Below are 55495 nucleotides of genomic sequence, written 5' to 3' on the forward strand. Positions count from 1 at the left end.
CTGGTCGTGAGTGGTAATCAGGGTTCTAACCCGAATTACCACTCACGACCGGGCCGCGGCAGGCCGCTCAGCCATCGTGGTGGTGGCTGCCGCCCGGGTGGACGTGGAACTTCGCCACCTCCGGCGGGTGCACCACGAAGGGCCGCATCATGCCCTCGTCCTCGTGGTCGAGGATGTGGCAGTGGTACATGAACTCGCCGGTGCCGCCACCGAACTGCCCGGCGACGCTCACCCACTGGCCGGGGTTCACGATGATCGTGTCCTTCCAGCCCTCCTCGTACTTCTCCAGCGGGACGTCGGTGAAGCCGTCGATCGGCTGGGTCGTCCGCTCGGTGGCCTGGTCGAACGTCGTGGTGAATGCTCTCCGGAACAGGGCCTGGAACTCCGTCAGGTGGATGTGGATCGGGTGCGCGGGGCCGCCGTTGGCCACGTGCACGATGTTCCACACCGCCCACCGGTCGTGGTCGATGAAGATCCCGGTGGTGTCGTCGAAGACCCGTCCGATCATCCGGAACGTCTTCAGGCCGCCGTTGGGGTCCTGGAGCTGGATGATCCCCTGTCCGCCCGGATCCGCCTCGACCTGCTCGAGGTCCCACAGCTCCGGGTGGCCCTCGGCGTTGAGCAGGAGCGCGACCCAGACGTGGTCGTGGTCCTCCGGGAGCGTCGTGCCGTGCACCAGCCGCGTGTAGGACGCCGAGATCTTCTCCGGCAGCGTGAACGGGTCGTGCTTCGCCCGGCTGTCGACCCGGAACTCCATCAGGTCCGGCTCCACCCCGCCCAGCCGCGGGTCGGCGTTGCGCAGCTTGAGCTTCTGTCCCGGGAAGCGGCTGAAGTCGATCAGGACGTCGAAGCGTTCGGCCGGGGCGACGGTCAGCCCGGCTGACGGCAGCTCCGCCGGCGCGGGCAGCAGGCCGCCGTCGGTGCCGATCAAGCGGACGGCTTCGTTGTGCGGGACGTTGTTCTCGTCGACCAGGTTCAGCGTGTAGAACCGCGAGTTGGCCGCGTTGAGCAGCCGGAAGCGGTACCACCGCGCGTCGACGTCCACGTGCGGCCAGATCACGCCGTTGACCAGGTTGAACGGTCCGGTGAACGGGAGCAGCGTGCCGTTCGGCAGTGCGGGGACCTTGAACAGCAGCTGCCCGGTGAGCGCGTGGGTCACCGGGTCGGTGTCGAGGTTCCGGTCGGTGATGATCAGCGGGACCTCGTGGTCGCCGTGCGGCAGGCCGAGTGCGTCTTCCTCCTCGTCACGGATCAGGTACATCCCGGCGAGGCCCGTGTGGACGTTGAAGCGCGTGATCGCCATGGCGTGGTCGTGGTACCACAGCGGCATCGCCTGCTGCCGGTTCTGGTACTCGGCCAGCTGGGACGTCCCCTTGAGGCCCGCGTTGTGCGCCCAGCCGTCGTTGCCGGCGTTGGTCCGCGAGCCGTGGAGGTGGACGACCGTCCAGGACGGCAGGTCGGCGACGCCCTCGATGATCGAGTAGCCCTTCTGGTCCAGTTCGCGGCCGGGGCGGCTCGCCGGCGCGGTGGCGAGCGGCCCCTGAACGGCGGCCAACGGGAACTCGCCGTCGATTTCGTTCGACCACGAAATCCGCAGTTGCTTGCCGCTGCGCACTTCGATCGTCGGACCCGGGAAATGCCCTCCGTACGTCCACAGCGTACTTTCGGGCAATTCCGAGTGCAGCCGCTGCCGCTTCACGATCATCGGAATCGTGATCATGTCCTGGCTCCACCACGAATGCGGCCGGAGCACCGGTGGAATGGGCAGCGGGTCGAGGAACTTGGTGAGTCCCCAGTTCGGTGCGGTGATCGGCCCGGTCGTCGCCGGGCGCTCGATGATTTCCGTCATGATTCTCCCCCTTCGGTGCGGGGGCAGGAAGAATTGCGCGGCGGCGCGCACGCCGTCGACGTAGAAAAGTATTCCCCCGAACCCCCTCGGTGACCGGACGCGCGACTCCCCTCGCGGTACCGGCAATTTCAATGGTAGCCCTTTTCGGCGTGCACCGCAGGTGTCTCGCGCGCGTGATAGGTTTCGCCCATGAGCGAACGCCGGTGGACGTACCTCTCCGACATGGACGGCGTCCTGGTGAAGGAGGAGCACCTCGTCCCGGGGGCCGACGAGTTCCTCGCCGAGCTGAAGGCGAACGGCATCGACTTCCTGGTGCTGACGAACAACTCGATCTACACCCCGCGCGACCTGCGGGCCCGGCTGGAGCGCACCGGGCTCGACATCCCCGAGGAGTCGATCTGGACCTCGGCGCTGGCGACCGCGAAGTTCCTCTCGTCGCAGCGGCCGAACGGCTCGGCGTACGTCATCGGCGAAGCGGGCCTCACGACGGCGCTGCACGAGGTCGGTTACGTGCTGACCGAGCGCGACCCCGACTACGTCGTGCTGGGCGAGACCCGCACGTACAGCTTCAGCGCGATCACCCGCGCGATCCGGCTGATCGAGGGCGGCGCGAAGTTCATCGCGACGAACCCCGACGCGACCGGCCCCAGCCTGGAGGGCTCGATGCCGGCCACCGGGTCCGTCGCGGCGCTGATCGAGAAGGCCACCGGGCGGTCGCCCTACTACGTCGGCAAGCCGAACCCGCTGATGATGCGCTCGGCGCTGCGCCGGCTCGGCGCGCACTCGGAGTCGACGCTGATGATCGGCGACCGGATGGACACCGACGTCCACTCGGGGATCGAGGCCGGGCTGCAGACCATCCTGGTGCTCACCGGCATCTCCACCCGGGAGTCGGCTGATCGCTATCCGTACCGGCCCACCCTGGTGATCGACTCGATCGCCGACCTGGTGGGGCGGACCCAGGACCCGTTCGGCGAAGGCTGACCGTGGGCCGGGCGGGAGCAGGGCTTATCGTCACCGGATGAGCAAGTCGACGTACGTGGTCGGCGACGTCCACGGACACCGTGACGAACTCGCCGACGCGCTGAGATCCGAAGGCCTCGTCGACGAGGCGGACAACTGGTCCGGCGGCGAGGACGAGTTGTGGTTCCTCGGCGACTTCGTGGACCGGGGCCCGGACGGCGTCGGGGCGATCGACCTGGTCATACGGCTCGAAGAGCAGGCGGCCGAGGCCGGCGGCCAGGTGCAGACGCTGCTGGGCAACCACGAGATCCTGGCACTGGGGATGTACCACTTCGGCGATGAGCCGGTGCCGTCCGACTTCGGCCCTCGCAGCTTCGCCCGCAGCTGGGAGATCAACGGCGGCCTGCTGTCGGACCAGGACCGGCTGACCCCGGAGCACATCGAATGGCTGGCCGCGCGTCCGCTGGCCGCGGTCGCCGCCGACCACCTGCTGCTGCACTCGGACACGCTGGAGTACCTCGACTGGGGCTCGTCGATCGAGGAGATCAACGAGGCCGCGGCCGAGATCCTGACCGGCTCGGACATCGAGGCGTGGTGGGACGTCTGGCGCCGCATGACGACGCGGTACGCCTTCCGCGGCCCGGACGGCGAGGAAAACGCGCAGAAGCTGATGGATGTCCTCGGCGGGTCGCGGATCGTCCACGGGCACAGCGTCATCGCGGACCAGCTGGGGATCCACCCGACGCAGATCGAGGGCCCGTTCCTGTACGCGGGCGGCAAGGCGCTGGGGGTCGACGGCGGCCTGTTCGTCGGCGGGCCGTGCCTGGTCGTCGAGCTGCCGTACGAACCGGAGTCCTAGGCGATTTCGACGATCTCCTTGCCGAGCGGCACCAGCGACACCGGGATCATCTTGAAGTTCGCGATGCCGAGCGGGATGCCGACGATCGTGAGGCACAGCGCGATGCCGGTGACGACGTGCCCGAGCGCCAGCCACCACCCGGCGAAGACGACCCAGACGACGTTGCCGAGGCACGACGCGACACCCGCGTCCCGCCGGTCGACGACCGTGCGCCCGAAGGGCCAGAACGCGTAGCGCGCGATCCGGAACGACGCCAGCCCGAAGGGGATGGTGACGATCAGGACGCAGCAGATGACGCCGGCGACCAGGTAGCCCACGGCCATCCAGAAGCCGCACAGGACGAGCCAGATGATGTTCAGCAGGGTGCGCATCAGACGTGCAGCTCCCCGCTCAGGACGGTGACGGCCTGGCCGGCGATGTGCACCCGATCGCCGTCCTGGCGGGTCCGGACGACCCCGCCGCGCTTCGAGGCCTGTTCCCCGGTCAGTTCTTTGGTGCCGAGGCGTTCGGACCAGTAGGGCGACAGGATGCAGTGCGCCGAGCCGGTGACGGGATCTTCGTCGATGCCGACGCCGGGGGCGAAGAAGCGGCTGACGTAGTCGTCGTCCTTCGCGGTGACCAGCAGCCGTCCGGTCCAGGTGTTCCCGAGCTTCGCGAGATCGGGTTCGAGGGTGCGCACGGCCTCGGCGTCGGGCAGGACGGCGAAGAGGTTCTCGACGCCGCGCCCGGTGTACTCGATCTCGACACCGGGGAGGATTTCGGACAGGTCGTCGTCGGTGGGCCGAGGCGGGTCGGAGGGGAAGTCGAGCTCGATCCAGCCGTCCGCGGCCTTGGCGCGCAGTTCGCCGCTTTGGGTGGTGTAGGTCTGTTCGCCACCGAGGACGTGGGTGACGGCGAGGGTGGCGTGCCCGCAGAGCGCGACCTCGACGGAGGGGGTGAACCACCTGAGCGACTTGGGGCCGCTGCCCGTCGTCACGACGAAGGCGGTCTCGGCGTGCTTCATCTCGCTGGCGACGGCCTGCATCCAGCCGGCCTCGGCGGGTTCGTCGAGCAGGACGACCCCGGCAGAGTTCCCGGCGAAGGCACGATCGGTGAAGGCGTCGACGATGAAGAAGCGCATGACCCCAATGTAGCCGCGGCTTCCGCTGTCGATCTTGGTACGGCGGAGATTCCAGGGATGTCCCCTAGGACGTCTCCCCGATGGTCGGCCGCACGATCTTCTCGCCGTCCGGACCGCGTTCCGGCTTGAGGTCGAAGACATCTTCGTCGACGGCGTACTTGTTCTTGTGCTCTTTGTCGTCGTCCTTCTTCTTGCCGGCCCCGCCCCCACCGGCGGCGCCCGCACCACCGGCCTTGCCCTTGGCGGCCGCGGCCGCGGTGGCCCCACGTTCGAGCCGCTCGCCCGGTTTGCCCGTCCCGGAGCCTTTGCCTTCACCGGGCACCTCTTTGGGCACGCTGCCGGCGCTCCCGGACACCCGCGCCCCGGCGAACCCGCTCCCGGCCCGCCCGATCCCGGACTTCGAGCGGGTGATGTCCCCGCTGCCGGCGCCGCCGCCTGTCGTGGTCCCGGGCATGGCGAGCCCATCGGGCGTCAGGCGCCCGAAACCACCGGCGGCGGGTGCGGTGCGGAAGTTGGTGTTGCCGCTGAAGGTGCCGGTACCAGTGGAGGTCCCGGGCGGAACGTAGTTCGGCGGCGCGGTGCCGGGTGGCGTGGCTCCCGGAGGGGTGGTGCCGCCGGGGAGGTAGCTGCCGGTGGTGCCCGGGCCGCCGGGTCCGCCGGGTCCGCCTGGTCCGGTGCCGCCGATGGTGGGGGTGCCGGTGAAGCTGGTGCTGCTGGTGCCGTGGAACCCGGAGGCGGAGGTGGAGTCGCCCTGCCCGAGCTGGGGTGGCGGGGTGTAAGTGGGCTGGGTGCTGGCCGTCTCGTGGTAGGTGGAGTCGAGGTTCTGGAGGACCTGCACGGCTTGCTGATGGGCGGCATCGGCCTGCTGTTGCTTGGCGGCGACGTCGTTCATGGTCTGCGTCGCACCGAGCAGATCACCCGACTGGTACTGCTTGGTGGCTTTGTTCATCTCGGTTTGCTGGTTGAACCCGGTGGGTTCAGGCATGTTCTTCTGCGCATAGTCAGCGGCGGCGGCCTGCTGCGAGTAGCGGTTGGAGCTGAGCTGAGCGGCGTTCGCGGTGTCACCTGTGTAGGTGGCGGTGCTCTGGAAGAAGCTGTGTGCCTGGGCGGCACCCGCGCCTTGCCATTCGATTTCGCTCGAGTTGACGGCGTCGTTCGCCGCGTTGGAGACGTCGGCCAGCCAGTTCCCGAGTTTGTTGGCGACCCGGCCGCGGTCGTCGAGGTCCTGAGGGCGCATGTTGTCGTGCACCATGCCGTAAAGGTCTTCGTGCGTACTGGAGGCATAGTTCTGCCCCGGCGCGGGCGCGTCACCGCGGGTGGCCTGGTTGTGCAGCAGGGATTTGCCCTGCTCGACGGAGTACTGCGCGGCCTGGTTCTGCGTCTGCGGGGTGACTCCATCGCGGGCGTCGCCTCGGTCCTCAGCGCCGAAGCGGTGCACGTTCTGCTGCAGCTTCTGCTGCGTCTGCGCGTAGAAGTCGCCCTCGTACTGGCGATGCTCGGCGTGTTCGTGCGCCATGGTCACTCGCTCCCGCGAAGCTTGGCGAAGGTCTGGCTGTGTGCATCTTCGGTTTCGCGGTAGTTCTTGCGGGCGATCTCGAGCGCTTCACGGACCTGGATGAACCCTTGTTTCAGCAACTCGAGGTTCGGGATCAGCGACTGGTCGCCGTCGGCAGCAACTTTCGCGTTGAAGTCGGCTATGTCCTTCGCGTAGCTACTCGAACCCATGCCGGGGGCTCGGGCGAGGAGCTTCACGTCGTGGAAGATTTCGTCGAATTCGTGGATGAACCGGTCGCACACCTTGGTGTACGCATCGAATCCTGCCTGGTTGATCCCGAATCCGCCGTTCTCGGCGAGTGACTTGAACTGCTGGGCGCCGGCGTTGAGCCGCTTGGCACCCTCCTCGTCGACCGGGACGTCCAGCAAGCCTGACAGGAAGTGGCTGCCGGCGTCACCCGCTGCAGGTGGCTCGCCGCCGAAGTGTGCACCCGTCGTCATCGTCCACCCCTCTCGACACCGTGCGTACCCGGCCCAACTGTAGTAGTGACTATCCGCCGTGTCAGCAGGTCCGTGAGGTCGGCAACCCGTTGAGGGACGGTCTCAGCCGTTCGCGGGAAGAAGGCGTTCGACCTTGGACGAGACGTCGTTGGCCACCCCGCATGCCTCCGCGGTGCCTGCTGTCTGAAGGGTGACCAGGACCGTGGCCCGCGACTTCGGCTTCGCCTCCATGGAAACGTCACAGGAGCCCGTGCCCCCGAGTGCGTCGCGCTCCTGTACGGCAGGTCGCCCGTTGACGTCTCCGGTCACGGCCTTGCCCGGGGCGGTGGTGATCTCGTTGATCGTCTGTCCAGGCTGGAGGGCGAGACCGATTACGCCGTAGTCGGTTTTCTTGGTGTCACAGTTGTGGGCTGCGTCCGCGTCGCTCCGCTTCGCGGCCGGGTAGCCCTGACCCGCCAGCACCTGGTCGAGCAGCTTGCACGGATCCATTCCGGCGAACGGGTTGTCGCTCGAACCACCGGTCGCGGTGGTCGAAGTAGGGCTGGAACTGGGCGTGCCCGCAGCTTGAGGAGTGCCCCCCACCTTGCTGTCGCAGGCGCTCAGTACGAGCGCCAGCGTGGCCAAGGCGAGGACGGTGGCGCGAAGGCGAACTGCTCGGGTCACGACCTGAACACTACGGGTAGGCCGCGCGCGGGCGCGAGGATGCAGGTCACCGGTGGGTCGTCTCCGCGATGCGCTCGTGCAGCCACCCTCTCAGGTGACCACCGTCCGAGGGGACGAACGTCAACCGCGACTCGCCGCCGGACAGCGGCTCCGTGAACGTCAAATAGCGTCCCCCGTCGGTGTCCACGAACGTCACCGTGCCCACCGGGCGAAGGTTGCCCTGCCCGATGCGCGTCGACAGCTCGAACGTGCCGTGCCGGTGCGGGGTCCACTGGGCGTACTCCTGCAAGGCTTCGATGTCCGGCTTCCGGCTCGGGCCCTGCGTCAAGGTCAGCGCGGCCACCGGCAGCGGTGCGTAGAGGGGGAGGATGCCGATCAGGGAATCGACCAGGTGGTCGGGGCGGATCCGGACGAAGCTGATCGCATCCGGCACCAGCTCCGAGTAGACCCCAAGGCCGTGGCCGATCGTCGCTCGGTAGAACACCTGACGGCCGTCCGCCACCTCCGCGGCCCGGACGATGATCAGCACCTCCGGCTGCGTCCACGCCCGGAGGGTCTGCTCCACCTCGATGTCCAGCTTCTCCGGCCCCGCCAGCCCTCGCGCGCGCAGCGACTCCCAGGCTGCCGCCATGATGCGGTCGTGCTCTTCCAGCGTGTGGCCGGGGCTGGGGATCTCGAACGGGTGCCAGTGTGCCGGGAGGGCGGTGCGGCGAATCGCGGCGGCGACCTCCGTCAAGCCCAGCGAGAATTCCTCCGGCACGTCTCCGAGCGTAGCGGAACCGGCACCCCGCGCCTCCGGCCGTCGAGGACGTCGAGCGGCCGGCCGAAAGGCGGCTCGAAACGGCTCCGCGCGGTCGCCACGAGCGGGTTCGCTTCCTAGACTCGGGAGGCCCGACGAAGCTGTCCGAGGAGTCACCATGCCTGACGCGCCTGCCCTGCCGAGTTACGCCTCAGGAATCTCGGACGTCCCGCTGCTCGGGGACACCATCGGGGACAACTTCGATCGGACGGTGGCCGCGTTCGGGGAGCGGGACGCCCTCGTGGACCGGACCGCCGGGCGGCGGTGGACCTACCGCGAGCTGGCCGCCGAAGTGAACGCCCTGGCGCTCGGGCTGGTGGCGCGGGGCATCGGCAAGGGCGACCGGGTGGGGATCTGGTCGCCGAACCGGGCGGAGTGGACGTTCCTGCAGTACGCCACGGCGAAGATCGGCGCCATCCTGGTCAACATCAACCCCGCCTACCGGGCGCACGAACTGGAGTACGTGCTCAACCAGGCCGGGATCCGGCTGCTGGTCGCGTCGGACGCGTTCAAGACCTCCGACTACCCCGCGATGGCCGAAGAGGTGCGCGGCAAGTGCGCGCGGCTGGAGCACGTGGTGATCCTGGGCGGCGACGGCTGGCAGGCGCTGCTGGACGCCGGACGCGGTGGTGATCCGGCACTCCTGGCGCACCTGCAGGCCGGGCTGTCGGCCGACGACCCGATCAACATCCAGTACACCTCGGGCACCACGGGCTTCCCCAAGGGCGCCACCCTCAGCCACCACAACATCCTCAACAACGGCTACTTCGTCGGCGAACTCTGCAACTACACCGAAACCGACAAAGTCTGCATCCCCGTGCCCTTCTACCACTGCTTCGGCATGGTGATGGGCAACCTGGCGTGCACGAGCCACGGCGCCTGCATGGTGATCCCGGCGCCGGCGTTCGATCCGAAAGCCACCCTGGAAGCCGTGGCCGCCGAGCAGTGCACCTCGCTGTACGGCGTTCCGACGATGTTCATCGCCGAACTCAACCACCCGGACTTCGGGAGCTTCGACCTGTCGTCGCTGCGCACCGGCATCATGGCGGGCTCGCCGTGCCCGGTCGAGGTGATGAAGCAGGTCATCGACCGGATGGGCATGAGCGAGGTGTCGATCTGCTACGGCATGACCGAGACGTCGCCGGTGTCGACGCAGACCCGGTCCGACGACTCGATCGAGCGCCGCGTGTCGACGGTCGGGCGGGTCGGGCCGCACCTCGAGGTCAAGGTCGTCGACCCCGAAACCGGCCTCACGGTCCCGCGCGGCGAGCCGGGCGAGCTGTGCACGCGCGGGTACTCGGTGATGCTCGGGTACTGGGAACAGCCCGACAAGACGGCCGAGGCGATCGACGCGGCCCGCTGGATGCACACCGGCGACCTGGCGGTCATGGACGGCGACGGGTACGTCAACATCACCGGCCGCATCAAGGACATGGTCATCCGCGGCGGCGAAAACCTGTACCCGCGCGAGATCGAGGAGTTCCTCTACACCCACCCCGACATCCTCGACGCGCAGGTCATCGGCGTCCCGGACGAGAAGTACGGCGAAGAGCTGATGGCCTGGGTCCGGCTGCGCGAGGGCGCGGAACCGCTGACGGCGCAGATGGTGCGCGAGTTCTGCTCCGGAAAGCTGGCGCACTACAAGATCCCGCGGTACGTCCACGTCGTCGACGAGTTCCCGATGACGGTGACCGGCAAGGTCCGGAAGGTCGAGATGCGCGAGAAGTCGATCAGCCTGCTGGGCCTGGAGCAGGCCGCCGCCACGAAGCACGCCTAAACCACCCGGGACGTTCGGACGTTGCCCCTTCGCGATCCGCGAAGGGAGGCCACTGATGATCATCCTCGGCTGGGAGTGGTGAGCGGCTGAACGCCCGTGGGAGGCCCCTTCGTGAAGGTGCCTCCCACGCGGCTCAGGACACCGCCGCGGCGGCCTCCGCGATCGCTTTCGCGTCCTCCTCGCCGAACGTCTCCTCGAGCTGCTCCGGCGAGTAGTCGACGTCGATCTGCTCCGGCGGCATCCCGCGCGCCGACTCGATCGCGCCCAGGCGGCGCTGGGCGCGGTCTGCCGCGTACTGGATGATCTCCTGCGGGTCGTTGTCGAACGGCAGTTCCTCGAACTGGTCCTGCACCCACTGGATCATGTTGAGCGCGTGCGGCAGCAGCTCGCCCATCCGCTGCTGCACCGCGTCCCACAGCGAATCGTCCGCGGCGACGTGCCGGCGGCACGTGAACGTGCCCCAGGCCATGTGGCGGCGCTCGTCGTCGCCGATGCGGCGGATCAGCTCCTGCATGCCCGGCAGGATGTCGTGCTGGGTGCAGATCAGCTGCCACGAGTAGTAGCCGGTGAGCGCGAGGCTGCCCTCGATGACGTGGTTGTACGTGACGCTCGCGCGGATCTGGTTGAGCGGGCTGGGATCGTCCTCCAGTGCCCGCAGCGACTGTGGCAGTTCCTCGTAGAACAGCTTGCGGTAGTGCGGGTTTTCGGCGACGAACGGGTGGAGGTCCTGCGTCAGCCCGACCGAGTCCATCCAGCGCCGGAACACTTCCGTGTGCTTGGCTTCCTCGAAGCAGAACTGCGTCAGGTACATCTCGTCGCCGAACCGGCCGGTCGCCGACATCGCCCGCATGAACGGCTGGATGTCCTCGGTGACGGCCTCTTCGCCGGCGATGAACTGCGCGACGAGGTACGTCGTCGAGCGCTGCTGCTCCGGGTCGAGCGTGTCCCAGCCTTCGCGTTCACGGCTGAAGTCGATGTCGGCCGGGTTCCAGAACTTCTTGTTGCCCTTGACGAACAGCCGCAACGGGAACGAGTCCCAGTTCAGGCCGCCCTTGCGCAGCGAGGAGAAACCGGTGCGCAGTTCGGGGAGCGGGTCGGTCATCGTTTCACTCCGATAGACGATTCAGTGGACGAATTGGCGGATGGCGGGTGCCAGCACTGCGGTGACGGAATCGGCCGCTTCGGCCGCCGAATGCGTGGAAAGCACCAGGTGCGACAGGGAAAGGCGCACGACGGTCTCCGCGAGCAGGGCCGCGGCTTCGGCGGACAGCCCGGGTTCGAACTCCCGGTACTGCTCGGCGGCGAGGCCCGCGGCCGCGCTCAGGATCGGCTCGCCCCTGGTCGTGAGCAGCGGCAGCAGATCTTCGCCGGCTTCGGTGCCGAGCGCCGCCGCGACCAGGCGGTTCTCCCGCGCGTGCTCGATCGTGTAGACGACGGCGTGGTGGATGCCCGCCAGCAGCCCGTCCGCCGTTTCGAACCGCTGCCGGATCCCGTCGAGGAACTCCGACGCGGTGCGCAGCGCCACCGCCTGGGTCAGCGCCGCCTTGTTCCCGAACTCGTTGTAGACCGTCTGCCTGCTCACGCCGGCCTTCGCGGCGACGTCGGCCATCCGCAGGCCCGCGTGACCCCGGTCGGGCAGCAGGTCGGCGGCGGCGTCGAGCAGCGCTTCGCGCAGAGAAGCCTTCGTCCGCTCGGTGAAGCTGGTCACACTTTCACCTTGACACAGATCCCTCTGCTGTCAAGGTGCTGTACACGATCAGCAGGCACGTAAATTTGTCGGTGGCGGCGGTTACGGTGGTCGGCGTGGGCATCACTGTGGGCTTCGACCTCGACATGACACTGATCGACGCGCGGCCGGGCATGGCCGCGGCGATGAACGCGCTCGGCGTCGAATCCGGTTTGCCGCTGGACGGCGCCGCGTTCGCGGCCAACCTCGGGCCGCCGCTCGACGACATCCTGCGCGGCTTCGAAGCGCCCGAGGAACGCATCCCCGGGCTCGTCGACCGGTTCCGCGCGATGTACCCCGAGGTGGTCGTGCCGAGTGCGGTCGCGCTGCCGGGCGCGGTCGAGTCCCTTCGCGCGGTGCGGGCCGCCGGCGGGCGCACGCTGGTCGTCACGGGGAAGTACGGGCCCAACGCCCAGCTGCACGTGGACGCGCTCGGGCTCGACGTCGACGAAGTCATCGGCGAGCTGTGGTCGACGCAGAAAGCCGAAGCGCTGCTGGCGCACGATGCCCGCGTGTATGTCGGAGATCACGCCGGTGACATCCGGGGTGCGCTCGCCGCCGGGGCGATCCCGGTCGGCGTCACCACCGGGCCGTGCGACCGCACGCTCCTGCTGAGCGAAGGGGCGGAGGTGGTGTTCGAATCGCTGACCGAGTTCCCGGACTGGTTCGAGAAGACGTTCGCAGCCGTCGCCTAGTTCTTGGCGCGCGCTTCCAGGACCAGGGCGATCAAGCCCAGCAGCAGCCCCAGTGGCGTGATGACACCGGCGGCGAGGGACAACCAGACCGGCAGGTTCTCCAGACCGGCGGCGAACATGATGAACACCGCCAGCACGGCGAGCATGCCGAGGCCGAACAACCCGATGCCGACGCGCATCAGGAACGGTTTGCCGGGGGTAGCCACCGCGGCCTCCTTCGACGTGGTCTTCATGACGCAGAGGGTATCCGCCGGTATCGACTTCTCCCCAGGGCGTGTGGCGAGATACCCTTTCAGGAGCGCGCCCTGGGTACGCCCCGGGCGCGTTCGTCGTGAGCGGACAGCAGAAGGACTGGTGAGGGAAGTGCCGACCGGCAAGGTCAAGTGGTACGACGCGGAGAAGGGGTTCGGGTTCGTCACGCAGGACGGTGGCGCCGACGTCTACATTCGCAAGGCCGCGCTGCCGCAGGGCGTCGAGGGGCTCAAGGCCGGGCAACGGCTCGAGTTCGGCGTCGCCGACGGTCGCCGCGGGCCCCAGGCGCTCTCCGTCCGGTTGCTCGACCCGCCGCCGTCCGTCGTCGAGGCGCGTCGCCGCCCGGCCGAGGAGCTGCACGGCCTGATCGAGGACATGATCAAGCTGCTCGAGCTGAAGGTGCAGCCGGACCTGCGGCGCAACCGCTACCCGGATCGCAAGAACACCAAGCAGATCGGCGAGATCATGCGCGCCGTCGCCCGGGACCTCGATCCCTAAGCCTCCAGCCGGAGACCCCACACGTCGCTGGGCAGCAGGCCCGACTCGCCGGTGCTCGAGTTGAGCACGGCGGTGTACTTCTGCACGTCGACCGCCGAGATGCGGTCGGCGGGCGTCGGTGGGGTCACGGTGTAGGCGTAGCGGTCCAGCGACGTGAACGGGATCGGGTCGCTCTGCTTGTACTCGCCCCGCGGGGTGACGTACTCGTAGACGATCTGCCACGGCGCGTCCGCGACCTCGCCGGGTACCGAGATCTGCACCGGCTTGCCCGGGCGGACCTTCAGCGTCTGGGTGTCGCCCTTGGCGCTGCACGGCTGCGCGAGCTGCCGGGAGTAGTCACACGACAGCACCGGCGCGGTGTTGATCGTGTGGCCGTCGGCGTAGAAGGTGACCTCGGCCGGGCCGGGCGCCGAGCAGCCGGCCACCGCGAATCCACCGGCCGCAAGCAGGGCCACCACCCGGGAACGTCGCATGCGCGGGAGCCTACCGGCGGGCCCTCGGGTCGCCGGGCAGGCCCTGGGCCGGGAAGCTGCCGGTCGGCTCGGGGCGCAGCGGCCGGTCGCCGCCGAGGCCCGGCACCAGCGAACCGCCGCGGCGCACCAGGTACGTCTGCGTGAGGCCGACCGCCAGCACGACCGTGATCACCAGGAAGCCGATCCAGTACGTCGGCGGTAGCAGCAGGCCGACCGCCCCGCCGAAGCACCACGCCAGCTGCAGCACGGTTTCGGAACGGCCGAACGCCGACGCGCGCGACTCCTCGGGCAGGTCCTCCTGGATCACGGCGTCGAGGCTGATCTTCGCCAGCGCGCTGGCGGTGGCACCGACCAATCCGACGATCGCGGCCGTGGCGAGGCCGGGCAGCAGCGTCGCGACCAGCGCGGCCAGCACGGAGCCCGCCACGCACCAGACGATCACCTGGTCCGGGCTGCCGAAGTGCAGGCGCGAGCCCAGCGCGTTGCCGAGGAACCCGCCGGCGCCCGCCGCGGCGCCGATCACGCCGAGCAGCAGCAGCTGCGTGAACGGCGTCTGCCCGCTGCCCTCGGTCTGCGCCTTGACCGCGAACGCGGCGAACATCATGAGGAAGCCGGTCAGCACGCGCACCGAGCCGTTGCCCCACAACGCGACGACGATGTGGCGCCCCATCGGCTGACGGCGTTTCTTCTCCGTCGGGTGAGCCCAAAGGGAGGTCGGCACCTCGCCCTCGGTCGCCTCCACCCAGGCCGGGATCCGCATCGACTGCACCGCCGCGGCGACGCAGATCAGAGCCGTGAACCACAGCGCGCCCGCCGATCCGGAGATGGCGTTGATCCCGCTGGCCAGCGCACCGAACACGCCCGCGGCGACCAGGCCGAACGTGGTCAGCCGGGCGTTCGTCTTGGAGAGCGTGATCTCCGACGGCAGCACCCGCGGGGTGACCGCGGCCTTGAGCACGGTGAACGACTTCGACAGCACCATCATCCCGAGCGCGGCCGGGTAGAGCAGCCAGTCGTCGAAGTGCAGCGCCATCACGACGGCCATCAGCCCCTGGCCGATCGACGACGCGCACATCGCCAGCCGCCTGCCCCGCTGCACCTTGTCGAGCGCCGGGCCGATCACCGGCGCGACCAGCGCGAACGGCGCGATCGTGATGAGCAGGTAGAGCGCCACCTTGCCCTTGCTCTCGCCGCTGGTCGCGGCGAAGAAGAGGGTGTTGGCCAGCGCGATCGCCATCGCCGCGTCGCTCGCGTAGTTCAGCATCACGGCGTAGGTCAGCGAGGTGAGACCGGACTTTTCGGCGCCATCGGCCTTCGTGGCGCGCTGGAAGGCGCCGACGGCCTGGCCGGTCAGCTGACGGCTGCGCATCGCCGCGACCCGCGTGACGGTGATCTTCTTCGGCAGCTTCGGCGTGCTGCCCGGAGTCGGTGGCTGCTGGGGTTCCGGCTCGGGCGGCCGCGGCTCGCCCGCGTAACCGCCGGTGTCGTAGTGCTCGTACTCTCCGCTGCCGGGATGACGTTCGCCCTGGTAGAAGCCGCTGGGTGGCTCCCGGCGGACCGGTTCCGTGCGGTTCGGGTCATACGGCCGGGCCCCGCGCGGGGGCGGCGTCCGGTGGCCCGTCGGCGCGGCGGCGGTGGGGGCCTCGTTCGCGTTCGGCACCCACGGCCCGGCGTCGGGACGGCCAGCGCGTGGCGGCGGGGCGGGACGTTCGACGCGGGTGGGCGGCGGCGGGCTCTGGTGGGCGACGCGGGTGGGCGGTGGCGGGCTTCCGTGGGCGGCGCGCGGCGCGGCCGCGTCCCGCCAGTCCCTGGCCTGCGCGGCGCCCGGCTCCGGCGTCCAGCGCCGTTTGGACTTCCGGCCGTGCGGCTGACCCGGCTGGGTGCCGTCCGAGCCGGAGCGAGAGCCGAAGAGTGCCACGTGTCAATCCTGCCTTACCGGGGGCCGGTTCCGCCTGCTCATCCGTGCTTTCACGCCGGTGCCGGGACGAACCTCACCCGGAACGTGACCGGCCACTGCTTCCCGGCGAGGAGGAAATCGCCGGTTCCTGGGACGGCGGCGATACCGTTGAGCACGTCTTCGGCGCTCGTAGCGTTCACTTTCGCGCGCAGCTGACCTGCATCGATGGTTCCGGTCACGCGGCCGGTGGCGGCCTCGATCCGCAGGACGGTGTCGGTGTGCCAAACGTTTGCGTACACGTCGCCGCCGACGCACTCGAGCTCGTTGAGCTGATCGCGGCCCACGTCGACGCCCCCGGTGACGGCGAAGGTCTTCGGATCCCGGAAGGTGAGCCGCGCGGAGCCGTTGCTCATCACCAGCCGGCCGTCGTCCTGGTGGCACAGGCCCCAGCCTTCACCCTGGAACGGCACGCGCCGCAGCTCGGCGAGGGTGGCGGCGTCGCGTTCGATGGCGAACCCGTCCTGCCAGGTGAGCTGCCACAGCGTCGGCCCGAGGACGGTGACACCCTCGCCGAACAGCGGCGACGGCAGCGCGATCGTGGTGCGGGGGCCGCCGCCCGGCGGGCCGGCGGTGAGCGTCGACCGCCCGGCGAGTCCGGTGCTCTCGTACAGCGTGTCACCGGAGAACTCGAGGCCTTCGGTGAACGCCGCGGGATCGTGCGGCAGGGTCGAGAGCACCTGGACGGTGAGCCGTTCCGGGCCGGGTTCCTGCTCGGGAGCACCCGCGCAGCCGCCGAGGGAGGCGGCCAGCAGCAGGGCGGTGACGATCGGGGTGCGCACGTTGAACAGCCTGGCACGGGCGCCGCGGATGCGTGCGGCACAATTGGCCGCATGACTCTGCTGCTGACCCTGGACGACGGTTCCGTGCAGCGCAAACTCGCCGATGCGGTGGAGTTCGCGCGAGCTGCGGTGCTGGAGGACGAACCCGAGGAGCAGCTCGGCGCGCACGTGGGGGTCACCCGCGAAGACGCGGTCACGGCGAGTCACCTGTTCGAGGCCCAGGTACCGGGTTACGGCGGTTGGCGCTGGTCGGTGACGGTGGCGCTGGCGGGCGACGACGAGCCGGTGACGGTCAGTGAGGTCGTGTTGGTGCCGGGTCCCGCGGCCCTGGTCGCGCCGGCCTGGGTGCCGTGGGAGCGCCGCGTCCGGGCGGGCGACCTCGGAGTGGGCGACATCTTCCCGACGGACGAGAACGACCCGCGCCTGGCGCCGGCGTACCTCCAGTCGGACGACCCGGCGGTGGAGGAGGTCGCCCGCGAGGCCGGCTTGGGCCGGGTGCACGTGCTGTCCCGCATCGGCCGCGCCGAGGCGGCGGAGCGCTGGCACGGAGGCGAGTTCGGCCCCCGCTCGGACATGGCCCGCAGCGCCCCTGACGTGTGCGGGACGTGCGGGTTCTTCGTGCCGCTGGCGGGTTCGCTGCGCGGAGTGTTCGGAGTGTGCGGCAACGACATCGCCCCGGCGGACGGCCACGTGGTGGCGGTGGAGTACGGCTGCGGCGCGCACTCGGAGGTCGAGGTCGAGGTGACGTCCTCGGTCCCGGTGGCCGAGCTGGTGTACGACGACTCGCTCCTGGACTATTCACCGGAGCTGGACGTCGTGGAGACCGCGGCGGCCGAGTCCGAGACGGGCATCGCGGAGTCCGACGTGGCGCCGGCGGAAGTTGAGCCGGAGGTTGCGGCGGAACCGGAGTCGGTGGCGCTGGAGTCGGTGGAGGTCGAATCCGTGCAGGGCGAGTCAGCGCAGGCCGGGGCTGTGGCGGCCGATTCTCCGCAGGCTGAGTTTGTGCCGGGCGAGCAGGCTGGAGCGGTTGCTGCGCCGGTGGTTTCGGAGGCCGAGTCGGCTGAAACGGTCACCGAACCGGTGGTGGAGGTGGCCGAGGCCACTGAGCCGGGCGAAGTGGCGGCTTCGGTGGTGACCGAGCCGGGTGAAGCGGCGGAGGCTGCCGAACCGGACGCTCCGGCAGGCGCCGAGGAGGTTGCCGAGGTTTCGGCGGCGGCCGAGCCGGCTGTGTCGGAGGTGCCGGAACCCGCGGAAGCGGAGCCGACGCAGGCCGAGGTGACCGACGCGACCGAACTGCCGACACCCCCGGAGCCGAGCGAACCCGAGATGGCCGAAATTCCGGCGGCTGCGGAGTCGGACGCGGCGGAGGTGGACCCGCTTCCGGCGGAGGCGGCCGAGTCGCCGGTAGCCGAGGTGCTCGACTCTGCCGAGGCCGAGCGTGCCGAGCCGCAGGCGGCCGAGGTGTCCGGGTCCGCGGAAGCCGAGCGCGCTCCGGCCGCCGAGGTGGCAGAGCCCGCCGAGGCCGAGCAGCCGCAAGCGGCCGAGGTGCCCGAGGCTGCCCTCACCGGGGATGTGGTGACCGCCGCCGAGTCCGCTGAAACCCAGGAGGCCGGCCACACCGACGTGCCCGATGGTGACTCGGCTCCTCAAGCCGACGAAGCGCAGGCTCAGGTCGACAACGCTCCCGAACGGTGACCGGCGCCACTCCTGAGCCCGGGGATCCCTTCGGGACCGCGCGGCTCCGGGAAGCGACCCTGCGCGCCTGGCAGGACTCGCCCACCCGGCTCATCGAGGACACCAACGTCGAACGTGATCTGCGCGTTGGGGCCTATCGGGATCGGCTCTTCGTCGAGCTTGCGCAGAATGCCGCCGATGCCGCCATGGCCGGGGGGAAGCCCGGGCGGGTGCGGGTGTCCCTTGTGGACTCCGAACTCAGGTTCGCCAACACCGGCGCGCCGCTCGACGCGCGGGGGGTTGCCTCGCTCGCCTCGCTGCGGGCTTCCGGCAAGACCGGGGGAACCGTCGGGCGCTTCGGTGTCGGGTTCGCCGCCGTGCGGACCGTCTCCGATGAACCCCGCGTCGTCTCCAGTACCGGTGGGGTGGCCTTCTCCGTCGAGCGCACCAGGCAAGCCGCTGGGGTCGACGGGGACGTGCCCGTCCTGCGGCTCCCGTGGCCCGTTCCCGCCGACGTGCCGCCCGGCTTCGACACCGAAGTCCGGCTGCCGCTGCGGGACGAAGTCGACGGGCGCGTCCTTCTCGGCGAACTCGCCCGGGACGTCGCCGATCTGCTCCTCGCGCTGCCCTGGCTGGCCGAAGTGGACGTCGACGGTCGCGTTTGGACTCGGGAAGCCGACGGGGACGTCGTCGAGATCCGGGGTCCGGAAAAGAGTACGCGCTGGCTGACTCACCGCGGCGACGTCGTGTGGGCGGTTCCGGTCGGCGCCGAGGGGGCGCCTCGGCCGCTCGAAGAAGACGTTCTGCACGCCCCGACCCCGACCGATGACGGGTTGTCGTTGCCTGCCCGGCTGCTGGCGTCGGTGCCGGTCGAACCCTCGCGCCGTCGTGCGTTGCCGGGGCCTGAGCTGGCGAAAGTGCTTGAGCTGGCCGCGAAGGAGTACGTTGGGCTGGTTCGGCTGCTGCCGCCCGAACACCGGTTCGCGCTCGTGCCGACGCCGGGATTCCCCAAGTCTACTGTGGACGCCAAGCTCCGCGACGAAGTGCTCGGCGCTCTCAGTGCGGAACCGTGGCTGTCCACTCAGGACGGTGTCGACGTCTCCGGTCGCCAGGCCCGGGTGCTGGACGTCGACGTGCCCGGTCTGCCTGCGCTGCTCGCCGACCTCGTGCCCGGCCTGCTCGGGGGCGGTGCGCCCGCGCAAGCGCTGAAAGCTGTTGCGGTGCAGGTGATCGGCATCGAAGAGGTGCTGGAAACGCTCACCGGCGTCACCCGCGATCCGAGCTGGTGGCGAGACGTCTACGTGGCCCTGGCCATCGCCGTCGAGTCGCACGCGCTCGCCGCGGAACGGCTGGACGGTCTGCCGGTTCCCCTGTCGGACGGCCGGACGCTGCCGGGGGCCCGTGGCTGCCTGCTGGTGGAGGGCTCGGCCGAACTGCTCGACCTTCTGTCCGATGTGGACATTCCGGGGCTGCGGCTGGTGCACCCCGGCGCGTCGCACCCGCTGCTGGAACGATTGGGCGCCAAGCACGCCGACGCCCGCGAGCTGCTCAACGCCGACCAGCTGCGTGACGCCGTCGAACGCAGTGCCGAAGACGTCCGGTCCGGTTTGGACGGAACGACCCTCGCCGGCGCGGTCCTGCGGCTGATCGCCGACTGCGGGGACGACGCGCCGAGCTGGGTGGGTGCGCTCGCCCTGCCCGGCACCGGCACCTGGCGCCGCGCCGACGAACTCGTCCTTCCGGTGTCGCCGCTGCTGGACATCTTCGACGAAGAGGTCTTCGAGGAAGACGGCGCGCTGGACGTCCTCGACGAGGACTTCGCCGAAGACTGGCCGGTCGGCACGCTCATGGCCGCCGGGGTGCTCGACTCCTTCACGCTGGTCGTCGACGACGAGCCGCACGAGCCCGACCACGACCTGCCCGACGAGGAAACCTGGTGGGACTCGCTGCCGGAGCCGCCGTCGACGCTCGTCGCGATCCGGGACCTCGACCTCGTCGCCGACGACGCCTGGCCCGCCGCCCTGCGCCTGCTCGCCGCGCGACCCGAGACGTGGCACGCCCTGCGCACGCCCCGGGGACACGCCGCCTGGTGGATCGCGCAGTACGCCGTGCTCGGCGAGGCCGCGCCGAACGAGTGGCGCCTGCCGGAGGCCGATCTCGCCGGGCTCTACGACGAGGTCCCCGACCTCGGACTGAGCCTGCCGATCCTCAAGGCCGCCGGGGTGCGCGCCGACCTCGGCTTGTCCACTGTGGATGAGGCCGCTGACCTTCTCGGCCGGCTCGCCGACGAGGAACGCGCTGTCTCACCCGGGCTGACCACGCGCGCCTACGACGCCGTGGCCGAGTCCGGACTGGAGCCGCGGCCGCCGCGGGCCGTCCGGGCCGCCGACGGGTCCGTTGTGGACGACGCGCTGGTCCTGGACGTGCCGTGGGTCGCCGGGGCGCTCGAGCCCGACCGGTACGTGGTCGCCCCCGAAGAGCCCGAGCGGCTCGCGGACCTGCTCGACCTGCCGCTCGCGAGCGGCGCGCCCGCCGAGGTGACCAGCGAAGGCGAGTACGCCCCCTGGGGCGAGCTCCCCGCGCTGAAGCTCGTCGCGGACCAGCTCGGCATCCGGTTGCCGGACGGCGGTGTCCTGGTGCACGACCCGCTGACCGTGCGCATCGAGGGCGCCGAGCACGACGTCCCGTGGTGGTCCGATGACCGGCTGCACGCGGCCGACACGTCGGAAGGCCTGGCCCGCGCGTTCGCCTGGGCGGCGGGGCGCTGGCCCGACCGGCACCTGATCACCGCGCTGCTGGACGACCCCTCGCCGCGGACGCTGCTCGCGTAAGGCCGTAACCGGCAAGCGGCCAGGCCGTCAGCCTCAGAGCCGCTGGGCCGACTTCGACCCGCGCCGGGCGGCGGCGCGCTGCCAGCCGATGATCGCCAGGCCGACGAAACCGAGCGCGAAACCGGCCATCGCCGTCTGCACCCACAGCCCCGAAGTCGTGAAGAAGAGCACCACCAGCGCGACAGTCCAGATCGAGGTGCCTACGATCACCACCGGCGTCAGGTCGGTCAGCTTCTTGGGCAGTTCCGGCGTGTGCCGCAACGAGCCCGTAACCTCCGGTGGCTTGATCGGGTCACTCACGGGGTGAAGGGTACTCCGCAGCAGCGAGAGAATGGGCAGGCGAATGGCGGAGCAGGAGACGACCCGTACCGGGACGTCCACACTGGACCGGTTCTTCAAGATCACCGAGCGCGGTTCGACCGTGCCGCGCGAGCTGCGCGGCGGTCTGGTCACCTTCGTCACGATGGCCTACATCGTGGTGCTGAACCCGCTGATCATCGGCAGCTTCTCGGCCGACGACGCCGGTGCGCACAAGGACCTCCTCGGCGGCATCCTCCCGGTGCCGCAGGTCGCCGCGGTGACCGCGCTCGTCGCCGGGGTGATGACCATCCTGATGGGCCTGGTCGCGAACTACCCGTTCGCCATCGCGACCGGCCTCGGGATCAACAGCCTGGTCGCGGTCACCATCGCCCCGCAGATGACCTGGCCCGAGGCGATGGGCCTGGTGGTCATCGAGGGCGTGATCATCGTGCTGCTCGTGCTCACCGGGTTCCGCACCGCGGTGTTCCGGGCCGTGCCGGCCGCGCTGAAGTCCGCGATCGCCGTCGGCATCGGCGTCTTCATCTGCCTGATCGGCCTGGTCGACGCCGGGTTCGTGCGCCGGCTGCCGGACGCCGCGCACACCACCGTGCCGGTGGGCTTGGGCATCAACGGCTCGATCGCCTCGTGGCCGACCGCGGTGTTCGTCGTCGGCCTGCTCGTCACCGGCATCCTGGTCGTCCGGAAGGTCAAGGGCGCGATCCTGATCGGCGTTCTCGCGTCGACCGTGCTGGCCATCGTCGTCGAGGCGATCGTCAAGGCCGGGCCGTCGCAGGGCACCAACCCGAAGGGCTGGAACCTCGGTTACCCGGCGCTGCCGGACCAGGTGCTCGGCCTGCCGAACCTCTCGCTCGTCGGCGACGTCTCCTTCGGCGCCTGGACGCGGCTGCCGATCATCACCGTCTGCCTGCTGGTGTTCACCCTGGTGCTGGCCGACTTCTTCGACGCCATGGGCACCATGACCGGCCTCGCGAAGGAGGCCGAGCTGCTGCCCGCGGACGGTCAGCTGCCCAACGTCGGCAAGGCCCTGTTCGTCGAGGGCCTCGCGGGCGCGGCCGGCGGGTTCGGTTCGGCCAGCTCGAACACGGTGTTCGTCGAGTCGGCGGCGGGCATCGCCGAGGGGGCGCGGACCGGCCTGGCCAACGTCGTCACCGGCGTGCTGTTCATCGCCGCGATGTTCCTGACCCCGCTCTACCAGGTGGTGCCGGTCGAGGCGGCCGCGCCGGCCCTGGTCGTGGTGGGCGCGATGCTGATGGCGCAGGTGCGCGACATCGACTTCACCGACTACTCGATCGCGCTGCCGGCGTTCCTGACCATCGTCGTCATGCCGTTCACGTACTCGATCGCGAACGGCATCGGCGCCGGCTTCGTCAGCTACGTCGTGATCCGCGCGGCCACCGGCAAGGCCCGCCAGGTGCACCCGCTCATGTGGGTGATCGCACTGGCCTTCGTGGCGTACTTCGCCGTCGGGCCGCTGCAGGCGGCGTTCCGGTGATCAGCCCGCGCCGGTGACCTTCAGGGCGTCGTCGAGAACCTTGACGTGATCGGTGAATGCGGGAACCGGGGCGTCGTAGCGGATGGTGATCAGAACCTCCCCGACGCCGAGGCCGATTTCGCGGACCTGCCTGGTGACGCCGCCCTGGCCCTGGTACCGGTACTCCCACTTGGCGGCGTCGTAGTCGGCGACGGGCGGGTGGTTGGTCATCGCGCTCAGCTGGTAGCCGGGGAGGCGGACCGATTTCTCGAGGGCCGCGAGGCCGCTGAGGGGATCTTCCTGCCGCAGCGGCGCGCGATCGGTCTCCAGCACCAGGTCGCCCTGGTGATAGGTGGCGTGGTCCTTGTCGTGCTCGACGGCCCAGCCCGTGGGGACCGGGATCTCGACATCGAACCCGCCGGTTTCGCTGCCGGGCTCGGCCGGGAAGTCGTAGATCTCCTTGGTCTCCTGGTACGGCAGCGTGGTGGCCGTCGGCGTGGCTGTCGACGGCGGTGGTGCGGCCGCCGGGGCGGCATCGGTGCCGCCCAGGAACTGCGCCGCCACGATGGCGAGGATCGCCGCGCCGACCACGGCCGAGCCCACCAGCTTCTTGTTCATCCGACCCCCAGGTTCTGTCCTGGAGGGAGGACGCGCGGGCCTGTTCCAGGTTGCGGATTGACGGAGATCACCCGTGCGGCGAAGTTTCGTAAGGTATGCTAACTATATGTCCGGCGACACGCACGAACGCTCCTTGGCGAGCCGTCTGCGTCTCGCGGTGGTCCGGCTCAACCGCCGGCTCCGGGCACAGCGCGTCGGGGACGACCTCACGCTTACGCAGGTCGCCGCGCTGTCCACGCTGCACAAGTGCGGTGCGCTGACCCCCGGTCAGCTCGCCGCGAAGGAAGGCGTCCAGCCACCTTCGATGACGAGGGTGATCGCCGCGCTCGAGGAACTGGGGTTCGTCGACCGGCGCCCGCACCCGACCGATGGCAGGCAAGCCATCGTCGAGTTGTCCGAGAGCGGGCTCGCTTACGTTCGCAAGGCGATCTCCGTCCGGGAGGCGTGGCTGGACCGGCAATTGGCGGAACTCGGCGACGAAGAGCGTGAAGTGCTCTCCAAAGCCGCCGAAATCATCGACAGGATGGCGGGGAACTAACCACGGTGACGGCCACGGGTAGCGAAACCAAGCGTTCGATCGAGATCACTGCTACCCGGGACGCGGCCCCACCGCCGTCCGCTTCGCCACCGTCCCCGGCCAAGCGCGGCAGCATGTTCGCGTCCCTGCGGGTCCGCAACTACCGGCTGTTCTTCACCGGCCAGGTCATCTCGAACATCGGCACCTGGATGCAGCGCATCGCCCAGGACTGGCTGGTGTTCACCCTCAGTGGCAACAACCCGATCGCCCTCGGCATCGCGGTGGCGCTGCAGTTCACGCCGACGCTGTTCCTCTCGCTGTGGGCCGGCGTCCTCGCCGACCGCGTCGACAAGCGGCGGCTGCTCACCTGGATCCAGGTCGCGGCGTGTTCGCAGGCGGTCATCCTCGGTGTGCTCGACCTGAGCGGGATCGCCGCGCTGTGGCACGTCTACGTCCTGTGCTTCACGCTCGGCATGACGGCGGCGCTGGAAGTGCCGACGCGGCAGTCGTTCGTGGCCGAGATGGTGGGGCGCGACCAGGTCACCAACGCCGTCGCGCTGAACTCCTCGATCTTCAACATGGCGCGGATCGTCGGGCCGGCGATCGCCGGGTTCGCCATCACCTGGATCGGCACCGGCTGGCTGTTCATCGCGAACGCGCTCAGCACGGTCGCGGTGATCATCGGGCTGGTCCTGATGAACCCGGACAAGCTGTTCCGCGTCGCGGCCGTGCCGCGTGAGAAGGGACAGTTGGCCGAGGGCCTGCGGTACGTCCGCCGCCGGTCGGACCTGATGACCGTGATGGTGCTGGTGCTGTTCGTCAGCACGTTCGGCATCACGTACTTCAGCTCGCTCCCGATCGTCGCGGCCAACGTCTTCCACACCGCGGCCGACGGCTACGGCCTGCTGTCGACGCTGGTCGCGGTCGGCACCTTCACCGGCGCGGTGATGTCCGCACGCCGCGGCACGAAGGGCAGGCCACGGGTCCGGCTGATGCTGGTGTCGGCGTTCTTCCTCGGCGTGTTCGAGCTGGTCACGGCGTTCATGCCGACTTACCTGACGTTCGGCCTCGGCCTGATCCCGCTCGGTTTCGCCACGATGACGTTCCTCAACACGGCGAACGCGCTGGTGCAGACGTCGGTCAGCCCCGAGATGCGCGGCCGCGTGATGGGGCTGTACGTGCTGGTGCTGATCGGCGGCAACCCGATCGGTGGCCCGATGGTGGGGTGGATGGCCGACGCGTTCGGGGGGCGGTCTCCGTTCTACATCGGCGGTGCGGTGTCGGCCTTGGCCGCGGTCGTGTGCGCGGTCGTCCTGGTCCGGCGCGGTGGGGTGCGCTGGCCGGTGCAGCGCGGGCTCGGTCTTCGGGTGCTCCGGCGGGCGAAGGACTGACTTCGGGTATCGGTTCGTGTTCACCGCGTGACCGTATCGACGAGCACCGACAAAAACCGGCGGTCCGCGGCCTCGGTGTCACCCTGAAGGGTGATCCGCGCGGGACCTCTTGCCTCGGAAGATGAGGTTAGGCTAACCTCATACATGTCCGCTTCGTGGTGGGAGCGGCAGTCAGTTCGGGAACGGACGGAGCCCCGGCCCTGGGAACCCCAGGCCGGGGCTCCGTTCATTTCACGGCACGCGCACCGCAGTGTCGGACCGGTCCGACACGACGGTCAAGGGACTCTCACCCGGCGGTACCGGCAGCCGCGTCAACGTCATCCCGAAGTACACGCGGTACGCCGCCCGGATCGCGTCCGGGGTGGCCAGCCGCACCTCGTGGCGGACGCCGTCGACCGTCTCGATCAGCCTGTCGCCGGCCAGGGTCACCCGGCCCTGGGACGTCGGCCGGGAGCACGTCAGTGACTGGGTGAAGTGCGACTCCGGCGACGTCGTCTGCCACCAGGCCATCGGGACGAAGTCGGCCAGCGGCCGCGGACGGCGCTCCAGGCGGTACTGCGGCTTGCCGTCCGTCAGCACGTCCAGATCGCCGTGCGGCGCGTCCAGGACGAGGAATTCGCCGTCCGGCCCGGGCTGGGCGTCCACTCCGGACAGTCGCACCGGGTGCCGGGCGAACCGGCCGAAGCCGACGTCCACCAGCCACGGCTCGCCGAGGTCGACGACGATCGCCGCGTGGTCGAGGGGAGGTCCGAGCGTCCCGTCGGGGCGGAAGACCTGCGCGCCGTGCAGTGCGGCGCGGTAGCCGAGCTCCCGCAGCAGGGCGGCGAACAGGCCGTTCAGCTCGTAGCAGAACCCGCCTCGCCGGCGGCGCACGATCTTGCCGAAGAGCGCGTCCTCGGCCAGCTCGACCGGCTCGCCGAGGTGGCTGCTCAGGTTCTCGAAGGGCACCGCGGCCAGGTGGTGTTCCTGCAGGTGGCGCAGCGTCGCGAGGTCGGGTGTCGCCGGCCGTGCGACGCCGAGGCGGTCCAGATACGCGTCGACGTCCATGGCGTCCACTCAAACACCTCGACCGCGCTCGAGGTCAAGGGAGTTTTCACCCGGCGACGAAAAACGGGGCCCTCCCGGAAGGAGGACCCCGTTGCCGCGGAAGCTCAGCCGAGCAGCAGGCCGTTGCCGCCGGCGACGGCGTTGTCGAACCGCTTGCTGATCTCGGCCCAGTTGAAGATGTTCCACAGGGCCTCGACGTACTTGGGCTTCACGTTCTTGTAGTCCAGGTAGAACGCGTGCTCCCAGACGTCGACCAGCAGGATCGGCACGGTCGGCAGGATCAGGTTGTTGTGGTGGTCGCGCAGCTGCTGGGTGATCAGCGTCTTGCCGATCGGGTCCCAGGAGAGCGCGCCCCAGCCGTTGCCCTGGATCGTGGTCGAGACGGCGGTGAACTGCGCCTTGAACTTGTCGAAGGAGCCGAACGCCTCGTCGATCGCCGCGGCCAGCTCGCCGGTCGGCTTGTCGCCACCCTCCGGCGAGAGGATCTTCCACCACACGACGTGGTTGGCGTGGCCGGCCAGGTTGAAGGCCAGCGTCGTCTCCAGACCGACGATGCCGCCGAAGTCACCGGCGTCGCGGGCTTCCGCGATCTTGTCGAGCGTGTCGTTCGCGCCCTTGACGTAGGTCGCGTGGTGCTTGCTGTGGTGCAGCTCGTTGATCTCGCCGGAGATGTGCGGCGCCAAGGCGCTGTAGTCGTAGTCGAGATCGGGGAGCTCGTAGCGGGCCATTGGCCCTCCTTCTGTCTTCGACACAAGTTTCCGGTACCGAACCTAGTAGCACACCGCCCTTCCCGGCGAGCGGGGGCGGGTGGCCGTCCCACCTGCTGGAGGGTCCGGGTGGCCGGGCCCCCGGCTCGGGGCGGAGCCCCGGTTGCTGCCGTGGGACGGCGGCTCGTGAATGGCGTACCCCGGAGGCGCACCACTCGAAACCGAGTCTGTTCCCTGCACCTGACTGGAGGTCAACGAGCTGTGAGATGGGTCATTCAAGCGCGGAACTCGTCGAGGCGCTGGGCCAGTTCGTCGAAGACGGCGACGTTGCATTCGAACGCCACCAGCGTCTCGTCGATCACGCGGGCGCGCTCGGCGTCGTCCCAGGGGGCGTTGTCCAGTTTTGCCCGGTACACATCCCGGAAGCGCGGCGCGCTGCCGATCCCGTCGAAGTGGTAGAAGAGCGAGCCCGCCTCGGCGACGTCGTAGTTCTTCTCGAGCACCCGCCGGATGATCTGACCGCCGGCGATGTCGCCGAGGTAGCGCGTGTAGTGGTGGGCGACGTACCCGCCGGCCCACGAGGACGCTTCGCGCACGCGCGCCACGTAGGCCTCCGTGGTCGCGAGCGGCGAGATCGCCGAGCGCCAGTCCGGGCCGGCGAGGTGGGCGAGGTCGCGCTCGAGCAGCGGCAGCCGCCGCAGCTCGTCGAAGACGAATTCGCCGCCGACCGGGTGGCCGGCCATCGCGTCGCTCGACGCCTCGATCGCGCCGTAGATGAAGTAGTACTGGATCGCGAGCTGGGTGTAGCCCTCGCGCGTCAGCTCCCCGCCGAGCAGGGCGCGCATGTACGCCGAGTAGTTCGCCCGGTCGTGGACTTCGAGGGTCGACGCGCGCAAGGTCGCCGAAAACGGGCGGGCGTCCGTGGTCACCGACATGGGCAGGCCTCCCGGCGATCGATCTGACACGCTGTCAGAAAGATCGTAGGGCATGAGCGCGAGTCAGTCACCCTGAACGGCGGCACCGACCGCGCGCAGCACGAACCGCACCGCCGCCTCGACGACGTCTTCGAGCTGGTCGGCCGGCCCGTCGACCAGCGTCCGGTTGCCCAGGGCCGCGGTGATCATCGGGATCAGGACGTCCGGATCTTCGGCGGGCCAGCGCCCCAGGTCGACGCCGCCGGCGAGGATCGCGCGCAGCCGGTCGGTGATCGGGTCGGCGTGCGCGCTGATCCGCCGGTACGCCGAGGGCGCCAGCGCCGACGCGAGTGCCGTGCCCGGTGGCAGGTGGTATTCCGCCAGCACGCGCAGCTGCAGCCGGACGAAGGTGGCCAGCTGGTCGACCGGATCGGCCCGGGCTTCGACGGCGTCGGTCAGCCGCGTGACGTACCGGGTAGCTTCGTCTTCGACGAAGGCGACGAGCAGGCTTTCCTTGTCGGGGAAGTGGTTGTAGAGCGCGGTCCGGCCCACTCCGGCCGCCGACGCGACCCCGGCGAGCGTGATCGCGTCGAAGCCGCGCTCGTAGAGCTGCGCGCGCAGGACTTCGAACACCCGTGTCCGCACCTCACGCCGGTGGGCTTCCAGCGACTCACCGAGAATCTTCGGCATCCACCCAGGCTAGCGGGAGGCGCCACTTTCACGTGAAAGTGCCGCTTTGCGGCGCAAAGCGTAGCTTTCACGTGAAAGTGCCGCTTTGGTCAGTCGGCGAGTGGCCACGTGTGCACCGGTTCACCCGACTCGGACAGTTCCAGGTAGCGCCCCAGCATCAGGCTGAGCGCCGCCTCGCGGTCCAGCCCGCGCTCCTGGGCCCGCACGACGTAGTCCCGCTGCCAGGTCGCCCCGGTCCGCCGCGCGAGGCACCGGCGTTCGACGATCCCGAGGTACCGCTCGCGGGCTTCGTCGGAGACGTCGGAGCGGCGCAGTCCCTCGTGCGCCAGTGGCAGAAGCACGCGCAGCGCCAGCTCGTCCGGCGGGATCCAGCCGATGCCCGGCCAGTACAGCTGCCCGTCGAAGCCCCGGCGCGCGCCGGCGTAAAGGTTTTCCTCGGCCGCCTGGAACGACATCTGGCTCCACACCGGGCGCTCCGCCTCGGCCAGCGCGCGCTGGGCGCCGTAGAAGAAGGCCGCGTTCGCCACCGTGTCGACCACCGTCGGCCCGGCGGGCAGCACCCGGTTTTCGATGCGCAGGTGCGGCAGTCCGTCGACGACGTCGTACACCGGGCGGTTCCAGCGCCAGATGGTGCCGTTGTGCATGCGCAGCTCGGTGAGCTTCGGTGCCTGGCCCGCGTCGAGTGCCTCGATCGGGTCCTCGGTGTCGGTTTCCGGGAGCAGGCCGGGGAAATAGCGGACGTTCTCCTCGAACAGGTCGAAGATCGACGTGATCCAGCGCTCGCCGAACCACACCCGCGGCCGCACACCCTGGTTCTTCAGCTCTTCCGGCCGGGTGTCCGTCGCCTGCAGGAACAGCGGGATCCGCGTCTCGTGCCACAGCGCCTTGCCGAGCAGGAACGGCGAATTCGCCGCGAGCGCGCACTGCAACCCGGCCAGGCACTGCGCCGCGTTCCAGTGCGCGGCGAACTCCTCGGGCGCGACCTGCAGGTGCAGCTGCACGCTGGTGCACGCGGCCTCCGGCAGGATCGACTCCGCGTAGCTGCGCAGGCGTTCGGGCTGCTGGCCCGGCAGCGGCGCGCCCTCCATGGCGAGCACCGTGCGTTCGCCGCGCGCGGCGAAGATCTGGTCGTTCAGGGTCGCGTAGCGGGCCTTGTTGGTGAGCCACTTCTGGTCGAAGTGCTCGTGCTTCAACGTCGGCAGGATGCCGATCATGGCCAGCGACGACCCGGTGTCACGAGCCTTCGCCGCGGCGGTGTCGAGGTACGCCCGGAGGTCGTCTTCGAGCTGGAGGGCGGAATCGCCCGCCAGCGGCCGCGGCGGGACGTTCAGCTCGATGTTGTGCTGACCCAGTTCGGTGGTGAACGACGGGTCGTCCAGCGCCTCCAGCACTGCGGTGTTCGTCATCGACGGGCGCAGCTCGCGGTCGACGAGGTTCAGCTCGACTTCGAGGCCGATGTTCTTGCGGGGGAACGAAAAGCTGCCATCGGTGAGCATGCGGGCCAGCGTGTCGAGGCAACGCTGCACCTTGCGGCGGTACCGTCCTCGGTCCAGCGTGTTGAACGGCTGAGCCTCGAGGTCCATCCCCATGACCATCCCTGCTTCGTGTCGGCGTGGACTAGGACGTGTTCAGGCCCCGGCGGACAACCGTTACACAGACGATGCAGCCGGGCTAGCGGCCAAACTGGTGCTCTCCGTCACGGGTAGTTAACCGAAAGCAGAATGGCCCCGTTCGCACTACCCGGTGCCGGACGTTCGGACCAGTGAAGGGCCGGGCAAGCGGGTGACACACTGGGCGGATGGGCGTGATCCACATCGACGACTCCGGTGACCCCAGGGTGGACGATTTCCGCCACCTGTCCACTGCGGACCGACGTCCCGACCGGCCGGGTGGCCGGGGACTCGTCATCGCCGAAGGCACCGTCGTGGTGTCCCGGCTGCTGGCGTCCCGCTATCCGGTCCGGGCGCTGCTGGGCGTCGAACGGCGGTTCGCGGAGCTGGCGGACGACCTGGCCGGCCTCGACGTGCCCCAGTACGTCGCCTCCGCGGAAACGATGGCCGAGGTGGTCGGGTTCCACCTCAACCGCGGGATCCTCGCCGTCGCCGGACGGCCCGCGCCGCTGACGGTCGCCGAAGTCGTCGACGGCGCCGGCTCGATCGCGGTGCTGGAAGGCGTGGGGGACCACGAAAACCTCGGTGCGCTCTTCCGCAACGCGGCCGCGCTCGGCGTCGGCGGCGTGCTGCTCGGCCCCGGCTGTTCCGACCCGCTGTACCGGCGCAGCGTGCGCGTGTCGATGGGTCACGTCCTGCGCGTGCCGTTCGGGCACCTGACGGACTGGCCGGGTGGGCTCGACGACCTGCGGGCGCGCGGCTTCGCGATCGCGGCGTTCACCCCGCGGCCGGGTTCGGTCCCGCTGCCCGAACTGCGGGAGCACGCGCCCGCGCGGGTGGCGTTGCTCTTCGGCGCCGAAGGTCCCGGGCTGACCGAAACGGCACTCGCGGCGGCTGATCACACCGTCCGGATACCCATGCCGGCCGGAGTCGACTCACTCAACATCGCGACGGCCGCCGCTGTTGCCTTCTACGAACTGGCCCGGGGCCGCTAAGGTTTTGGTCTCCGAAGCGGGAAGGGACACCATGGAGCTGCGGATCCGCGGCGAGCGCGCCGTGCTGGCCGGCCCCGGCGGGGAGCACGCGCGCGAGGTGGACCCGCACAAGCTCGCGATCGGCGCCGACCTGGCGCAGGCCCTGCACGAATGGGCGCGGGTGGCCTCCGCCGTCACCGCCGATTCCGGCGCGGAGGCGGGCGCGGTGGTCTCGCAGCGTGGCCGCCAGCTGGCCGGCAGGCTCGCTTCGGTGATGGGCACGACCGTGCGTTTCGTGGATCCGGTGACCGGGACCGACACGGTCGTCGAGCCGCCTCCGCAGGCCACCGCACCGGGCCACCGGTTCGTCCGCTCGGTGCTCGGGCCCCCCGGCCCGCCTGGTGAGCCGACTCCGTGGCTGACCGGGCTGACCGTGTCGGCGTTCATCGCGGCCGTGGTCGTCGTCGCCATGCTGGCGCTGGCCACGACGCTGGCTCGCGAGACGAGCGGCTGGCTGACGCTGGGAGCCTCGGTCATCGTGACGGCGGGGATCACGCCGTCGCTGTGGCTGATCCGCAACACCCCGATCCTGCGCTGGATCGCGTACGGCGCGGGAGGCGGCGTCGTGATCGCGTGGATCGGTGTGCTGGTGATCGCCTTCTAGCGGAATCGGGCGTAGGTGACGAGGGTGCCCGGTGCCCTGGTCGAGGTCCGGCTGCGGAAGACGTGGCCGTGGAACCCGGCGATCTGCCTCGTAGCCTGAGGGGATGCGGCAGCTGGACGCGTTGCGGAAGTTGTGCCTGGCCCTGCCCGAAGTGACCGAACGGCTCAGCCACGGGTCGCCGGCCTGGTTCGTGCGCGGCAAGAAGACCTTCGTCATGTTCGCCGACGACCACCACGGCGACGGCAGGCTCGCGTTCTGGTGCCCGGCGCCACCCGGGGCGCAGGAGGACCTGGTGCGCACCGAGCCGGAACGGTTCTTCCGGCCGGCGTACGTCGGGCACCGCGGGTGGCTCGGGGTCCGGCTGGACGTCGACGTCGAGTGGGCGGAGGTCGACCGGATCGTGCGCGAGGCCTACCGGCTGGTCGCGCCGAAGTCGCTCGCCGCGCTGGTGGACTAGCCGCGCTGGGAACGGACCCCGAGCAGCACGTCCTCCCAGGACGGCACGATCGGGTGGTTCTTCTTGACCTTCGGCCGCGGCTCGGGCACCGCGGTGTCCTCGTCCGGGTCCGCCGGGACGCGGGGGATCTCGCGGGTGTCGTCGTCCGGGTCCGGCTCGGCCGACGGCAGCTCGGCGCGCTCCGGCGCCACCGAATCCAGCGTGGGCTGGAACTCCGTTTCGCGGGCCGGCTCGAGGGCGCGGACCGTGCGCGGCGCGCGGTAGGCGCTGGGGTCCAGCAGGACCTCGGCGTTCTCGTCCAGCGCCGTGACCGTGCCGCCGTGCGCCCCCGGCGAAAACGCCCAGTGCGCGCGGTTGTCCGACCGCCCGGCCTTCCACCGGAGCACGACGACCCAGCGGCCGTCCTCGCCCTTCCAGGAGTCCCAGGTGGCCCGGGAGTAGTCGTGACCGCGCACGCCGAAGCCGTGCGCGACGACCTCGCCGAGCGTCTGCACGTCGGGGCCGTCCTCGCGGACCGGGTGGGCGCTCTGCGCCAGCTCGGCGGTCCGGGACCGCTCGAGCAGCACGGGATAGGCGTAACGCTCGACGCGCTGGGCCGCGACGCCGGCGCTCGCGGCGACCTGCTCGACGGACTCGCCGGCGCGGATGCGCTGCTGGATCTCGCGTGGCCGCATCTGGCTCTCCAACTCGATTTCGATCTGGCCGAGGCGGGTGATGTCACCCCGCGCCGCCGCGCGCAGTCGCTCATCAGCCGGGAGCAGGAAACGAGTACGGCTCGCCGGGTCTTCGAGCACGATGGACTTGCCGTCCTCGTGCAGTCCGACCACTCGCAGCGCCCGCATTGTTCTCGCCTCCCCGATCTTCTTCACCGTTGTGGGTGCCCACGTTAGAACGGCGCGTCGGCTTGACGTGCGAGGCGCGCCGAGTCCGTCCCGAACTGCCCACTGTTCACTTTGGTCCCTCGCATCCTCGCTCACCCAGGTCAGCGGCAAAGGGGTGACACGCAGAACACGCAAAGTCACGATCGAGTGGATCAAGACGGCGGCAGCCGGACGGTCACGGTGAGGCCGCCGCGCCGGCCGGGCTGAGCCTCCGCGCCGCCGCCGTGGGCCTGTGCCACCGAGCGGACGATCGACAGCCCGAGCCCGGCGTTGCGCGTGTCGCCCGTCCGCTCCGCCCCGCCGACGCGGCGGAACGGCTCGAACAGCGTCGGCACCGCTTCGGGCGGGACCACCGGTCCCGAGTTGCGGACCTCCAGCGCCGGGTCGCCCCGGACCTCGACGTACACCCAGCCACCCCGGGCGTTGTACGTGATCGCGTTGACCACCAGGTTCGTCACCAGGCGCTCCAGCAGCACCGGGTCGCCGGCCACCGTCCGCGGCCGCAACCGGGTCTCGACCGTCACTCCGGCCTCGGCCGCCGAAGCCGCCGTGGCCCGGATGACCGACGCCGCCACCGCGTCCAGCCGGACGGGCGCCCGCGCGTGCAGGCCGCGGTCACTGCGGGCCAGGATCAGCAGGCCCTCGATCATCCGTTCGCTGCGTTCGTTGGTGTGCAGCAGGTGCGTGCCGAGTTTCGCGAGCTCCGGCGAGACCTCCGGATCGGCCATCGCGACCTCGATCAGCGTCCGCTGCACCGCCAGCGGCGTCCGCAGCTCGTGGGACGCGTTCGCGACGAACCGCTTCTGGCTGTCGAACGACTCCGCCAGCCGGTCGAGCATGCCGTCGAAGGTGTCCGCCAGCTCCTTCAGCTCGTCGGGCGGCCCTTCGAGGTTGATCCGCCGGTCGAGCTTGCCCGCCTCCAGCCGCCGGGCGGCCGAGGTGATGTCGTGCAGAGGCCGCAGTGCCCGGCCCGCCATCAGCCAGCCGAACAGCACGGCCAGCGCCGCCGTCGCGATCAGCGCGATGGCCGAACCGATGACCAGGGTGGACAGCGTCGAGGAGCGGTACTCGCCCAGCGACCCGCTGACCAGCTGCACCGCCGGAGCGGGCGAAAAGGTGTCCAGCTTCTGCGCGATCCCGTACGCCGCGTCACCGGCGAGCGTCGCCGAGGCGAACCGGAGCGGGTCCGGCAGCGTGCTCTGCACCAGCAGGTAGTTGATGACGACGAGGACCAGCCCGGCGAGCAGGAAGAGCCCGCCGTACCAGGCGGTGAGCTTCGTCCGGACGGAAAGGCCGTTCACGGCGTGCCGAGCCGGTAGCCGGCGCCGGGCACCGTCTCGATCACCGGCGGGTCGCCCAGCTTGCGCCGCAACGTCATCACCGCGACGCGCACCGCGTTGGTGAACGGGTCCGCGTGCTCGTCCCACGCCTTGTCGAGCAGGTCCTCGGCGCTCACCACCGTGCCCTCGGCCCGCATCAGCACCTCGAGCACGGCGAACTCCTTCGGCGAGAGCAGCAGGAACCGGCCGTCGCGGGCGGCCTGGTGACGCGGCAGGTCGAGCACGACGCCGTCGCGCTCCAGCACCGGTGGCAGCGCGGGCCGCGCGCGCCGGGACAGCGCCTGGACCCGGGCGACCAGCTCGGCGAACGCGAACGGCTTCGTCAGGTAGTCGTCGGCGCCGAGGCCCAGCCCGGCCACCCGGTCGGTGACGTCGGCGGCCGCGGTCAGCATCAGCACCCGCGCCTCCCCGCCCGCACGGACCACGGCCGCGCAGACGTCGTCGCCGTGCACCTTCGGCAGGTCGCGGTCGAGGACCACGACGTCGTAGCCGTGCACGCCCACCCGCTCCAGCGCCTGTTCGCCGTCGTAGCAGACGTCGACGGCCATCGAGAAGCGCCGCAGCCCCTCCGCGACCGAGTCGGCCAGCAACCGCTCGTCCTCCACCACCAGCACCCGCACCCGCCCAGTCTGCGCAGGGAGGCCATAAGGACCGCATAAGCGACGTCGCTTAGCGCGCCCGAATCCCCCGGTCCGTAGACCTGGCACCCATCCGGACGAAAGGAATCGAGCCATGCGGACACGGATCGCCGTCGCGGCGCTGGGGACAGCCCTGCTGCTGGGCGGCTGCGGCGCGAAGGCCGACGACGGGTCGAAGGTCGCCTCGATCTCGACGCCGCCGAAGACGGGCGGCCCCACGGCGGCCGACAACAGCGGCAAGAGCGACGAGGACAAGATGCGGGACTTCGCCAAGTGCATGCGCGAGCACGGCGTCGACATGCCCGACCCGAAGCCGGCCGGTGACGGCAAAGGCATGTCGGTCGCCATCCAGGGCGACGGTTCCGACAAGGGGAAGGTCGACACCGCTTCGGAGGCGTGCAAGCACCTGATGCCCAACGGCGGCGAAATGAAGCCGATGAGCGCCGAGGAACTGGACAAGGTGCGCAAGGAAGCCAAGTGCATGCGGGACCACGGGATCGACATGCCGGACCCCGACCCCAGCGGCAAGGGCGGGATGCGGATCGGCGGCGGCGGCGACCCGAAGAAGTTCGAAGCCACCGCGAAGGCATGCGGGCTCGGCTTGGCCACGCACTCCGAGGCGGGCAAGTGAACGACGTGACCCAACTCCGCAAGCCCCGTCGCCGCGGCCGCACCCGCTGGCTGGTCGCCGCCGCGGTGCTCGTGGTGGTGCTGGGCACCGGCTCCGTCGTGATCCTGACGCGGGTGTCGAGCGCGACGCCCGTCAAGGAGGCCGCGCCGCCCGCGGTCGAAACGGCGGAAGTGGCCAAGACCGACCTGAGCGAAGAAGAAGAGGCCGACGGCACCCTCGGCTACGGCGACGAGTCGGTCGTCCAGGGCCGCAAGCCCGGCACGATCACGTCGCTGCCCGACGCCGGCGCCACCCTGACCCGCTGCAAGCCGGTGTACGAGGTGGACGCGAAACCGGTGCCGCTGTTCTACGGCACCCTCCCGTTCTACCGCGACCTCGCCACGGGCGCGGACGACGGCGCCGACGTCAAGCAGCTGGAAGAAAACCTCAAGGCGTGCGGCTTCGGTGGTTTCGGCACGCCGGACAAGAAGTTCACGGCGGCGACGGCGGCCGCGCTGAAGAAGTGGCAGAAGTCCCTGGGGCTCGAGCAGACCGGGGCGTTCGGCCAGGGCGACGTCGTGCTGGCCGCGGGCGAGCTGCGGGTGTCGGCGCTGTCGGCCAGGCCCGGCTCGCCGTCACAGGGCGAGGTGCTCAAGACGACCGGCACGGTCCGTTCGGTGCAGGTGAAGCTCGACGCGGCCAAGCAGGGCCTGGCCACGCAGGGCGCGAAGGCGTCCGTGACGATCAACGGGAAGTCGGCGCAGGGCACGATCACCGACGTCGGGCGGTCCGCGGTCGAGGGCAAGGACGCCGCGGGCCAGCCCGACGGCAAGCCCAAGATCACCGTGCTCGTCCGGCTCGACGACCCCGGTGCGGCCGGGCCGCTCGACTCGGCTCCGGCGACCGTCCGGTTCACCAAGGACGTCCACCGGGGCGTGCTCGCGGTCCCGGTCGGCGCGCTGCTCGCGCTCGCCGAAGGCGGGTATGCGGTCGAGGTCGACGAAAACGGCCGGCGACGGCTCATCGCTGTTCAAACCGGACTGTTCAGTGGCGGGAAGGTCGAGGTCTCCGGCACCGGACTGGCCGCGGGCATGCGGGTGGTGACGACGTCGTGACGCCCGTGCTGCGCGTGCACGAGGCCACGCGCTCCTACCCCGGCGGGGTCGCCGCGCTCGACGGTGTCTCGCTCTCGCTCGAAGACGGCGAAATGGTGGCGATCGTCGGGCCGTCCGGGTCCGGTAAGTCGACCCTGCTGCACCTGATGGGCACGCTCGACCGGCCCTCGTCGGGCCGGGTGGAGCTGCGCGGCCACGACGTCGCCGCGCTGCCCGACCGCAAGGTCTCGGCGCTGCGCTCGCGCTGGATCGGGTTCGTATTCCAGCAGTTCTTCCTCGACGAAGGGATGAGTGCGGTGGACAACGTGTGCACCGGCCTGCTCTACGCCGGGGTGCCACGGCGACGGCGGCGCGGGCGGGCGCTGGCCGCGCTCGACCGCGTCGGGCTGGGGCACCGGGCGTGGCACCGGCCCGGCGAGCTGTCCGGCGGCGAACGCCAGCGCGTCGCGATCGCCAGGGCGGTCGTCAACGACCCGGCGATCCTGCTGGCCGACGAGCCGACCGGGAACCTCGACACCGGCACCGGCGCGTCCGTGCTCTCGCTGCTCGGCGAGCTGTCCACCGGCGGCACCACGATCGTGGTGATCACCCACGACCGGGAGATCGCCGCGGGCATGCCCCGCCGGATCGAGCTGCTCGACGGGCGCCTGCGGCTGGACACCGGTCTGGTGGGTGCACGGTGACGGCGCCGGTGCAGGTCGCGCTGCCGGAACCGGCCCGGCTCGGGCCGCCGGACGTCGTCGCGCTCGGCGCCCACGGCATGCGCACGCGGCCGGTGCGCGCGGTGCTTTCCGCGCTGGGCATCGCGATCGGCGTCGCCGCGATGGTGGCCGTGCTGGCGATCCCGGCGTCCGGCGCGCAGGCCCTGCACGACCGGCTGGCCGCGCTGGGCACCAACCTGCTCACCGCCGGGCCGGGCCAGACGCTGTTCGGCGACAACGCGACGCTGCCGGACGACGCGGTCGCGATGGCGCGGCGGATCGGGCCGGTGCGGGCGGCCGCCGGCACCGGGGCGACGTCGGCGAGTGTCCGCCGCAGCGACAAGATCGCGGCGGACGACACGTCCGGGCTCGCCGTGTTCGCGGCGCGGCCGGATCTGCTCGGCGTGCTGGGCGGCAAGGTGCGGGTGGGTGCCTTCCTCGCCGCGGGCAACCAGGACTACCCGGTGACGGTGCTCGGTTCGGCGGCCGCGGCCCGGCTCGGCATCGACCACGTCGACCCGGCCCGCCCGCCGCAGGTGCTGATCGGCACGCAGTGGTTCACCGTGGTGGGCATTCTCGCGCCGATGCCGCTGGCCCCGGAGATCGAGCGCTCGGCGCTGGTCGGCTGGGACGTCGCGAAGCGGCTGCTCGGGTTCGACGGCCATCCGTCCACTGTGTACGTCCGCGCCGATGAGTCCGGAGTGGACGGTGTGCGGTCGGTGCTGGCCGCGACGCTGAGCCCGCAGGCGCCGAACGAGGTCCAGGTGCGCCGCCCGTCGGACGCCCTCGCGGCGCAGAAGCTCACGGACACCACCTACAGCGCGCTGTTCCTGGGCCTCGGCGGTGTCGCCCTGCTCGTCGGTGGCGTCGGGGTGGCGAACACGATGGTGATCTCGGTGCTGGAAAGACGGCGCGAGATCGGCCTGCGCCGCGCGCTCGGGGCGACGAAACGGCAGATCCGCGGGCAGTTCCTGGCCGAGTCGGTGCTGTTGTCCGGGCTCGGTGGCCTGGCGGGGGTGCTGGCCGGGGTGCTGGTGACGGCGGGGTACGCGCTGAGCCAGGGGTGGCCCGCGGTGTTGCCGTCGGCGGCGCTGGCGGGCGGAGTGGGCGTCGCGGCGCTCGTCGGGGCGGTCGCCGGGGCCTACCCGGCGGTGCGGGCGGCCCGGCTGGCGCCCACGCGGGCGCTGGCCTGAGGAAGTTCAGGGCGTGGGGGCCTGAACTCGACTCGTGCTGCACCTCCCGGCGGCCGGTTCGCGCCTGAGGTCCACGGGATGCCGGGTGAGGGGTGAGCCCTCACCCGGCACTCAGCACGTTGGAAGATCTCTCACTCGATCGATGGGGTGTTGGATGGGCGGGAGGGGAGCCGATCGAAGGGCGGGGTGCAGTGCTGCGAGTCGAGGCGAACCGGCGCGATTTCCTGCGGTGGCTGACGACGGCGGGAGCGGGCCTCGCCGCCGCCGGGCTCGCGCCCGCGGTCTTCGCGCAGGAGGCGGCGGCCGCCGGCACCGACGTGGTGGTGGTGACCGGGGCGACCGTCGTCGACGGCACCGACGGCCCCGCCCGGCCGGACTTCGCCGTCGTGCTGGTCGGGGACCGGATCGCCTGGGTCGGCCCGGCCGCCGAGGTCCCGCGCTGCGGCAGTGCCCGGGTCGTCGACGGCCGCGGCCGCTACCTCGTGCCCGGCCTCTGGGACATGCACACCCACGGCATCGATCTGGAACAGGTGTGGCCGCCGCTGTTCCTCGCCAACGGCGTCACCGGCATCCGCGAGATGCAGGGGTACGACGAGAACCGCGTCACCCGCGACAAGATCGCCCGCGGCGAGCTGCTGGGCCCGCGGGTCGTGCTGGCCAGCTCCATCCTCGACGGCCCGGTGACCCTGCTCGGCCCGCCGGTCACCCAGGTCGCGAACGCCGAGGAGGCGCGGGCCGCGGTCCGGACCGCCGTCGCCCAGCGCTCGGACTTCGTCAAGGTGTACTTCTACCTGCCGAAGGACGCCTTCGCCGCGATCGCGGACGAGTGCCGGCGCCACGGCCTGCCGTTCGCCGGGCACTGGCCCTACCGGCTGCGCCTGCTCGAGGCCGCCCGGGCGGGGCAGCGCAGCTTCGAGCACCTCTTCGGGCTGCCGATCGCGACGTCGAGCCGCCGGGACGAGTTCCTCGCCCGCCTCGACGCGACGCCGTTCGACCCGAAGGCGCCGCGCGACTTCTTCAACCTGGCCCGCGAACTCGACCGGCAGGCCGCGCAGGCCTACGACCCGGCCGCGGCGGCCCACCACTTCTCGGGACTCAAGGCCTACGGCAGCCGGCTCAGCCCGACCTTCACGGTCAACCGCGTCATGTCCCGGCCCGCCGGTACCTACGCCCACGACCCCCGGCTCAAGTACGTCCCGCCGGAGATCCGCGACGCCTGGGCCGACCGGCTGCCGCTGTTCACCCCGGTCACCGCCGAGCAGGTCGCCCGGCAGGAGGCCTACTTCGAGGCGCAGCTGCGGCTCGTCGGGGAGGCGCACCGCGCCGGCGTCGGGATCCTCGGCGGGACCGACTGCGAGAACCCCTACGTGTTCCCGGGGTTCAGCCTGCACGACGAGCTCGACTTCCTGGTCGAGGCCGGGCTCGGCCCGCGGCGGGCGCTGCAGGCGGTGACCCGCGACGCGGCGGTGTTCCTCGGCCGGGCGGACACCGCCGGCACGATCGCCCCCGGCAAGGTCGCCGACCTGGTGCTGCTCGACGCCGACCCGCTCGCCGACATCCGCGCGGTCCGGCGGATCGACACCGTCGTCACCGCGGGCCGCGTCCTCGACCGGGCCACGCTCGACCGCATGCTGGCCGACGCCGAAGCCGCGGTGAACCGGCCGGCCGCGGCGGCGAACGCCAGGTCAGTGCGGTTGCCGGTGCACGGCTGCTGCTGAGGGCCCGGTAATCTCGGCCGGTCGAAGACCTGGTTCGAGGGGGACGTGTGGCGCCGGTGTCGCAATGGTCAGCGCGAAGACTGGTGTGGTCGCTCGCGGTGCTCGAGGTCGCCGCCGTCGTGCTGGTGCTGGTGCTCAAGCGGTTCGACGGCCTCGACCTCGAGGTCTACCTCGGCGGCGCGAAGGCGCTGGCCGAGCAGGGCTCGCCGTACGACGCCTGGGTGCCGACCACGCACCGGATCCTGCTGCCGTTCACCTACACGCCGTTCGCCGCCGCGGTGTTCCTGCCCGGCACCGTGCTGCCGTTCGCGGTGACGATGAAGCTGCTCAGCATCGCGTCGATCGTCGCCACCGGCGTCGTCGCCTACCTGTACGTGGCCACCCTCAACGGCTCGCTCACCGACGCTTCGAAGGTCCGGGGCCGGGCGGTGGCCGCGCTGGTCGCCATCGGCGCGCAGCTCGCGGGGGCGCTGCTCGAACCGGTGCGTTCGACGCTGGGCTTCGGCCAGATCAACGCCCTGCTCATGGTGCTGGTGGTGCTCGACGTCCTGCTGCCCGGCGAGCGGAAGCGGACGAAGGGCCTGCTGATCGGCGTGGCCGCGGCGATCAAGCTGACCCCGGCCGTCTTCGTCGTGTACTTCCTGTTCCGCCGCGACTTCAAGTCGGCCGCGCGGGTGGTGGCCGGGTTCGTCGCGGCGGGGGCGCTGTTGTGGCTGATCCGGCCGTCGGCGTCCTTCACGTACTGGACGAAGCTCGTCTTCGACGCGGGCCGCATCGGCGGCGTCGACTACGTCGGCAACCAGTCGCTGCACGGCCTGACCGTGCGCGCCGGCCTGCCGGAGTCCGGGTGGGTGCTGGCCGCGGCGGCCGTGATGGCCGTGGTCGCGGTGATCATCGTGCGGGCCGCCGAGCCGGTGCTCGCGCTCACCGCGTGCGCGCTCGGCGGGCTGCTGGTTTCGCCGATCTCGTGGACCCACCACTGGACGTGGTGCGTGCCGATCCTCGTCCTCGCCGGGTGGTACGCGTGGCGCTTCGACCGGGCGGTGCGCTGGGTGGCGGCCGCGGTCGTCATCGCGGGGCCGGCGTTGTTCATCGCCGGCCCGATGTGGTTCGCCCCGCGCCCGGCGCCGTCCGTGGGCTGGTGGCTGGCCACGGAGTCCTACGAGCTGTTCGGCCTCGCACTGCTGGCCCTCGCCGCGTTCGGCGCCCGCCGCCTGGGCACGAAGAAGGGGACCCCCACCGCCGGAGCGGCGGAGGTCCCCGTCCAGGAGTCTCAGGTCAGCTGAGCCGCTCGACCACGTACTCGATGCTCTGCGTGAGCTTCGTGATGTCGTCCGGGTCGATCGCCGGGAACAGGCCGACGCGCAGCTGGTTGCGGCCCAGCTTGCGGTACGGCTCGGTGTCGACGATCCCGTTGGCGCGCAGCACCTTCGCGACCGCGGCGGCGTCGACGTCGTCGCTGAAGTCCACCGTGCCGACGACCTGCGAGCGCAGGTCCGGGTCCTTCACGAACGGCGTCGTGTAGCTGGTCTTCTCGGCCCACTCGTACAGCCGCGACGAGGAGTCCTTGGTGCGCGAGGTCGTCCAGGCGAGGCCGCCCTGGCCGTTCATCCACTCGATCTGCTCGGCGAGCAGGAACAACGTGGCCACGGCGGGGGTGTTGTACGTCTGGTCCTTGCGGGAGTTGTCCAGCGCGGTGGTCAGCGACAGGAACTCCGGGATCCAGCGGTCGCCGCCGCCGATTTCGCCGATCCGCTCGACCGCGGCGGGCGAGGCCAGCGCGATCCACAGGCCGCCGTCCGCGGCGAACGACTTCTGCGGCGCGAAGTAGTAGACGTCGAAGTCCTCGGCCTTGACCGGGAGGCCGCCGGCGCCGGAGGTGGCGTCGATCGCGACCAGCGCGCCGTCGCTGCCCTCGGGGCGGCGGACCGGCACGGCGACCCCGGTGGACGTCTCGTTGTGCGCCCAGCCGACCAGGTCGGCGCCCGCTTCGTAGGCGATGTCCGGCGCGCTGCCCGGCTCGGCCTTGACGACGATCGGGTCGGCCAGGAACGGCGCGCCCTTGGTCACGGTGGCGAACTTCGAGGAGAACTCGCCGTAGGTGAAGTGCTGCGCGCGCTCGCGGACCAGGCCGAAGGCGGCCGCGTCCCAGAACGCCGTGGTGCCGCCGTTGCCGAGGATCACCTCGTAGCCCTCGGGCAGGGAGAACAGCTCGGACAGGCCCGCACGGACGCGTCCGACGAGGGACTTGACCGGCTTCTGCCGGTGCGACGTGCCGAGGTAGGTGGAGCCGGACTCCGCCAGCGCACTCAGCTGCTCGGCGCGGACCTTCGACGGGCCGCAGCCGAAGCGGCCGTCGGCCGGCTTGAGGTCGGCGGGGATGGTCAACTCAGCGTCGGTCATGTGGCCAGTCTCTCAGGTCGGGACGCGGCTGGTGAAGGTGGTGCGGGGCTACTCAGCATGTGGAATGGCCGCCGCGGAAACTCGCTGTCCCGCGCGTCGCGTCGCCAGTAGTTTCTCTCGCGGTGAGGGGAGAACCGATGGCGGACGAGCCGTGGCGGCCGCGGTGGTGGCTGTTCTGGAACCTGGGCGGGATCGTCGTCGTGCACCTGGTGGCGAACGGCGGCTGGACCACGACGACGACCGTCATGGCGCCGGTCGCGTTGGCGGTCACCCTCGTTCTCGTGTTCGTCCGGCGGCTGCCGTCGTGGCTGACCGGTGCCGGGCCGGCCCGGCACCCCTTCCTCCGGGTGGCCGGTGTCGCCGGCCTGGTCCTGGCCGACGCGCTCGTCGTCGTGGCGCTGGTGCTGCACCCGCCGCACGGCGCCGACGTCGTCAACGCCGGCGTGCTCGCAGCGCTCTTCCTCGGCATGACGGTGTACGGCCTGTCCCGCCTGCTGCCGAAGCGGCTGGTGACGCGGCGCGCGGCCCTGCGGCGACGGCTGGCCGTCGCGACCGTGGCCGTGTGGCTGGTGGCGATCGTGGCCGTCGCCGGCGAGGTCGCGGCCATCGTCGCCGGTGGTTGGGCGCCCTGGCTCCTGCCGGTGCCCGCGCTGGTGGCCGTGGTGGCGCTCGCCTTGTGGCGTTCGGACCTCGCCATCCCGGCCCGGTGCCTGGCGAGCGACACCTGGACGCCGGTCGCGGCGGCCGCGCTCGACGTGCGCACGGGCGAACCGGTCGACGGCTGGGTGGTGCTGGCCGACGACTGGCGGACCCGGTTCCACCTGGCCACGGTGCCGGCCGACATCGCCGCCGAACTGGCAGACCGGCGCCGCCTCTGGCTGGCGGGCTGGCCGTCGGACTACCTGGTGGCCGGCCTTCCGGACGGTGAAACCTACGCTGTCGGGCTCATCGGATGGCACCGCCGTGGGGGTAAAAACACGGTTCCCACCCCACCTGGGCACCGGTAGCTTTCCCGTCATGACGACTGCGCAGCTGAGCTACCCGGTGCCGCCCGAGGTGCTGTGGAACGCGCTCCCCGCCGGAGTCGCGGCAGCCGGCGGCTCGACTCCGTTCTACGACCCGCAGCGGGGGACGGTGTTCTTCAAGACCGGGACGACCTTCTTGAGCTGGGGCCAGATCATCACCGTGACGGTCTCGCACGCGCCGGGCGGTTCGGCCCTCACGGTGCAGACGGCTTTGAAGTTCGGCTTGTTCGACTGGGGCGAAGGCAAGCGCCTCGCCCGGCAGTTCGCCGACGCCGTCGCGCACGCGGCCGGCACCGCCGCACTGACCTGAGGGCCCCGCTCACCACCTCTGGGGGTGTGAGCGGGGCTCTGCGGATCAACGCCAGTTCTCGACGCCGCCCGGCACCGGCGCGGCCGGGTCGTACGGCGTGCGGGTGAAGATGAACGTCGCCAGGTCGAGGTGGGTGGCGACACCTTCGGTGTTCCGCCGCACTTCGAGTGTCTCGCCGGCGTAGTAGCCGTCGAGGCCGACGTAGGTGTCCTTGCCGGTCTCGCGGAAGCGCGAGCCGCGGCCGGCGCCCTCGACCGGCGCGAGCACCAGCAGCCCGTCGCCCTGGAGGCGCAGGTGGTACGGGGTCGGGCCCCAGTGCCAGAGCCCGGTCAGCGCCAGCAGCGCGGGGTCGGCGGGCGACGGCAGCCACTCGGCGGGCAGCCGCGGCTCCAGCTCGTCGGTCATGGTGATGAGGTCGAGGCAGAGTTGGGTGATGCCGACGCCGGACGTCGAGTTGGCGAGCACGAGCGCGCCGGTCCCGGCGGCCGGGTCGATCAGCGTCACGGCCAGGAACCCCGGCATCGAGCCGGTGTGCCCGGCGAACCGGCGGCCCTGGTAGCGCACGAGCATCAGGCCGAGCCCGAACCCGGTCGTCCAGACGTCGGTGTCGTCGACGGTGACCATCGTCCGCATTTCGGCGACCGTTTCCGGGGCGAGCACGTCGCCGGTTTCGCCGCCGAGGAACGCCGTCCAGCGGCCGAGGTCCTGCGCCGTCGACCACAGCTGCCCGGCGGGGGCCATCGCACCGGCGTCCGGGCTCGGTTCCGGCAGCAGGACGTCGGCGAACGGGTGGACGGCGAAGCCCTCGGCGTGCGCGCCGACCGGGTGCGGCGTGGTCCGGGTCATCCCGAGCGGGCCGAGGATCTCCTCGTCCAGCACGGAAAGCCAGCCCTTGCCGCGGTGGCGCGCGACCAGTTCGCCGAGGACGCCGTAGCCGACGTTCGAGTAGTGGAACCGGGCGCCCGGGCGGTGCTTGATCGCCCCCTCGGCGAGGCTGCCCACCAGCGCGTCCCAGTCGGCACCGGGGGTGCGCTCCCACCACAGGCCGGGCGATTCGGACGTCAGGCCGGAGGTGTGGGACAGCAGCTGGGCGACGGTGGCGGCGCCGAACGGCGTGCCGGGGACGTGCTTTTCGAGCGGATCGTTGAGGTCGAGGAGGCCTTCGTCGCGCAGTCGCAGGACGGCGGTGGCGACGAGGGTCTTGGTGATCGAGCCCAGCCGGTACTGGGTGTCGGTACCGGGTGTCTCGCCGCCGACGCGTCCCCGCCCGCCGGACCAGACGATCACCCCGTCCCGCACGACGGCGGCGACCAGCGACGGAGCCCGGCAGACGGCCTGCTCGTGGGCGATCCGGCGGAGCAGGGCGTGTTCGGTCGAGGAGAGCATGGGGGCATTCTGCCGCGCGGCGGCGGCCGGGGCCGGTCCGGGCGACGACTGGTCAGGTGAGGAGGTTGCGGGCCATGGCCGTGGTGACCGCGGCCGTGCGGTCCGAGACGCTGAGCTTGCCGAACACCCGGATCAGGTGGGTCTTCACCGTGGCCTCGCTGATGTGCAGGGCGCGGCCGATGTCGGCGTTGGTGCCACCCTTCGCGACCAGCCGGAGCACCTCGACCTCGCGGGCGGACAGCGGCTGCGGTTCCGGGTTTCGGACGCGGTTGACCAGCTTGCCCGCCACCGAGGGCGCCAGCACCGTCTCCCCGCGCGCCGCCGCGCGGATCGCGTTCGCCAGCTCGGCGCGGGAGGCGTCCTTCAGCAGGTAGCCCGACGCGCCGGCTTCCACCGCGCGCAGGATGTCGGCGTCCGTTTCGAACGTCGTGAGCACGACGATCCGCCGCGCGGGTTGCTCACGCAGGATCCGCTTGGTCGCGCCGACGCCGTCGAGGCCGGGCATCCGCAGGTCCATCAGGACGACGTCGGGCCGGGCGACCCGGTCGAGCGCGACGGCTTCGTCGCCGGAGCCCGCTTCGCCGACGACCGTGAGGTCCGGCTCCGCTTCGAGCATGCCGCGGAGGCCTTCGCGGACGACGGGGTGGTCGTCGACGAGCATGACGCGGATCAAGCCGGCACCTCCAGGGTGAGTTCGGTGCCGCTCGGGCCGCTCCGGACGCTCAGTGTGCCACCGACCTGCTCGGCGCGGGACCGCATCCCGCGCAGCCCGAAACCCGGCGCGTGGTCCGGGTCGAAGCCGGCGCCGTCGTCCCGGACCGACAGCCGGACGAAACCGTCCACTGCGGACAGACATACCGACACCGCCGACGCGCCCGCGTGCCGCCGCACGTTGTTCAGGGCTTCCTGCGCTCCCCGCAGCAGGACGACTTCGCCCGCCATGCCGATCACCGGGAGCGCACTGTCCACTTCGTACCGGACCGGGACGCCCGTCTCGTCGGCCAGCCGGTCGGCCTGCCGCCGGACGGCGTCGACCAGCGAGCCGGTCGTGAGGTCCGCCGGAGCCAGTGCGGCGACCATCGCGCGTGCCTCCGCGAGGTTGTCCCGCGCGGTGCGGGCGGCCAGTTCCGCGTGCCGCCGCGCCGCCGCCGGGTCGGTGTCCAATTCGGACTCGATGGCCTGTGCGAGCGTGACGATGCTGGTGAAGCCCTGTGCGAGGGTGTCGTGGATCTCCCGCGAGAGCCGTTCGCGCTCGGCCGCGGTCCCCGCCTCCCGCGAGAGCCGGGCGACTTCCGCCTGGCTCTCCTCGAGCCGGGCGATCAGGCCCGCCCGGCCCCGGCTCTCCTCGATGACGTGCAGGATGAACTTCCCGGAGAGGATGCCGAAGACGACGAGGATCGCGGTCATCGGCAGCAGGATGTGCAGCGTCGGCCCGCGCAGCCCGCTGGTGGCGATCGACGACACGGGGCTGAGCAGGATCGCCGCCGTGGTGAGCACCGCGGCCGGGCGGAACTCGAGCGTCGAGAACAGCAGCGGGCACACCATGAACAGGATGAAGCTGGTCGTGGTGTTGGCGAACATCGCGACGGCGACCAGTGCCAGGACGATCAGGGCCAAGGCCCACCGCTGGCGCAGGTGGCCGTCGTCGCGCACCACGCGGCGGCCCCACAGCAGGTAGGTCAGCGCGAGCGCGGTGAGCGCCCCGACCGCGACCGCGGTGCGCGCCGGATCGGCTCCGTCCAGCAGCACCAGCACGGTCGTGGCCAGGTACGCCACCGCGAAGAGGATCTCCCAGAGCCAGTTGAACCGGTCCCAGGCGTCCTTCACTTCCCGTCGGTCCACCGGAAGGTCAGCCGCGCCAGCACCGCTCCGGCCACGCACCAGATCCCCAGCACCAGCGCCACCCGCGGCAGTTCCCATGTCCCGGCCATCTCCATCCTCACGGCGCCCTCCGGCAGGAACACCGACCGGAATCCCTGGCAGATCCACTTCAGCGGGAAGAACGACGCGATGTCCACCATAACTTTCGGCAGGTGCGTGATCGGCGAGACGAACACGCCGGAGATGAACTGCAGCACCAGGTACAGCATCTGCACGATGGCGACCGCGCCGTTGGTGGACTTCGCGAGCGAGCTGACCGCGATCCCGAGCAGGGTGCACGACACGATGCCGAGCGCGAACACCCACAGCAGCGTCAGCCACTTCGCCGGGTCGGACGGCAGTTCCAGCCCGAACAACAGCACGGCGACCCCGGCCATCAGCACGGTCTGGGCCAGGCTCGACACCGCGACCAGCACCATCTTGCCGATGAAGTACGACGCGGGCGGCATCGGCGTGCCTCGTAGGCGCTTGAGGGCGCCGGTTTCGCGGTCGCCGGACACGCCGGTCGCGATGCTGTTGAACGACGTCGAAACGATCCCGGAGCCGATCATCCCGGCCGCCAGCAGCTGACCGGACGTGACGCCGGCGAGCGCCGTCGGGCCGTCCAGGATGGACCCGAGCAGGACCATCAGCACCGCGGGCAGGGAGAAGGTGAAGACCACCTGTTCCTTGTGGCGGAAGAACTGCCGCAGCTCGGTGCCGCCGCGGGCGAGCCCGAGGGACAGGGGGCCGGGCAGGGCCACCGCCGCCTTCCGGGTGGTGGAACTCCCGGCCTGGGGCGAGGTCTCGGATGGCGCGGAGGTCATGCCTTGTCTCCGATCAGGTCGAGGTAGATGTCCTCCAGGCTCGGCCTGGTCACCGTCAGCCCGGCGAGCTCCCCACCCCCAGCGGAGAGCTCGGTGATGAGCTTGGTCGGGTACGCGGTCCGCTCGACGTGCTCACCGCGTTCGTCGACCCAGCGCACGGTCGCCTCGGCGGCCGCCCGCCCGCCCAGGTTCTGCGGGGTGCCCTCGGCGACGATCTCGCCCCGCGCGATCACGGCGACGCGGTCGGCGAGCGCTTCGGCCTCGTCGAGGTAGTGCGTGGTCAGCAGGATGGTGGTGCCCTCGGCGGCGAGATCGCTGATCAGCGACCAGAACTGCCGCCGCGCTTCGGGGTCGAAGCCGGTGGTCGGCTCGTCGAGGAACAGCAGTTCGGGACGGCCGATGATGCCGAGCGCGACGTCGACGCGCCGGCGCTGCCCGCCGGAGAGCGACTTCACCCGCGCCGCGGCCTTCTCGGTGAGCCCGACCTTCTCGATCACCTCGTCCGGATCGCGCGGGTCGGGGTAGTACTTCGCGAAGTGCCGGACGGTCTCGGCGACGCTCAGCTCGGCGGCGTCGTTCGCCGTCTGCAGGACGATGCCGAGCCGGGCCCGCCAGGCCCGCCCGGCCTTGCCGGGGTCCTCGCCGAGCACGGTGACTTCGCCTGCCGTCCGCGGCCGGTGGCCTTCGAGGATCTCGACCGTCGTGGTCTTCCCGGCGCCGTTCGGACCGAGCAGCGAGAACACCTCGCCCCGGGCGATGTCCAGGTCCAGTCCGGCCACCGCTAGGTGACCGGGGTACTGCTTGCGCAGGCCGCGCACGCTCACTGCTGTGGTCATGGGTCCCAGCCTGGCCGCTCATGGCGCCGGATCCGACCAACGGGCGGCTGAATCCGGCTGTCCACCGTTCGGTGGACACGGGCCGCGTGGTTTCCCGTGGAACCACGAAAACGCTGTCATACCACCAAGAACCCGGACTTCGGGGTCGGCGGAACCGCCGCGCGGGTGAACCGGCTGTTGACAAGTTGTCTAACATGACAGAATGTCTCACAAGTGGGTGACCGCCAGCGACGGTGTCCGCCTCTCCGTCACCATCGACGGCCGGAGCGACGGGCCCACGGTCGTGCTCGTGCACGGCTACCCGGACAACAGCTCGATGTGGGGTGGAGTAGCCGCCGAGCTGGCCGCGAAACACCGCGTCGTCACCTACGACGTGCGCGGCGCCGGACAGTCGGACAAGCCGCCGGGACGCGCGTCCTACCGGCTGGACCAGCTGGCCGACGACCTGCGTGGCGTCGTCGACGCGGTGCAGCCCACCGGCAAGGTGCACCTGGTCGCCCACGACTGGGGCTCGATCCAGGCCTGGCACGCCGTCACCGGGGACGGCCTGCGCGGGCGGATCGCCTCCTACACGTCCCTCTCCGGCCCGAGCCTCGACCACGCCGGCGCGTGGTTCCGCGCCCAGCTGAGCCGCCCGACGCCGAAGCGGCTCAAGAACGCGCTGAGCCAGTTCTTACACTCGTGGTACATCCTCGCGTTCCAGATCCCGCTCGTCCCGGACCTGTTGTGGCGCACCGGCCTGATGGGCAAGCAGATCCGGCGCATGGAGCCGGACGCGGCGCCGCCGGAGAAGTCCGACGGCCTGCACGGTCTCGAGCTCTACCGCGCCAACATGTTCACCCGCCTGTCGCGGCCCGCGCCGCGCCCCGCCGACATCCCGGTGCAGGTGCTGGCCCCGACCGGCGACGCCTACGTCACGACGCCGCTGCAGACCGAGGTCACCCGCTGGGTTCCCGGCCTGCGGATCCGCCGGATCGTCGGGACGCACTGGGTGACCAGGGCGCGGCCGAAGGTGGTCGCCGCCGCGGCCGCCGAGCTGATCGAGTACGCCGAAACCGGGACCGAAAGCCGGGCACTGCGCCGGGCCCGCGTCGACGCCGGGCCGTTCGCGCACAAGCTCGTCGTCGTCACCGGGGCGGGCAGCGGAATCGGCCGCGCCACCGCGCTCGCGTTCGCCGAGCGGGGCGCCGACGTCGTCATCACGGACATCGACGCACCCAGTGCTGCGGAAACCCGTAAGCTGCTGGGAGACCACGGTCTCGCCGAGTACACAGTGGACTCTTCGGACGGCGAGGCCGTGCACCGCTTCGCCGAGCGGGTCCGCGCCGAGCACGGCGTCCCGGACATCGTGGTCAACAACGCCGGCATCGGGATGTCCGGGCCGTTCCTCGACACGTCGGTCGAGGACTGGGAACGCGTCATCGACGTCAACCTCTGGGGCGTGATCCACGGCTGCCGCGCGTTCGCGCCGATGCTCGCCGAGCGCGGCGAAGGCGGCCAGATCGTCAACCTCGCCTCGGCGGCCGCCTACCTGCCGTCGAAGATCCTTTCCGCCTACGCCACGACGAAGTCGGCGGTGCTGACGTTGAGCGTCTGCCTGCGGGCCGAGCTGGCGGCGGACCACATCGGCGTGACGGCGGTGTGCCCGGGCATCGTGCGGACCAACATCACGGACACGACGACGTTCGTCGGCGTGTCCGAAGAGGAGCAGCGACGGCGGCAGCAGCAGAGCTCGAAGCTGTACGCCCGGCGCGGGTTCGGTCCCGAGGGAGTCGCGCGGGATATCCTCCGCGCCGTGGAAAAGGACCTCGCGATCGCCCCGTCCACTCCGGAGGCGAAGGTGGCGTTGGTCCTTTCTCGACTGACGCCCGGCTTGCTCCGCAAGGCCGCGAAGCTGGACCTGACGCCGTGAGCCGGCCCCGGCGGATGTCGCCACAGGCCCGCCGCGACGACCTGATCCGCGCCGCGCTCGACCTGTTCGGCTCGCGGGCGCCGGAGCTGGTCACCGTGGACGACATCGTCGCGCGCGCCGAGGTGTCGAGGCCGTTGTTCTACCGGTACTTCTCGAGCCTGCGGGAACTGCAGGTCGAGGCCCTGCGCACGGTCACCGACGGGCTCATCGACGGCCTGGCCGGGCTCGAGGTGGGGCCGCCGGAGGTGCGGCTGCGCGCCGCCGTCCGCGGCCTGATCGACGTCGCCGACCACTACCGCGCGGGGTACATCGCCCTGCTGCGCAGTGGTTCGGTGATCGCGACGTCCGAGACGGACGCGGCGATCGACGAGGTCCGCCACCGCGCGGTGGCGCTGATCCTGGACGCACTCGGCGTCGAAGACCCGTCACCGCTGCTTTCGCTGACCCTGCGCTGCTGGACGGCCGTCGTCGAGGGCGCGCTGCTGAGCTGGCTCCAGGAACGCACGGTGCCCCGCGAATCCCTGGACACCTGGCTCGTCGACCAGCTCACCGCCATGCTGACGACCACCACCACCCACGACCAAAGCGGCACTTTCACGTGAAAGTGACGTGGAGGTGGCTCCTCCAGATCACTTTCACGTGAAAGTGCCGGGCTGGGCGGGCGGTCAGTGTTTGGTGACGAGCTCCCAGCCCTCGACGTCCTCGGGGGTGCGCGGCTCCGGGCCGACGTACTTGGCCGACGGCCGCACCAGGCGTCCGGTGCGCTTCTGCTCCAGGATGTGCGCGGCCCAGCCGGCGGTGCGGGCCGAGCTGAACATCGCGGGCATCATGTGCGGCGGGACCTGCGCGAAGTCCAGGATGACCGCGGCCCAGAACTCGACGTTGGTCTCGATCGGGTGATCCGGACGCCGCTCGCGCAGCTCCTTCAGCGCGGCCTGCTCCAGCGCGGCGGCCGCTTCGTAGCGGGTCGCGCCCAGCTCCTTGCAGGTCCGGCGCAGCACGCGCGCCCGCGGGTCTTCGGCGCGGTAGACGCGGTGGCCGAAGCCCATCAGGCGTTCCTTGCGGTCGAGGATGCCCTTGACCAGGCCCGCCGGGTCGCCGGTGCGTTCGACCTCTTCGATCATCGGCAGCACGCGGGCCGGCGCGCCGCCGTGCAGCGGGCCGGACATGGCGCCGATGGCGCCGGACATGGCCGCCGCCACGTCGGCCCCGGTGGAGGCGATGACGCGGGCGGTGAAGGTGGACGCGTTGAGGCCGTGCTCGGCGGCCGACACCCAGTAGGCGTCCAGGGCCTTGACGTGCGACGGGTCGGGCTCGCCGCGCCAGCGGATCAGGAACCGCTCGGTGATCGAGTGGGCCTCGTCGACGCGGGTCTGCGGCACGGCGGGCTGGCCGATGCCGCGCGCCGACTGGGCGACGTAGGACAGGGCCATCACCGAGGCGCGGGCCAGCTGCTCACGGGCCTCTTCGTCGGTGATGTCGAGCAGCGGCCGGTAACCCCAGATCGGGGCGAGCATGGCGAGCGCGGCCTGGACGTCGACCCGGACGTCGCCGGTGTGCACCGGCAGCGGGAACGGCTCGGCGGGCGGGAGGCCGTGACCGAACCGGCCGTCCACGAGGAGGCCCCAGACGTCCCCGAAGGTCACCTTGCCGGCGAGGTCCTCGATGTCGACGCCGCGGTAGCGCAGGGCACCGCCGTCCCGGTCGGGTTCGGCGATTTCGGTGTGGAAGGCGACGACGCCCTCCAGACCCGGTCGGAAGCCGTCGTCGGGTTGGCCGGACGGCTGTGGCTTGCTGATCGTGGAGGTAGTCACTGTTTCGCGGAACCTTTCGGTGCGCTTTTTCCCCGGCTGGCTGTGCTGGTCGCGCGGTTGGGATAGAGCGCACTGAATGCGCGCCACATCGCACGGATGGATAGACCTTGCTCTCTTGACCGGCCAGTGGCAATCGAAAGATGTGGTGGTTTCGGTCACGATTACGAGAACGATTCAGTCACCGAAGCCCGCCCACCGGAGAATTTTCGCCACGGAGTGTGACGAAGCCCAGGTAAATCCTGTGTTTCCGAACCAGGCGCTCCCGCGTTTCGGGTGATAGACCTACCGCATGCACCTCAGCCCGCAGGAGCGCGACAAGCTGCTCGTCCACGTGGCGGCGGACGTCGCGCGGAAGCGGCTGGACCGCGGCGTCCGGCTCAACTACCCGGAAGCGGTCGCGCTGATCACCGACCACGTCCTCGAAGGGGCTCGCGACGGCCGCACGGTGAGCGAGCTCGTGGCCAGCGGCCGGAGCGTGCTCTCCCGGGCGCAGGTGCTGGACGGCGTGCCCGAAATGGTCGACTCCGTGCAGGTCGAAGCCACTTTCCCGGACGGCACGAAGCTCGTCACCGTGCACGACCCGATCGTCTGAGAGGTCCTGGATGCACCCTGGCGAGATCATTCCCGGCGACGAACCGGTCGAGCTGAACCCCGGCCGCGCGCGCGTCCGGCTGCTGGTGCGGAACCTCGGCGACCGGCCGGTGCAGGTCGGCTCGCACTATCACTTCGCGGCCGTGAACCCGGGCCTGGAGTTCGACCGGGACGCCGCCCGAGGCCACCGGCTCGACGTCCCGGCCGGCACGTCGGTGCGGTTCGAGCCGGGCATCGAGCGCGAAGTCGACCTGGTGCCCCTCGCCGGGGCCCGCCGGGTGCCGGGGCTGCGCTCCGAATTCGCGGGGGACTTCTGAGATGCCGCAGATCGACCGCGAGCGCTACGCCGAGCTGTTCGGCCCGACCACCGGCGACCGGATCCGGCTCGCCGACACCGACCTGCTGATCGAGGTCACCGAGGACCGCTCCATGGGGCCCGGCGGCAGCGGTGACGAGGTCCTCTTCGGCGGCGGCAAGGTCATCCGCGAGTCCATGGGCCAGGGCACCGCGACCCGCGCCGAGGGCACGCCCGACCTGATCATCACCGGTGCGGTGATCCTCGACCACTGGGGCGTCGTGAAGGCCGACGTCGGGGTGCGCGACGGCCGGATCGTCGGCATCGGCAAGGCGGGCAACCCGGACACGATGGACGGCGTCGACCCCGCCCTGGTCATCGGGCCGAGCACCGAGGTGCTGTCCGGCAACGGCAAGATCCTCACCGCCGGTGGCATCGATTGCCACGTCCACTTCATCTGCCCGCAGCTCGTCGAGACGGCGCTGGCCGCCGGGCTGACCACCTTGGTCGGCGGCGGCACCGGCCCCAACGAGGGCACGAAGGCCACCACCGTCACGCCCGGCGCGTGGAACCTCGGCCGGATGCTGTCCGCCATGGACGGTTACCCGGTCAACGTCCTGTTGCTGGGCAAGGGAAACACCGTCCGGCACGAGGCGCTGCGCGAGCAGCTGGCGGCCGGCGCGGGCGGCTTCAAGCTCCACGAGGACTGGGGCACCACCCCGGCCGCCATCGACGCGTGCCTCACCGTCGCCGACGAAGCCGGCGTCCAGGTGGCCATCCACACGGACACCCTGAACGAAGCGGGCTTCCTGGAGTCCACTGTGGACGCCATCGGCGGCCGCTCGATCAACGCCTACCACACCGAAGGGGCCGGCGGCGGGCACGCGCCCGACATCATCCAGGTCGTCTCGCTGTCGAACGTGCTGCCGTCGTCGACCAATCCGACCCGGCCGCACACGGCGAACACCATCGACGAGCACCTCGACATGCTGGTGGTCTGCCACCACCTCAACCCGTCGGTGCCCGAGGACCTCGCCTTCGCCGAAAGCCGGATCCGGCCGACCACGATCGCGGCCGAGGACGTCCTGCACGACATGGGCGCCATCTCGATGATGAGCTCGGACTCGCAGGCGATGGGCCGGATCGGCGAGGTGATCATCCGGACCTGGCAGACCGCGCACGTGATGAAACGCCGTCGCGGCGCGCTTCCCGGCGACGGCGCGGCCGACAACCTGCGCGCGCGTCGCTACGTCGCCAAGTACACGATCAACCCGGCCATCGCGCACGGCATGGAGACCGAAATCGGCTCGGTCGAGGTCGGCAAGCTCGCCGACCTGGTGCTGTGGGAGCCCAAGTTCTTCGGCGTCCGCCCGCACGTGGTGCTGAAGGGCGGCTTCCCGGCGTGGGCGGCGATGGGCGACGCGAACGCGTCCATCCCGACGCCGCAGCCGGTCATGGCGCGCCCGATGTTCGGCGCGAACATCGGGGCCGCGTTGAGCCTGCACTTCGTCGCACCGTCCGCATTGGACAGTGGCTTGCGGGAGAAGTTCGGCATCACGCGGCCGCTGGTCGCGGTGTCGGACATGCGCGCGCGGACCAAGGCGGACATGGTGCTCAACGACGCCACACCGGACGTCCGCGTCGAGCCGGACAGCTTCGCGGTGCACGTCGACGGTGAGCTGGTCGAACCGCAGCCGGTGACGGAGCTGCCGATGGCGCAAAGGTACTTCTTGTTCTGATGGACCTTTC

Annotated in this window: 57 protein-coding genes (1 of these 57 cut by a window edge); 27 read left to right on the top strand and 30 right to left on the bottom strand. The window is 70.9% G+C overall.

The window, feature by feature from the left end; genetic code table 11:
* Positions 1 to 67: 67 nt before the first annotated feature.
* Positions 68 to 1849, bottom strand: coding sequence for a multicopper oxidase domain-containing protein (locus tag AB0F15_RS27680; protein ID WP_360276164.1), 1782 nt, complete (start codon positions 1847 to 1849; stop codon positions 68 to 70).
* Positions 1850 to 2038: 189 nt separating this feature from the next.
* Between AB0F15_RS27680 and AB0F15_RS27685 the strand changes: the two genes are divergently transcribed.
* Both AB0F15_RS27685 and AB0F15_RS27690 read left to right on the top strand, forming a co-directional pair.
* Positions 2039 to 2833: an HAD-IIA family hydrolase gene (locus AB0F15_RS27685; RefSeq protein ID WP_360276167.1), complete on the top strand. Its 795-nt coding sequence runs from the start codon at positions 2039 to 2041 to the stop codon at positions 2831 to 2833.
* Between the two features lie 37 nt (positions 2834 to 2870).
* On the top strand, positions 2871 to 3671 hold the full coding sequence (locus AB0F15_RS27690) for a metallophosphoesterase (RefSeq protein WP_360276170.1): 801 nt from the start codon (positions 2871 to 2873) through the stop codon (positions 3669 to 3671).
* Here the strand turns inward: AB0F15_RS27690 and AB0F15_RS27695 are convergent.
* From AB0F15_RS27695 to AB0F15_RS27720, 6 genes are all read right to left on the bottom strand, one after another.
* Positions 3668 to 4042 carry a YccF domain-containing protein gene (locus AB0F15_RS27695; protein ID WP_360276173.1) on the bottom strand — a complete coding sequence of 125 codons (375 nt, stop codon included), beginning with the start codon at positions 4040 to 4042 and terminating at the stop codon, positions 3668 to 3670. The genes AB0F15_RS27690 and AB0F15_RS27695 overlap by 4 nt on opposite strands.
* A complete protein-coding gene (locus AB0F15_RS27700; RefSeq protein WP_360276176.1) occupies positions 4042 to 4791 on the bottom strand; it encodes a PhzF family phenazine biosynthesis protein in 750 nt (249 codons plus the stop codon). Before AB0F15_RS27700 ends, AB0F15_RS27695 begins: the two co-directional genes overlap by 1 nt.
* A 64-nt stretch (positions 4792 to 4855) precedes the next feature.
* The gene (locus tag AB0F15_RS27705) at positions 4856 to 6307 is read right to left on the bottom strand and encodes a hypothetical protein (RefSeq protein ID WP_360276179.1); all 1452 of its coding nucleotides are present in this window, start codon (positions 6305 to 6307) and stop codon (positions 4856 to 4858) included.
* Positions 6308 to 6309: 2 nt separating this feature from the next.
* Complete coding sequence (locus AB0F15_RS27710) at positions 6310 to 6786, bottom strand: hypothetical protein (RefSeq protein WP_360276182.1); 477 nt, start codon at positions 6784 to 6786, stop codon at positions 6310 to 6312.
* A 102-nt stretch (positions 6787 to 6888) separates the two neighbouring features.
* Entirely contained in the window at positions 6889 to 7410 is a 522-nt protein-coding gene (locus AB0F15_RS27715) for a DUF3558 family protein (RefSeq protein WP_360276185.1), read from the bottom strand.
* 85 nt (positions 7411 to 7495) lie between these two features.
* Entirely contained in the window at positions 7496 to 8209 is a 714-nt protein-coding gene (locus AB0F15_RS27720; RefSeq protein WP_360276188.1) for an ESX secretion-associated protein EspG, read from the bottom strand.
* A gap of 157 nt (positions 8210 to 8366) precedes the next feature.
* On the opposite strand from AB0F15_RS27720, the gene AB0F15_RS27725 reads away from it, so the two are divergent.
* Entirely contained in the window at positions 8367 to 10025 is a 1659-nt protein-coding gene (locus AB0F15_RS27725) for an AMP-binding protein (protein WP_360276190.1), read from the top strand.
* Between the two features lie 133 nt (positions 10026 to 10158).
* On the opposite strand, the gene AB0F15_RS27730 is transcribed toward AB0F15_RS27725, so the two are convergent.
* Entirely contained in the window at positions 10159 to 11127 is a 969-nt protein-coding gene (locus AB0F15_RS27730) for a R2-like ligand-binding oxidase (RefSeq protein WP_360276193.1), read from the bottom strand.
* A 21-nt stretch (positions 11128 to 11148) separates the two neighbouring features.
* On the bottom strand, positions 11149 to 11733 hold the full coding sequence (locus AB0F15_RS27735) for a TetR family transcriptional regulator (RefSeq protein ID WP_360276195.1): 585 nt from the start codon (positions 11731 to 11733) through the stop codon (positions 11149 to 11151).
* 95 nt (positions 11734 to 11828) lie between these two features.
* Here AB0F15_RS27735 and AB0F15_RS27740 point away from each other — a divergent pair, with 95 nt between their 5' ends.
* Positions 11829 to 12446 carry an HAD family hydrolase gene (locus AB0F15_RS27740; protein ID WP_360276198.1) on the top strand — a complete coding sequence of 206 codons (618 nt, stop codon included), beginning with the start codon at positions 11829 to 11831 and terminating at the stop codon, positions 12444 to 12446.
* On the opposite strand, the gene AB0F15_RS27745 is transcribed toward AB0F15_RS27740, so the two are convergent.
* Positions 12443 to 12679, bottom strand: a complete 237-nt coding sequence (locus AB0F15_RS27745) for a hypothetical protein (protein ID WP_360276201.1) — start codon at positions 12677 to 12679, stop codon at positions 12443 to 12445. The two genes, AB0F15_RS27740 and AB0F15_RS27745, sit on opposite strands and share 4 nt — an antisense overlap.
* A 130-nt stretch (positions 12680 to 12809) precedes the next feature.
* Between AB0F15_RS27745 and AB0F15_RS27750 the strand changes: the two genes are divergently transcribed.
* Complete coding sequence (locus AB0F15_RS27750) at positions 12810 to 13196, top strand: cold-shock protein (RefSeq protein ID WP_360276364.1); 387 nt, start codon at positions 12810 to 12812, stop codon at positions 13194 to 13196.
* On the opposite strand, the gene AB0F15_RS27755 is transcribed toward AB0F15_RS27750, so the two are convergent.
* Genes AB0F15_RS27755 through AB0F15_RS27765 form a run of 3 tightly spaced genes read right to left on the bottom strand, consistent with a single transcriptional unit; the run spans position 13193 to position 16405 of the window.
* Positions 13193 to 13669, bottom strand: coding sequence for a DUF2771 family protein (locus tag AB0F15_RS27755; protein WP_360276204.1), 477 nt, complete (start codon positions 13667 to 13669; stop codon positions 13193 to 13195). The two genes, AB0F15_RS27750 and AB0F15_RS27755, sit on opposite strands and share 4 nt — an antisense overlap.
* A gap of 10 nt (positions 13670 to 13679) precedes the next feature.
* Positions 13680 to 15587: an MFS transporter gene (locus AB0F15_RS27760; protein WP_360276207.1), complete on the bottom strand. Its 1908-nt coding sequence runs from the start codon at positions 15585 to 15587 to the stop codon at positions 13680 to 13682.
* Between the two features lie 50 nt (positions 15588 to 15637).
* Positions 15638 to 16405 carry a glutaminyl-peptide cyclotransferase gene (locus tag AB0F15_RS27765; protein WP_360276210.1) on the bottom strand — a complete coding sequence of 256 codons (768 nt, stop codon included), beginning with the start codon at positions 16403 to 16405 and terminating at the stop codon, positions 15638 to 15640.
* Between the two features lie 51 nt (positions 16406 to 16456).
* Between AB0F15_RS27765 and AB0F15_RS27770 the strand changes: the two genes are divergently transcribed.
* Both AB0F15_RS27770 and AB0F15_RS27775 read left to right on the top strand, forming a co-directional pair.
* Positions 16457 to 18100, top strand: coding sequence for a DUF3027 domain-containing protein (locus tag AB0F15_RS27770; RefSeq protein ID WP_360276213.1), 1644 nt, complete (start codon positions 16457 to 16459; stop codon positions 18098 to 18100).
* Positions 18097 to 20910 carry a molecular chaperone Hsp90 gene (locus AB0F15_RS27775; RefSeq protein ID WP_360276216.1) on the top strand — a complete coding sequence of 938 codons (2814 nt, stop codon included), beginning with the start codon at positions 18097 to 18099 and terminating at the stop codon, positions 20908 to 20910. Before AB0F15_RS27770 ends, AB0F15_RS27775 begins: the two co-directional genes overlap by 4 nt.
* A gap of 33 nt (positions 20911 to 20943) precedes the next feature.
* Here the strand turns inward: AB0F15_RS27775 and AB0F15_RS27780 are convergent, their stop codons facing one another.
* Positions 20944 to 21171, bottom strand: a complete 228-nt coding sequence (locus AB0F15_RS27780; RefSeq protein WP_360276367.1) for a DUF2530 domain-containing protein — start codon at positions 21169 to 21171, stop codon at positions 20944 to 20946.
* Between the two features lie 82 nt (positions 21172 to 21253).
* Between AB0F15_RS27780 and AB0F15_RS27785 the strand changes: the two genes are divergently transcribed.
* A complete protein-coding gene (locus AB0F15_RS27785) occupies positions 21254 to 22723 on the top strand; it encodes an NCS2 family permease (protein ID WP_360276369.1) in 1470 nt (489 codons plus the stop codon).
* On the opposite strand, the gene AB0F15_RS27790 is transcribed toward AB0F15_RS27785, so the two are convergent.
* Entirely contained in the window at positions 22724 to 23320 is a 597-nt protein-coding gene (locus tag AB0F15_RS27790) for a hypothetical protein (protein ID WP_360276219.1), read from the bottom strand. It abuts the gene before it with no gap.
* 106 nt (positions 23321 to 23426) lie between these two features.
* Between AB0F15_RS27790 and AB0F15_RS27795 the strand changes: the two genes are divergently transcribed.
* Positions 23427 to 23858 carry a MarR family transcriptional regulator gene (locus tag AB0F15_RS27795; RefSeq protein ID WP_360276222.1) on the top strand — a complete coding sequence of 144 codons (432 nt, stop codon included), beginning with the start codon at positions 23427 to 23429 and terminating at the stop codon, positions 23856 to 23858.
* Between the two features lie 113 nt (positions 23859 to 23971).
* Positions 23972 to 25228 carry an MFS transporter gene (locus tag AB0F15_RS27800; RefSeq protein ID WP_360276372.1) on the top strand — a complete coding sequence of 419 codons (1257 nt, stop codon included), beginning with the start codon at positions 23972 to 23974 and terminating at the stop codon, positions 25226 to 25228.
* Between the two features lie 231 nt (positions 25229 to 25459).
* Here the strand turns inward: AB0F15_RS27800 and AB0F15_RS27805 are convergent, their stop codons facing one another.
* From AB0F15_RS27805 to AB0F15_RS27825, 5 genes are all read right to left on the bottom strand, one after another.
* A complete protein-coding gene (locus tag AB0F15_RS27805; protein ID WP_360276375.1) occupies positions 25460 to 26275 on the bottom strand; it encodes an arylamine N-acetyltransferase in 816 nt (271 codons plus the stop codon).
* A 104-nt stretch (positions 26276 to 26379) separates the two neighbouring features.
* On the bottom strand, positions 26380 to 27003 hold the full coding sequence (locus AB0F15_RS27810; RefSeq protein ID WP_247058440.1) for a superoxide dismutase: 624 nt from the start codon (positions 27001 to 27003) through the stop codon (positions 26380 to 26382).
* Between the two features lie 254 nt (positions 27004 to 27257).
* On the bottom strand, positions 27258 to 27917 hold the full coding sequence (locus tag AB0F15_RS27815) for a biliverdin-producing heme oxygenase (protein ID WP_360276226.1): 660 nt from the start codon (positions 27915 to 27917) through the stop codon (positions 27258 to 27260).
* A gap of 63 nt (positions 27918 to 27980) precedes the next feature.
* A complete protein-coding gene (locus tag AB0F15_RS27820) occupies positions 27981 to 28586 on the bottom strand; it encodes a TetR/AcrR family transcriptional regulator (RefSeq protein WP_360276229.1) in 606 nt (201 codons plus the stop codon).
* An 89-nt stretch (positions 28587 to 28675) separates the two neighbouring features.
* A complete protein-coding gene (locus AB0F15_RS27825; protein ID WP_360276232.1) occupies positions 28676 to 30175 on the bottom strand; it encodes a glutamate-cysteine ligase family protein in 1500 nt (499 codons plus the stop codon).
* Positions 30176 to 30384: 209 nt separating this feature from the next.
* Between AB0F15_RS27825 and AB0F15_RS27830 the strand changes: the two genes are divergently transcribed.
* The 3 genes from AB0F15_RS27830 (at position 30385) to AB0F15_RS27840 (ending at position 32291) form a co-directional block, all read left to right on the top strand.
* Complete coding sequence (locus tag AB0F15_RS27830; RefSeq protein WP_360276235.1) at positions 30385 to 31191, top strand: RNA methyltransferase; 807 nt, start codon at positions 30385 to 30387, stop codon at positions 31189 to 31191.
* Positions 31192 to 31222: 31 nt separating this feature from the next.
* The gene (locus AB0F15_RS27835) at positions 31223 to 31834 is read left to right on the top strand and encodes a DUF2537 domain-containing protein (RefSeq protein WP_360276238.1); all 612 of its coding nucleotides are present in this window, start codon (positions 31223 to 31225) and stop codon (positions 31832 to 31834) included.
* A 103-nt stretch (positions 31835 to 31937) separates the two neighbouring features.
* On the top strand, positions 31938 to 32291 hold the full coding sequence (locus AB0F15_RS27840; protein WP_360276241.1) for an MmcQ/YjbR family DNA-binding protein: 354 nt from the start codon (positions 31938 to 31940) through the stop codon (positions 32289 to 32291).
* Here AB0F15_RS27840 and sepH read toward each other — a convergent pair.
* From sepH to AB0F15_RS27855, 3 genes are all read right to left on the bottom strand, one after another.
* The gene (gene sepH, locus AB0F15_RS27845) at positions 32288 to 33133 is read right to left on the bottom strand and encodes a septation protein SepH (protein ID WP_360276244.1); all 846 of its coding nucleotides are present in this window, start codon (positions 33131 to 33133) and stop codon (positions 32288 to 32290) included. The two genes, AB0F15_RS27840 and sepH, sit on opposite strands and share 4 nt — an antisense overlap.
* A gap of 191 nt (positions 33134 to 33324) precedes the next feature.
* Positions 33325 to 34473: an ATP-binding protein gene (locus AB0F15_RS27850; protein WP_360276246.1), complete on the bottom strand. Its 1149-nt coding sequence runs from the start codon at positions 34471 to 34473 to the stop codon at positions 33325 to 33327.
* Positions 34470 to 35132 carry a response regulator transcription factor gene (locus tag AB0F15_RS27855; RefSeq protein WP_360276249.1) on the bottom strand — a complete coding sequence of 221 codons (663 nt, stop codon included), beginning with the start codon at positions 35130 to 35132 and terminating at the stop codon, positions 34470 to 34472. The genes AB0F15_RS27850 and AB0F15_RS27855 overlap by 4 nt, the downstream gene beginning before the upstream one ends.
* 112 nt (positions 35133 to 35244) lie before the next feature.
* Here AB0F15_RS27855 and AB0F15_RS27860 point away from each other — a divergent pair, with 112 nt between their 5' ends.
* The 6 genes from AB0F15_RS27860 to AB0F15_RS27885 all read left to right on the top strand — a co-directional run bounded on the left by AB0F15_RS27860 (position 35245) and on the right by AB0F15_RS27885 (position 41773).
* A complete protein-coding gene (locus AB0F15_RS27860) occupies positions 35245 to 35781 on the top strand; it encodes a hypothetical protein (RefSeq protein ID WP_360276252.1) in 537 nt (178 codons plus the stop codon).
* The gene (locus AB0F15_RS27865; protein ID WP_360276255.1) at positions 35778 to 36875 is read left to right on the top strand and encodes a peptidoglycan-binding protein; all 1098 of its coding nucleotides are present in this window, start codon (positions 35778 to 35780) and stop codon (positions 36873 to 36875) included. The genes AB0F15_RS27860 and AB0F15_RS27865 overlap by 4 nt, the downstream gene beginning before the upstream one ends.
* Entirely contained in the window at positions 36872 to 37558 is a 687-nt protein-coding gene (locus AB0F15_RS27870) for an ABC transporter ATP-binding protein (protein WP_360276257.1), read from the top strand. Before AB0F15_RS27865 ends, AB0F15_RS27870 begins: the two co-directional genes overlap by 4 nt.
* Positions 37555 to 38769 carry an ABC transporter permease gene (locus AB0F15_RS27875; protein ID WP_360276259.1) on the top strand — a complete coding sequence of 405 codons (1215 nt, stop codon included), beginning with the start codon at positions 37555 to 37557 and terminating at the stop codon, positions 38767 to 38769. The genes AB0F15_RS27870 and AB0F15_RS27875 overlap by 4 nt, the downstream gene beginning before the upstream one ends.
* Positions 38770 to 38960: 191 nt before the next feature.
* Complete coding sequence (locus AB0F15_RS27880) at positions 38961 to 40487, top strand: amidohydrolase family protein (protein ID WP_360276262.1); 1527 nt, start codon at positions 38961 to 38963, stop codon at positions 40485 to 40487.
* 83 nt (positions 40488 to 40570) lie between these two features.
* Positions 40571 to 41773, top strand: a complete 1203-nt coding sequence (locus AB0F15_RS27885; protein ID WP_360276264.1) for a glycosyltransferase 87 family protein — start codon at positions 40571 to 40573, stop codon at positions 41771 to 41773.
* Here AB0F15_RS27885 and serC read toward each other — a convergent pair.
* On the bottom strand, positions 41766 to 42890 hold the full coding sequence (gene serC / locus AB0F15_RS27890; protein WP_360276267.1) for a phosphoserine transaminase: 1125 nt from the start codon (positions 42888 to 42890) through the stop codon (positions 41766 to 41768). The genes AB0F15_RS27885 and serC overlap by 8 nt on opposite strands.
* Positions 42891 to 43027: 137 nt before the next feature.
* Between serC and AB0F15_RS27895 the strand changes: the two genes are divergently transcribed.
* A complete protein-coding gene (locus AB0F15_RS27895; protein ID WP_360276270.1) occupies positions 43028 to 43897 on the top strand; it encodes a hypothetical protein in 870 nt (289 codons plus the stop codon).
* 10 nt (positions 43898 to 43907) lie between these two features.
* On the top strand, positions 43908 to 44225 hold the full coding sequence (locus tag AB0F15_RS27900) for a hypothetical protein (protein ID WP_360276272.1): 318 nt from the start codon (positions 43908 to 43910) through the stop codon (positions 44223 to 44225).
* A 45-nt stretch (positions 44226 to 44270) separates the two neighbouring features.
* Here AB0F15_RS27900 and AB0F15_RS27905 read toward each other — a convergent pair whose 3' ends face one another.
* The 5 genes from AB0F15_RS27905 to AB0F15_RS27925 are packed head-to-tail and all read right to left on the bottom strand — an operon-like array spanning position 44271 to position 49134.
* Complete coding sequence (locus AB0F15_RS27905) at positions 44271 to 45611, bottom strand: serine hydrolase domain-containing protein (RefSeq protein ID WP_360276275.1); 1341 nt, start codon at positions 45609 to 45611, stop codon at positions 44271 to 44273.
* A gap of 52 nt (positions 45612 to 45663) precedes the next feature.
* On the bottom strand, positions 45664 to 46284 hold the full coding sequence (locus AB0F15_RS27910) for a response regulator transcription factor (RefSeq protein ID WP_360276278.1): 621 nt from the start codon (positions 46282 to 46284) through the stop codon (positions 45664 to 45666).
* Positions 46281 to 47438 (bottom strand): sensor histidine kinase, encoded by a 1158-nt coding sequence (locus AB0F15_RS27915; protein ID WP_360276378.1) that lies wholly within the window; start codon positions 47436 to 47438, stop codon positions 46281 to 46283. The genes AB0F15_RS27910 and AB0F15_RS27915 overlap by 4 nt, the downstream gene beginning before the upstream one ends.
* Positions 47435 to 48298 carry an ABC transporter permease gene (locus AB0F15_RS27920; protein ID WP_360276280.1) on the bottom strand — a complete coding sequence of 288 codons (864 nt, stop codon included), beginning with the start codon at positions 48296 to 48298 and terminating at the stop codon, positions 47435 to 47437. The genes AB0F15_RS27915 and AB0F15_RS27920 overlap by 4 nt, the downstream gene beginning before the upstream one ends.
* Positions 48295 to 49134, bottom strand: a complete 840-nt coding sequence (locus AB0F15_RS27925) for an ABC transporter ATP-binding protein (RefSeq protein ID WP_360276283.1) — start codon at positions 49132 to 49134, stop codon at positions 48295 to 48297. The genes AB0F15_RS27920 and AB0F15_RS27925 overlap by 4 nt, the downstream gene beginning before the upstream one ends.
* 217 nt (positions 49135 to 49351) lie before the next feature.
* Between AB0F15_RS27925 and AB0F15_RS27930 the strand changes: the two genes are divergently transcribed.
* Positions 49352 to 51046 carry an SDR family oxidoreductase gene (locus AB0F15_RS27930; protein ID WP_360276381.1) on the top strand — a complete coding sequence of 565 codons (1695 nt, stop codon included), beginning with the start codon at positions 49352 to 49354 and terminating at the stop codon, positions 51044 to 51046.
* Between the two features lie 14 nt (positions 51047 to 51060).
* On the top strand, positions 51061 to 51648 hold the full coding sequence (locus AB0F15_RS27935; protein ID WP_360276383.1) for a TetR/AcrR family transcriptional regulator: 588 nt from the start codon (positions 51061 to 51063) through the stop codon (positions 51646 to 51648).
* A gap of 63 nt (positions 51649 to 51711) precedes the next feature.
* Here the strand turns inward: AB0F15_RS27935 and AB0F15_RS27940 are convergent, their stop codons facing one another.
* Positions 51712 to 52860 carry a citrate synthase 2 gene (locus tag AB0F15_RS27940; protein ID WP_360276286.1) on the bottom strand — a complete coding sequence of 383 codons (1149 nt, stop codon included), beginning with the start codon at positions 52858 to 52860 and terminating at the stop codon, positions 51712 to 51714.
* 289 nt (positions 52861 to 53149) lie between these two features.
* On the opposite strand from AB0F15_RS27940, the gene AB0F15_RS27945 reads away from it, so the two are divergent.
* The 4 genes in view from AB0F15_RS27945 to AB0F15_RS27960 are tightly spaced (at most 10 nt apart) and all read left to right on the top strand, a layout consistent with a single transcriptional unit that may run on beyond the window.
* Positions 53150 to 53452: an urease subunit gamma gene (locus AB0F15_RS27945; protein WP_155540714.1), complete on the top strand. Its 303-nt coding sequence runs from the start codon at positions 53150 to 53152 to the stop codon at positions 53450 to 53452.
* Positions 53453 to 53462: 10 nt separating this feature from the next.
* Positions 53463 to 53768 (top strand): urease subunit beta, encoded by a 306-nt coding sequence (locus tag AB0F15_RS27950; RefSeq protein WP_360276290.1) that lies wholly within the window; start codon positions 53463 to 53465, stop codon positions 53766 to 53768.
* A gap of 1 nt (position 53769) precedes the next feature.
* Complete coding sequence (locus AB0F15_RS27955) at positions 53770 to 55485, top strand: urease subunit alpha (RefSeq protein ID WP_360276293.1); 1716 nt, start codon at positions 53770 to 53772, stop codon at positions 55483 to 55485.
* Positions 55485 to 55495, top strand: partial view of an urease accessory UreF family protein gene (locus AB0F15_RS27960; RefSeq protein WP_360276296.1) — the start only. The gene runs 670 nt beyond the window's last position; 11 of the gene's 681 nt are visible here — the first part of the coding sequence; it begins with the start codon at positions 55485 to 55487; the stop codon falls past the right edge of the window. Before AB0F15_RS27955 ends, AB0F15_RS27960 begins: the two co-directional genes overlap by 1 nt.

The sequence above is a fragment of the Amycolatopsis sp. NPDC026612 genome, assembly GCF_040638285.1.
Lineage (GTDB): Bacteria > Actinomycetota > Actinomycetes > Mycobacteriales > Pseudonocardiaceae > Amycolatopsis.

Coding starts and splice junctions, on each gene's coding strand:
- AB0F15_RS27925 (WP_360276283.1), bottom strand. CDS start 49,134: ATGACCACAGCAGTGAGCGTGCGCGGCCTGCGCAAGCAGTACCCCGGT.
- serC (WP_360276267.1), bottom strand. CDS start 42,890: ATGACCGACGCTGAGTTGACCATCCCCGCCGACCTCAAGCCGGCCGAC.
- AB0F15_RS27790 (WP_360276219.1), bottom strand. CDS start 23,320: ATGAACAAGAAGCTGGTGGGCTCGGCCGTGGTCGGCGCGGCGATCCTC.
- AB0F15_RS27825 (WP_360276232.1), bottom strand. CDS start 30,175: ATGGGGATGGACCTCGAGGCTCAGCCGTTCAACACGCTGGACCGAGGA.
- AB0F15_RS27840 (WP_360276241.1), top strand. CDS start 31,938: ATGCGGCAGCTGGACGCGTTGCGGAAGTTGTGCCTGGCCCTGCCCGAA.
- AB0F15_RS27860 (WP_360276252.1), top strand. CDS start 35,245: ATGCGGACACGGATCGCCGTCGCGGCGCTGGGGACAGCCCTGCTGCTG.
- AB0F15_RS27955 (WP_360276293.1), top strand. CDS start 53,770: ATGCCGCAGATCGACCGCGAGCGCTACGCCGAGCTGTTCGGCCCGACC.
- AB0F15_RS27900 (WP_360276272.1), top strand. CDS start 43,908: ATGACGACTGCGCAGCTGAGCTACCCGGTGCCGCCCGAGGTGCTGTGG.
- AB0F15_RS27935 (WP_360276383.1), top strand. CDS start 51,061: ATGTCGCCACAGGCCCGCCGCGACGACCTGATCCGCGCCGCGCTCGAC.
- AB0F15_RS27830 (WP_360276235.1), top strand. CDS start 30,385: ATGGGCGTGATCCACATCGACGACTCCGGTGACCCCAGGGTGGACGAT.
- AB0F15_RS27695 (WP_360276173.1), bottom strand. CDS start 4,042: ATGCGCACCCTGCTGAACATCATCTGGCTCGTCCTGTGCGGCTTCTGG.
- AB0F15_RS27730 (WP_360276193.1), bottom strand. CDS start 11,127: ATGACCGACCCGCTCCCCGAACTGCGCACCGGTTTCTCCTCGCTGCGC.
- AB0F15_RS27800 (WP_360276372.1), top strand. CDS start 23,972: ATGTTCGCGTCCCTGCGGGTCCGCAACTACCGGCTGTTCTTCACCGGC.
- AB0F15_RS27905 (WP_360276275.1), bottom strand. CDS start 45,611: ATGCTCTCCTCGACCGAACACGCCCTGCTCCGCCGGATCGCCCACGAG.
- AB0F15_RS27895 (WP_360276270.1), top strand. CDS start 43,028: ATGGCGGACGAGCCGTGGCGGCCGCGGTGGTGGCTGTTCTGGAACCTG.
- AB0F15_RS27770 (WP_360276213.1), top strand. CDS start 16,457: ATGACTCTGCTGCTGACCCTGGACGACGGTTCCGTGCAGCGCAAACTC.
- AB0F15_RS27700 (WP_360276176.1), bottom strand. CDS start 4,791: ATGCGCTTCTTCATCGTCGACGCCTTCACCGATCGTGCCTTCGCCGGG.
- AB0F15_RS27820 (WP_360276229.1), bottom strand. CDS start 28,586: ATGCCGAAGATTCTCGGTGAGTCGCTGGAAGCCCACCGGCGTGAGGTG.
- AB0F15_RS27835 (WP_360276238.1), top strand. CDS start 31,223: ATGGAGCTGCGGATCCGCGGCGAGCGCGCCGTGCTGGCCGGCCCCGGC.
- AB0F15_RS27815 (WP_360276226.1), bottom strand. CDS start 27,917: ATGTCGGTGACCACGGACGCCCGCCCGTTTTCGGCGACCTTGCGCGCG.
- AB0F15_RS27710 (WP_360276182.1), bottom strand. CDS start 6,786: ATGACGACGGGTGCACACTTCGGCGGCGAGCCACCTGCAGCGGGTGAC.
- sepH (WP_360276244.1), bottom strand. CDS start 33,133: ATGCGGGCGCTGCGAGTGGTCGGACTGCACGAGGACGGCAAGTCCATC.
- AB0F15_RS27795 (WP_360276222.1), top strand. CDS start 23,427: ATGTCCGGCGACACGCACGAACGCTCCTTGGCGAGCCGTCTGCGTCTC.
- AB0F15_RS27685 (WP_360276167.1), top strand. CDS start 2,039: ATGAGCGAACGCCGGTGGACGTACCTCTCCGACATGGACGGCGTCCTG.
- AB0F15_RS27680 (WP_360276164.1), bottom strand. CDS start 1,849: ATGACGGAAATCATCGAGCGCCCGGCGACGACCGGGCCGATCACCGCA.
- AB0F15_RS27755 (WP_360276204.1), bottom strand. CDS start 13,669: ATGCGACGTTCCCGGGTGGTGGCCCTGCTTGCGGCCGGTGGATTCGCG.
- AB0F15_RS27945 (WP_155540714.1), top strand. CDS start 53,150: ATGCACCTCAGCCCGCAGGAGCGCGACAAGCTGCTCGTCCACGTGGCG.
- AB0F15_RS27745 (WP_360276201.1), bottom strand. CDS start 12,679: ATGAAGACCACGTCGAAGGAGGCCGCGGTGGCTACCCCCGGCAAACCG.
- AB0F15_RS27690 (WP_360276170.1), top strand. CDS start 2,871: ATGAGCAAGTCGACGTACGTGGTCGGCGACGTCCACGGACACCGTGAC.
- AB0F15_RS27705 (WP_360276179.1), bottom strand. CDS start 6,307: ATGGCGCACGAACACGCCGAGCATCGCCAGTACGAGGGCGACTTCTAC.
- AB0F15_RS27725 (WP_360276190.1), top strand. CDS start 8,367: ATGCCTGACGCGCCTGCCCTGCCGAGTTACGCCTCAGGAATCTCGGAC.
- AB0F15_RS27785 (WP_360276369.1), top strand. CDS start 21,254: ATGGCGGAGCAGGAGACGACCCGTACCGGGACGTCCACACTGGACCGG.
- AB0F15_RS27920 (WP_360276280.1), bottom strand. CDS start 48,298: ATGACCTCCGCGCCATCCGAGACCTCGCCCCAGGCCGGGAGTTCCACC.
- AB0F15_RS27950 (WP_360276290.1), top strand. CDS start 53,463: ATGCACCCTGGCGAGATCATTCCCGGCGACGAACCGGTCGAGCTGAAC.
- AB0F15_RS27805 (WP_360276375.1), bottom strand. CDS start 26,275: ATGGACGTCGACGCGTATCTGGACCGCCTCGGCGTCGCACGGCCGGCG.
- AB0F15_RS27810 (WP_247058440.1), bottom strand. CDS start 27,003: ATGGCCCGCTACGAGCTCCCCGATCTCGACTACGACTACAGCGCCTTG.